Origin of the sequence: Bradyrhizobium sp. Pha-3 (assembly GCF_042258325.1) — a bacterium.
Taxonomy (GTDB): Bacteria; Pseudomonadota; Alphaproteobacteria; order Rhizobiales; family Xanthobacteraceae; genus Bradyrhizobium; species Bradyrhizobium elkanii.
The window spans coordinates 8,854,478-8,912,148 of the sequence record NZ_CP170151.1; the positions used below are offsets into that span (position 1 = coordinate 8,854,478).

A 57,671-nucleotide genomic window follows, 5' to 3' on the forward strand; every position below is an offset into this window, starting at 1 on the left:
CAGAGCTCGGTGAACACCCAGGGGCGCATCACCCATGGATGCCTCGGCATCTGGGACGATACGCACATCGCGGACCACGCCGCCCTCGCCGCGCTGATCCACAGCTTCAACGCCAAGGCCGCGATCCAGATCGCACATGGTGGCCGGAAGGGCTCGTCGCAGCGGCCGTGGGAAGGCGGCAACCCGCTGGGTGAGGCCGATATCAAGGCGCGCGGCGAAGGCCCGTGGCAGATCGCGGCCTCGAGCGGCATTCCGTTCGATGACGGCTGGCCCTCGCCGCAGATGATGACGTCAGAGCAGATCGATGCCCTGGTGGACGACTATCGCCAGGCGTTTCGACGCGCCAGGGCGGCCGGCTACGACGTCATCGAGCTGCATTGCGCGCACGGCTATCTGATGCACTCGTTCCTGTCGCCGCTGGCGAACAACCGCAACGACGAGTACGGCGGATCGCGCGAGAATCGCATGCGCCTGCCGCTGCGGATCGCGGCGATCATGCGCGAGGAATGGCCGGACCATCTGCCGGCTTTCGTCCGCATCTCGTCGGTCGACGGCGTCGACATCGGCTGGTCGATCGAGGACTCGATCACGTTCGCGACCGAGCTGAAGGCGATCGGGATCGACATGGTGGACTGCTCGTCGGGCGGCATGAAGCTGCCGCGCGGCAATTCGCTGGTGTCGCGCACCCCCGGCTTCCAGGTGCCGTTCGCCGAGCGCATCCAGAAGGAAGCCGGCATGCCGACGGTGGCGGTCGGGCTGATCCGCGAACCGGACTACGCCGAAGCCATTTTGCGGGACGGCAAGGCGACGCTTATTGCGCTCGGCCGCGAACTGCTGTGGAATCCGAACTGGCCCGCGCAGACGGCACTTGCGCTCGGATGCGATCCGGAGTGGACGAGTTGGCCCGAGCAATATGGCTGGTGGCTGAAGCGGCGGGTGGCGCAGCAGGGACGATAGCGATGCCGGTGGCGAAGAAAGATTTGGCGAAGGCCGGCGGGGCTGCCGGCGCGCGGACTTTCGACCGCCCCGATTTCCCCGGCGACACCTCGCGCGACCTGCCGAAGATGGACAATGCGGTCAAGTCGGCGCGGCGCGTGCTCGATGTGCTCGAATTCTTCGAGGAGCACCAGCGCGCCGCTTCCGCGATCGAGGTCGCGGCGGCGCTCAAGTTCCCGCAGTCCAGCACCTCGGCGTTGATGCGGACGATGACGGCGTTCGGCTATCTCCACTATGACACCAGCCGCCGCACCTATATCCCGACGCCGCGAATCTCGATGCTGGGGCACTGGCTGAGCCCGGCGCTGTTCACGAAGGGACGCCTGGTCAATTTGATGGAAGAGCTCTCCGCGCGGACCGGAGAGACCATCATGCTCGCGGTGCGCAACGGGCTCAGCGCGCAGTATGTCCATATCATTCAGGCCAAGCTGCCGATGCGGCTGTATGTCAAGGCCGGAACGCTGCGGCCGCTGGCGCGATCGGCATCGGGTTACGCGCTGCTGTCGGCCTATCCGGACAAGGAGGTGCGCCGCCTGGTGCGCCTGATCAACGCCAACGAGACGCGGCCCGATCGGCAGGTCGACATCAAGGCGTTGCTGCTGGAGCTGAAGAAGGTCCGCGCCAAGGGGCACGCCTTCTCGCTCGGCCTGGTCACGCCGGGCGCGGGCGCCGTCGCCATGAACCTGCCGCCGTCAGCGGAATCGAACGAACCGCTGGTGCTGTGCGTGGCCGGATTGAACGACGCGCTGGTCACCCAGGAGACCGAGTTCGCCGACCTGATGCGGAAGGCGATCGAGTTTCATCTGGCGGACTGAACCTATGCCGCCGGCCAGTTTGCGCGCATGCGTGGCATACAAACAGGGACAATCGAAAGTTCACTATGCGGAATTCATGCGCCATGTCCGGCTTCATGCCATCCGCGCAAGTGGCCCTGCGGGCAGCGCTTGTCACGGCTATGGCTTTTCCGCATCATTGAGCGCAAGACAACATCGCAAGCAGGGCATGGCCGAACGGCCAGCCCGAGCCAATCAACACGAGGAACGCTGTGGCGGAGAGTGAGAACATCGTCGCCGAGACCGCGGAAAAGATTTTCGCCGATCTCGCGGATGCCCAAACCATCAATCACGACAAGCAGGGCGCATGGAAGGCGCCGCTGTGGCAGGCGCTGACCGAAGCCGGCCTGCCGCTGTCCTGGGTGCCCGACGATCTCGGCGGTTCCGGCGCCAGTCTCGCCGAAGGTTTTAGCGTGCTCAACGTCGCCGGGCGGCATGCGATTGCTGTTCCGCTGGCCGAAACAATGCTGGCCGGCTGGTTGCTGACGCAAGGCAAGATCGCCTCTCCGGAAGGCGAGATGACCGTGCTGCCGGCAAGCCCGAAGGACCGTGTGACGCTCAACGCCGACGGCAGCCTCTCCGGCCGTGCCCGCGGCGTACCGTTTGCGAAGGACGCAAAGCATTTCGCGGTGCTGGCTGTTGGCAATGGCGGGGTGTCGATTGCGCTGGTCGACGCAGCCAAGTGCCGGATCGAATCCGGCATCGGGCTTGGCGGCGATCACAACGACACCGTCACGCTCGACAAGGTGCAGCCGGTCACAACCAAGCCGGCGCCGAAGGGTTTTGACCAGACCACGCTGATGCTGATGGGCGGCGTGGTGCGCAGCCTGCAGATTGCCGGCGCGCTGGAAGCGATGCTCGACATCTCCGTGCGCTATTCCAACGAGCGCGTCGCGTTCGAGAAGAAGATCTCGAAATTCCAGGCGGTGCAGCACAACCTCGCCCGGCTCGCCGGCGAAAATGCCGCGGCACTCGCTGCCGCGACCTCGGCCGCCGACACGATCGTCAGCGCCAAGTCGCTGGACACCGATGCGGTGTTCCTCGAAGCGGCCTCGGCAAAAATCCGGTGCTCGGAAGCGGCGGAGAAGGGGAGCGGCATCGCGCATCAGGTGCATGGTGCGATCGGCTTCACCATCGAGCACATCCTGCACCGCTATTCGCTGCGGGCGCTGGCCTGGCGCGACGATTTCGGCTCGGAGAGCTACTGGGCGGTCGAGCTCGGCAAGCTCGTCGCGAATCGTGGCGCCGATGAATTGTGGCCGCTGGTGGCTTCGCGCTGAGATCAGGCAGAAAGATCAGGACTGGACATCATGACTGCAGCCCTTCGTTTCGATCCGATCCGCCTGCCGGAAAAGTGCGAGCAGCTCCGCAAGGAGGTGCGCGCCTTCCTCGCCGAGGAAATCGCCGCCGGCACTTTCGATCCCCACGCGCCGAACCGCGAGGACAATGACGCGCCGGAATTCTCCCGCCGCGTCGGCGCCAAGGGCTGGCTCGGCATGACCTGGCCGAAGAAATATGGCGGCCAGGAACGCTCGTTCCTGGAGCGCTACGTGGTCACCGAGGAGATGCGGGTCGCGAACGCGCCGACCCGGCGCTTCTTTGTCGCCGACCGCCAGAGCGGACCGGTGCTTCTGAAATACGCCCCCGAGCACATCAAGATGGACATCCTGCCGCGGATCTGCCGCGGCGAGGTCTGCTTTGCTATCGGAATGAGCGAGCCGAACTCCGGTTCCGATCTGTTCGCGGCGAAGACCCGCGCGACCAAGACCGACGGCGGCTATCTGATCAACGGCACCAAGATCTGGACCTCGTCGGCGCATATCGCCGACTACATGATCGCGATCTTCCGTACCTCGCCGCCGACCAAGGAAAACCGCCGTCACGGCCTGACCCAGTTCCTGGTCAAGATGAAGCAGCCGGGTATCCAGGTGAACCCGATCGGCCAGATCACCGGGCAATTCGAGTTCAACGAGGTCGTGTTCACCGACTATTTCGTGCCCGACGATCACGTGCTGGGCGAGGTCGATGGCGCCTGGAAGCAGGCGACGTCGGAGCTCGCCTATGAGCGAAGTGGTCCCGAGCGCTTCCTCGAGACCTATTACGTGCTCACCGAGCTCGTGCGCGCGGTCGGCAAGAACCCGGACACCCGCAGCGCCGAGGGCATCGGACGCCTGGTGGCGCAGGTGCACACAATGCGCCGCATGTCGGTATCGGTCGCGGGCATGCTGCAGGCCGGCAAGGAGCCGGTGGTGGAGGCGTCGATCGTCAAGGACATCGGCACGGTGTGGGAGCAGCAGCTGCCGCATCGCGTCCGCGATCTCGCCGCGTTCGTCGAGGAGACCGCGACCAACCGCGAGACGCTGGAGAAGCAGCTCGACTTCGCCATCAAGACCGCGCCCAAGCTGACGATCCAGGGCGGCACGACAGAGGTGCTGCGTGGCATCATCGCCCGCGGACTTGGTCTGCGCTAGCCGCGCGGGCTCGCCTTCGCTAATTCAACGAGGACAGATCATGACCAAGTACACTGATATCGGCGTCGAAACTCACGGCCATGTCGGCCTGATCGAAATCCGAAAACCCCCGCTGAACTTCTTCGACGTCGCGCTGATCAACCAGATCGCCGACGCGCTGGAGGAGTTCGACAACAATATCGAGATCCGTGCCTCGGTGCTGGCGGCGCAAGGCAAGGCGTTCTGCGCCGGCGCCAATTTTGGCGATCCGGCCCGCCAGGAGCAGGAGGAGCGCGCCAAGAGCGATCCGGCCTCCAACCTGCCGATCAACCATCTCTACGTTCAGGCGGTGCGCATCTTCCGCAACAAGAAGCCGATCGTCGCGGCGATCCATGGCGCCGCGATCGGCGGCGGCCTCGGCCTTGCCGTCTCCGCCGACTTCCGCGTCGCCTGCCCCGAGGCGCGCTTCTCGGCCAACTTCACCAAGCTCGGCTTCCATCCGGGCTTCGGCCTGACCACGACGCTGCCGGAGCTGATCGGCAAGAACAATGCCGAGCTGATGTTCTACACCAGCCGCCGCGTCACCGGCGAAGAGGCCTATCGCTGGGGCCTCGCCAATGTGCTGGTGCCACAGGATCAGGTGCGGGTGGAAGCCATGAAGCTCGCGCAGGAGATCGCCGAATGCTCGCCGCTCGGCCTGATCTCGACCCGCGCCACCATGCGCGCCGACCTCGCCGACCGCGTGCTCGCCGCCACCAACCATGAGCTCGCCGAGCAGACCAAGCTGCGCGCGACCGAAGACTTCAAGGAAGGCGTCAAGGCGACGGCCGAACGCCGCGTCGCCAACTTCAAGGGGCGGTAGTCGCGAGCGCCGCTCTCTCCACGGGTCGTCCCGGCGAAAGCCGGGACCCTTACGCCGCGGCCTGCGGAAGGGGCACAAGCGGCGTCGGCTTCTCTCACAACTCACTTCGGTGGTTATGGGTCCCGGCTCCCGTGCGCAATTGCGCACTAGGCCGGGACGACACCGAATTATTTCGGCACCACCAGCGCGTCGACGATCGTGACACCCTGCCCTTCCGGGTGCACCAGCACCGGATTGACCTCGATCTCGGCGATCTCGTTCGTGTGCTGCGCCGCCAGCACCGAAATCTGCGAGATCAACCGCGCCAGTGCCGCGACATCCGCCTTCGGCGCGCCGCGGAAGCCGCGCAGCAGCGGCGCGGCCTTCAGTGTCTCCAGCATCGTGGCCGCTTCAGCCACGCTCACCGGCGCGGGGCGATAGACCACGTCCTTGAACAGCTCGGTGGTGATGCCGCCGAGCCCCACCATCACCATCGGCCCGAAGGTCGCATCCGTCATGGTGCCGATGATGATCTCGACGCCTCGCCTGGCCATCGGCCCGACCAGCACGCCCTGGATTTCAGCGCCCGGCCGCTGCTTCGGCACCGTCTCCAGCATGTCGCGATAGGCCGTGAACGCCGCACCCTTGGCGGCGATGTTGACGCGGACGCCGCCGACCTCGCTCTTATGCGCGATCGCGGGCGACTGGATCTTCATGACCAGCGGAAATCCGGCGCGCTCGATCGCGGCGTCGAGCCCGTCGCGATCCGTTACCAGCACCTCGTCGGGCAAAGCGATCCCGGCTGCGCGCAGCAGCGATTTGCTGTCATATTCGGACAGCGTCTTCGCCGTGAGATGCGCGGAGAGATCGTGCGCCGGCGACGCGGATGCCGCGATCTCCGGCGCCGGCTTGAAGGCGGCATAGTCCGCCAGCCGCCGCATCGCGACGCCGGCATGGGTCAGCCCCGAGAGCACTACGACGCCCGACTTGGCAAGCTCCTGCCGCGCGAATTGCGACGGCAGCGTGTAGGAGTAGAACACCACCGGCTTGTGCTGCGCGGCGATCACCGGCTTCAGCTCGGCTTCCTTGAACGGCATACGCGTCTCGCTCGACAGCGACAGCACGACCAGCGTCGCGTCCACTTCATCAGACGTGTCGAACAGCTCGATGCTCTTCTGCAGTCCGCCGGATGACACGCCCTGCGCGGTCACGTCGACCGGATTGCCTGCCGCGCCGTAGGACGGCATCCATTGCTTGATCTGGCTCTGGATCGCGGCTGAAAGCTCCGGCACGCGCAGACCCTGCATCGAGACGGTATCGGCGCCCCAGATGCCGGCGCCACCGGACACCGTCAGCACCGCGACGCGATCGCCCTTCGGCAGCGGATTGGTGGTCAGAACCGCGGCAATGGTCACGGCCTCGTCGAGGTCGTTGGAGACGATGAAGCCGTATTTTGCGAACACCGCGTCATAGGCCGCCGACCAGCCGGCCATGCTCGCGGTGTGCGAGGCCGCCGCGCGCTCGCCGGCACCGGAGCGCCCCACTTTAGTTACGATCACGGGCTTCCTGAGCTCTGCCGCGCGCTTCGCCGCCACCAGGAACTTGTCGACGTCGCGGATACCCTCGATGAACAACAGGATCACGTCGGTCGAGGCATCCTGCACCATGTAGTCGAGGAACTCGCCGGCGCCGAGATCGCTCTCGTTGCCGGCGCTGACGACATAGCTGAGCGCGACCCCAAGCGCCTTGGCGCGATGATAGATCGCAAAGCCGATGCCGCCGCTCTGCGCGACAATGCCGATGCGCCGCTTGCCGGCGACCAGATCGGGTGCCTCCAGCTTGACGTCGACGGTCGGGCTGAAGGTCGCGGCGACCTTCTGCGCCTGGCTGTAAAACCCTTCGGCATTGGGACCGGAGATCCGCATCCCGGTCCGCTTCGCCAGCGCCACGATCGCGTCCTGCATGTCAGCGCTGTCGCCGCCCTCTTCGGCAAAGCCGGACGAGATGATGACCGCATTCTTCACGCCGGCGGCCGCGCACTGCTCCAGCGCCGGCAGCACCGCACGCGCGGGAATGACGATAACGGCAAGATCGATCGGCGCGCCGAGCTCGGCGACCGACTTGAAGCACTTCAGCCCGTCGATCTCGTCATAGTTCGGATTGATCGGATAGAGCGCGCCGGGATAGCCGTTCTTGCGCAGCATCGCGAGCAGCCGCCCGGGAATCTTCTCATGATCGCGCGAGGCGCCGATCAGCGCGATGCTTTTTGGGGCGAAGAAGGTATCGAGCGGATGCGGCATGGGGGCGTGTTCCGTTGTTGTTCTTGCGCTCGACGATATTGAATCGTCGCCGCTAGCTCAACCGCCCTTCCCGTCATCCTGAGGTGCGAGCGGAGCGAGCCTCGAAGGATGGACGGCCACCAGCCGGGCCGTGCATCCTTCGAGACGCGCTGGGCGCTCCTCAGGATGACGGGAAATAAAGACACATAGCCCGGATGGAGCGCAGCGCAATCCGGGAACGGTTCATCCGCGAAGAGCGCGGTCCCGGATTTCGCTTCGCTGCATCCGGGCTACGAAATCACGCCGTCAGCTTGAACGTCACGCCGCAGAGCTGGAACTCATCGCCCTTCACCGCACAGCCTCTGGCTTTCGCGGCCTCCAGCACCTTCGCCTTGTCGGCGACCTTGAACGTCAAGCCGCTCATGATCTCGCTGTCGCCCTTGACGAAGCGGAAGGTGCTGTTCGCCAGCTTCACCACGGTACCATTGGCGGGAATGCCGATGATCCTGCCCCAATGCGCCGCCAACCCCTCAGGCTCGGGGCTCTGCATCTCGACCTCGGTCAGCGACAGCGTCGTGTCCTTGCGGATCGACTTCTGCCAGTCCGGGCCGGCCGGCGGGTACGGCCCCAAGATGTCGTCGCTGCCGTCGGTGTGGTTGAACTCGATGAAGGCAGCGCGGCAGTCGCGCGGATGCAGCTGCACGCCGTGATACGGCGCGTGCGTGATCACGTTGGCGGTGCGCACGCCGATCGCGTTGGCCTTGGCGCCGCGCGCGTCGGGATCCTCGCAAGTGAAGATCGCCATATAGCCGCCGCGGCCGCCGGTCTTCTCGATGAAGCGGCCGGCCGCCGTGCCCGGCCCCGGCTGGAACGGCGCCACGACTTCGAGCAGGATTGTATCGACCGGCAGCAGCGCATTCTCGAGGCCGTATTTCGCGACATTGCCGTCGCGATAGCAGACATCGAGGCCCATGATCGCGGAGATGTCCGCGATGACGGGCGCAAGCTGCGGCGCCACCAGGCAGATCTGCCGCAGCCGCATGTACTCGGCCATGGTCTACTGCCCCTGGAAGGTGGGCTTGCGCTTCTCGACGAAGGCCTTGGCCGCTTCCTTGTGGTCGGTGGTCTCGCCGGCACGCGTGTGGTGGATCGCCTCGCCGTCGAAGCAGGCTTCCAGCGTCATGGTCTCGGCATTGTTGATGTTGCGCTTGATGTAGCCGAGCGCCACCGACGGCCCCTGCGCCAGCGAGCGTGCCAGTTCCAGCGCCTCGGCCTCGACATCGGCATCGGGCACCACCTTGGAGACCATGCCGAGGTTGTAGGCTTCCTGCGCCGACAGCACCGGCGACATCATGTAGAGCTCGCGCGCCTTGGCGCTGCCGAGCATCTTGGTCAGGAAATAGGTGCCGCCGTAATCGCCGGAGAAGCCGACCTTGGCGAAGGCGGTGGTGATCTTGCAGGAGGCGCTGGCAATGCGGAGATCGCAGGACAGCGCGATCGAAAGCCCAGCGCCGGCCGCGGCGCCGTCGAGCTGCGCCACCACCGGCTTCGGCATCTGGTGCAGGATGCGCGAGACCTCCATGCCGCGGCGCAGATTGGCCATCTTGGCCTCGAACGGCAGCGGTGCGCGGCCTTCCGCCATCGACTTGACGTCGCCGCCGACGCAGAAGGTGCCGCCGGCGCCCCGGATCAGCACCGCGCGTACCTCGGTATCGTCCTGCGCGCGCCGCGCCGCCTCGACGAGGCCGCGCGTCATATCGGGATTGAGCGCGTTGCGCCGATCGGGGCGGTTCATGGTGATGGTGAGCAGGCCCTTGTCGAGGGATTGGAGGACCATCTGATTATCGCTCATGGCGTTTTGCCTTTCGTTGTTGTTGGTTGTCGCAGCGTTATTTCTTCACCAGCGGGCAGCGCGACTCCGACAGCGGCTGGAAAGCCTGGTCGCCCGGCACGGTCGCCACCAGCTTGTAGTCGTCCCAGCGGCCCTTCGATTCCGACGGCTTCTTGACCTCGAACAAATACATGTCGTGCACCATGCGGCCGTCCTCGCGGATCTTGCCGTTCTTGGTGAACATGTCGTTGATCGGGGTCTCCTTCATCACCTTCATGACGGCTGCCGCATCGGTGGTGCCGGCGGCCTTCACCGCCTTGAGATAGTGCGTCACCGAGGAATAGACGCCGGCCTGTGCCGAAGTCGGCACCCGCTTGGTGCGTTCCATGAAGCGCTTCGTGAAGGCGCGGCTGTCGTCGTTGAGATCCCAGTAGAAGGCTTCCGCCAGCAACAGGCCCTGCGCGGTATCGAGCCCGACGCTGTCGATGTCGGTTACGAAGGCCAATAGCGGCGACAGTTTCTGGCCGCTCTTGGTGAGGCCGAATTCCGCCGCCTGCTTGATCGCGTTGATGGTGTCGCCGCCGGCATTGGCAAGGCCGATCACCTTGGCCTTCGAGGCCTGCGCCTGCAGCAGGAAGGACGAGAAATCCGAGGTGTTGATCGGATGCCGCACGCTGCCGAGCACCTTGCCGCCCGACTTTACCACGACATTGCTGGTATCCTTTTCCAGGTCCTGGCCGAACGCGTAGTCCGCGGTGAGGAAGAACCAGGTATCGAGACCGGATTTCACCGCGGCAAGGCCGGTCACATTGGCCTGCGCGAAGGTGTCGAACACGTAGTGCACGGTATAGGGGCCGCAGGCCTCGTTGGACAGGCGGATCGAACCCGGACCGTTGAACATGATGATCTTGTTGCGCGCCTTGGCGATCTCGGCAGCGGCGAGCGCGGTCGCGGACGCTGCGACGTCGAAGATCATCTCGACGCCCTGGTTGTCGATCATGTCGCGGGCGATGTTGGCGGAGAGGTCGGCCTTGTTGAGATGGTCGCCGACCACGATCTCGACCTTGCGGCCGAGCACCTCGCCGCCGAAATCCTCCATCGCCATCTTGGCGGCGGTTTCGCTACCCGAGCCGGTGATGTCGGCATAGAGGCTCGACATATCGAGGATGCCGCCGAGCTTCAGCGGAGGCTTGTCCTGCGCCAGCGACGCATTCGCCGAGATCGCAAACGCACAGGCCAACACGCCGGCCAAAACTCGTCTCATTCCAACCCTCCCTTGCAGCGCGGACCTCGTTCCATCAGGTCCGTTTCGAGGGCCGGATCATGCCGCATGGCCTGCACTGCAGCAAGCCGCAGCGGCAGCAATCTGTTTCCGCTAAGCGGAATGAGGCGCCGCGCCGGAGCTTCCGGCCGCGCTGCGATCAGAGATGAAAGTCGGGAACGGTCTGATGGGGCGTTCCCGCCGGCAGGCCGAGGAACAGGTACTGCGTGCCATAATGTCCGGCGAATGCCGATGCCGTTGCATCCATGATGATGCGGCCGCCCAGATCCAGATGCAATTCCGGCCGCGTAATGGCGCCGAGCGTGTAGGCCGGCACGATGGTCTCGTTGATGTGCAGGGCGTCGAAGACGGCGGACACCGCCGAAAGCGAGGCCGCATTGCCGGCCAGGTCGACGACATCGGCGCCATTGGCGGCGAAGCCGGTCACCGCCAGCGAGCCGGCACGATCGGTCGACGACACGACATGATCGAACACCAGCTTCGAGGAATCGCCGAGCAGCGCCGTCGCCGCGGCGTCGTAGATTGCGGTGCCGCCATCGTTCAGTGTCAGGCTCGGCGTGCCGCCATTGACGTGCACAGCCTCGTTGAACCCGACCGTCAGTTGCACCAGCGAACCCGGCGCTGCGACACCGCCGGAGGGCGTCGCCGTGATTCCGGTGAGATGAGGCGCCGTGGTGTCGAGGGTGAAGGTCAGGCTCGAAGATGCGCCGACATTGCCGGCGGCGTCGACCTCCTGCACCGTCACGGAATGCACGCCGTCGGTCGTGAAGACCGGCGCCGCCGTCGAGAACCCCGACGCGCCGTCGGCCTTGTAGCGCAGCGTGTCGGCCGCATCGAACTTGGTGTAATCGATCAGCGCATTGCTGGTGATGTGGTCGGTGCTGGAGACGCCGGTGTCCCGGTGCAGCATTAGCGTCGGCGCCGATGGCGCCTTGGTGTCGCCGGTGAAGCCGATCGCGTTGCTTGCTCCGCCGGCATTGCCGGCGATGTCGGTGTAGCTCGCCCCGGCAACCGAAAGATCGGCCGACAGATGGTCGGTGACATCGGCAGTGAAGGTCGCGGTGTAGATATCGTGGCCCGCGCCGTTGATGCCGACATGGACGAGGCTGCCCAGCAAGCCGCCATGGACGGTGACGTCGCCGAGTCCGAAGCCTGCGACCGCCTCGGAGAAGGTGAACGTCATCAGCGCGGCGTCGCCGGCGTGCAGCAAGGTGTGATCGGCCACCACCGATACCGTCGGCGGATGCGTGTCGCCACCGATCGTCGCGATATTGCTCGCCGCGCCGGTATTGCCTGATACGTCGGCATAGCTCGCGGCGGTGACCCGGATCGAGCCCGCCACGACGTCGTTGATATCTGGCGTGAAGGTCGCGGTGTAGACGTCCTGCCCCGACATGTTGAGCCCGACATGGACCAGATTGGTCACCGTGCCACCGGCGACGACGGTATCGCTGAGCGCAAAGCCTGCGACCTGCTCGGAGAAGGTGAAGGTGACAACCGAAGTCTGGCCCGAAAGCACCGTGCTCGGGCTCGCGGCAACCGACACCGTCGGCGCCCTGGTATCGCCGGTAAAATTGATGCTGCCGCTCGCCGCACCGGTATTGCCGGCGACATCCGTATAGCTCGCGGCGGTGACCTGCACCGAGCCCGCTTCAGTGTTGCTTTCATCCGGCGTGAAAATTGCCGTGTAGACGTCGTGGCCCGATGCGTTGACGCCGACATGGACCAGATTGCCCAACGCCCCGCCATGCACCGTGACGTCACCGAGCGCGAAGCTCGCGATTTGTTCCGAGAAAATGAACGTCACCAGCGCGGTCTGGCCCGCCAGCAGCGCGTTACGATCCGCCGCGATCGACGCCGTCGGCGCCAGCGTATCGCCGCCGATCGTGGCGGTGTTGCTTGCCGCGCCGGCATTGCCGGCCACATCGCTGTAACCGGACGCATTCACCTTCACCGAGCCGGTCTCGGTGTCGCTGACATCGGGCGTGAAGGTCGCGGTGTAGACGTCCTGCCCAGCGCCGTTGAGCCCGACATGCACGAGATTGCTCAGCGCGCCGCCATGGACGGTGATGTCGCCAAGGGCGAAGCCCGACACGGCCTCCGAGAAGGTGAAGGTCGCGACCGAGCGGTCGCCGGCCAGCACTGTGTCGGGATTGAGCGTGACGGAGACCGTCGGCGCCAGCGTGTCACCGGTGAAGTTGATGGCGTTACTGGCGGCGCCAGCGTTGCCGGCCGTGTCGCTATAGCTCGATGCGTTGACCTGCACCGAGCCTGCCTCGGCGTTGGTGACATCGGGCGTGAAGGTCGCGGTGTAGATGTCCTGGCCGGCGCCATCGACCCCGACATGGACAAGGCTGCCCAGCACGCCGCCGCTGACGCTGATGTCGCCGAGCGCGAAGCCCGCGACGGCCTCGGAGAAGGTGAAGGTCACGACCGCGGTCTGACCGGCGAGCAACGTGCCGTGGTCAGCTGAAACCGACACGGTCGGCGCCTTGGTGTCGCCGGTGAAGCTGATCGTGTTGCTCGACGAGCCGGAATTGCCGGCCGTATCGCTATAGCTCGATGCATTGACCTGCACCGAGCCAGCTTCGGCATTGGTCACATCGGGCGTGAAGGTCGCGGTGTAGACGTCATGGCCGGCGCCATCGACGCCGACATGGGTGAGATTGCCCAGCGTACCGCCCTGGACGGTGACATCACCCAATCCAAAGCCGGTGACGGCCTCGGAGAAGGTGAACGTGACAACCGCGCTATCGCCGGCAACCAGCGTGGTGTGATCGGCTGCAACCGCCACCGTCGGCGCCTTGGTATCGCCGGTGAAGGTGATCGGGCTGCTTGCCGTGCCGGCGTTTCCGGCGCTGTCGGTATAGCTTGACGCGTTGACCTGCACCGAGCCCGCCTCGGCATTGGTCACGTCGGGCGTGAAGGTCGCCGTGTAGACGTCCTGGTGCGCGGCGTTGACGCCGACATGCACGAGGTTGCTCAGCGCGCCGCCGCTCACCGTCGTGTCCGTCAGCGCGAAGCCGGTGACCGCCTCGGAGAAGGTGAAGGTGACGGTCGAGGTCTGCCCGGCCAGCAGCGCGGTCGAGCTCGCCGCGACCGACACAGTCGGCGCGATCGCGTCGATCACGAGATGCAAATCGGTCGCCGCATGGGTCACGTCGGCGTCCTGGCCGCCGGGATCCCTGATCGTGCCGCCGTTGAGCGAGAGGCTCTGCACCTGCAGATCAGACGTGCTGTCGCCGTCCTGCACCGTGTAGCTGAACACCAGCGCCTGCGAGCCGCTGCCGCTGAGATAGGTCGCGGCCTTGCCGTCGTTGAGCAGCAGTTCGGGCGCGCCGGTCACGCTCACCGTGTTGCTGAAGTTGACGGTGATGGTCACAACCTTGCCGGCGTTCAGGATCGTGAGGTGATCGGTGGTGTCAGCCGTGATCGAGGCGATGCTTGCCTGCGACCGGATTTCCAGATGCGGCGTCGCCGAGCCATCGGAACCAAGAAGCAGCGAGCCGGCCGAGGCGCCGGCGCCAAAGCTCAGGTTCAGCGAGGCGAGCGTCGTGCCGCTGCCGCTCTTCACCAGCAACACGCCGTTCGCATAGGACAGCGTTGCCGCGACGTCATAGGCGATGTTGCCAAAGTCGATGGTGTCGCCGCCGGCAAAGCCGGTAATCGACGTGCTGAACGAGGTGCCGGAGAATGCCGCGGTATCGAGCACGAGTTTTTCGGTGCTGCCGTCGGTGAAGGCGACCGCACCGGTTCCCGCCGCGCCGTTCGCCGCCAGCTCGAGGATCGAGCCCTTGATGACGGTACCGCCGGAATAGGTGTTGTGCGCGGACAGCACCAGCCGGCCGCCGCCGGTCACCTCGACATCACCAGGCGTCGCGCCATCCGAAATGACGCCGCTCTGGGTGACGGTTTCGCCGGCCGCGACATTGAAGACCGGATCGCCTGCGACGGTGATGTTGCGGGTCTGCGTGAAGCCGTCGGTGAAGCTGATGCCGGTGCCGTCGCCGAGCTTCAGCACGTTGGTGACCGCGCCGAGATTGACGTTGGCGGAGATCGACACCCGGGTGCCGGCGCCGCTGACCGTGGTATTGCCGGTGTAGGTGTTGTTGCCGCCGAGAATGACGGTGCCGCCGCCGCTGATGGCGAGGCCGCCGACGCCCGCATTGGCACCGGTGCCGCCATTGCCGCTCTGGTCCGCGATGTCGTTGGCGACAGTCAGCGTCTGGCCGCTGGCCGGCGCGAAGCTGAGATCGTTGTTGCTCTGGATGAAGATGCCGGAGCCGAAACCCGAGCCGCTGGCCTGGCCGATGCCGTTGGTGCCGCCCTTGACGGCGCTGAAGCCGGAATCATTGGAGAGCGAGCCGCTCTTGACGGTCAGCGAACCGCCTTGCTGAACGAAAACGTCGCCGCCCGCGCCAAGGCCGCCACCGCCGCCCGGCGCGCCGTTGCCATTGGTGCCGCCATTGCCGCCACCGAAGCCGCCGACACCGCCGATGCCACCGCCGCCACCGAAGCCACCGTCGCCATTGTAGCCGCCGCCACCGCCGAAGCCGCCGTTGCCGCCATCGCCGCCACCGCCGCCGAAGCCGCCATTGCCGCCATCAGCCCCGTTGCCGCCGCCGACACCGCCACCCGGACCGTAGGGTGCGCGGACGCCGCTGCCGATCCACCCAGCCGCGCCGCCGCCTCCACCGTTGGCGCCGCCTGCTCCGCCATACCAGTAAAGCTCGGTCCCGCCCCCGATCGAGATCAGGTAACCGTCGCTCCCTTTGCCGCCCCCAGCGGTGTTGGGGATAATGCCGGGCGAACCGCTTCTAAAGAGATCACTGTCCGCGCCCTGAGCGCCGAGGCCGACCCCGCCGCCGCCGCTGCTTCCGCCGCGTCCGCCCATCCCGCCGCCACCGCCGAAGCCGTAGCCGGAGCTGATACTGCCAGTGCCGCCGGCACCGCCGTTGCCGCCGATCGCCGCGCTATTGTGGAAGGTGACATTGTCGATCGTGGCGCTGCCGTTCGACGAGATGAACAGCGCGCCGCCGAGCCCGGCGCCACCGCCGCCACCGCCGCGGACGACGCCGCCGCCGGCGGCCACCGTGTTCTGGATGGTCAGGTTCTCGAGATTGACGCTACCCGCATAGACGAAGAAGCCACGCTGGGCGTTGAGGCCGTCGATCGTATGCGTGCCGCCGTGGCCGTCGCTGCCGTTGATCGTGACGCTCGATCCGCTCAAGAGATTGAGCGCGTACAGCTCCGACGTCAGGCTGAAGTTCGCCGTGATGTTGATTGTGTAGTTGGCATTCGGCGCGGCGTTCTGCCCGCCGGAATCCATCTGCAGGATGGCCGCGTTGAGCTCGGCGACGTTGGAGACATTGAAGACGCGCGTCGAGACGACCTGCACGATCGTTCCGCCGTTGGCATCCTGCGAGAGCTGAAAACTGGTCCCGGCGCCGACGCCGGCAAGGGTCAGCGTATCGGTCGTGGTGCCGTTCGAGATCGAGAGCGTGTTGCCGGACAGGCTGACCGTGTTGAGCGACGGATTCTGGGTGTTGTACTGCAGCCCGGTCAGATCGATGAACTGTCCGGGATTGAAGTTCGCGATCGTGTTGGCGAAGGCATTGCCGCTCAGGGCGGCGTTGTCGATCTTCAGCGTGCCGGCGATGCCGGTCGTGAACGAGATGTTGCCGGTTCCGGCGGCGCCGGCCGCGGTGAGCCACACCGTGCCCGAATAGATCGTCGTGCTGCCGTAGTTATTGGCGGCATGGCCAAGCACGAGCGTACCGCCGCCGTCGACGCCGAGATTGCCGCCGCCGGTGACGAGGGCCGTGTCGGAGACGGTCTTGCCGTTCGCGATCGACAGGATCGAATTGCCGCTGACCGAGAGCGTGTCGTCGAAAGTGCCGCTCGATGTCAGCGACAGATGCGCGCTGCTCAGACCGAACGTCCCGGTCAGCCCGGCGAGCTGACCCATCCCGAGCTGCAACGTGCCGGCGCCGGACAGCATGAACGTACCGGAGCCGCTGATCGAACCGGTGTCCGCGATCGTGCCGGACGATATGTCGAAGGTGCCGCCATTGCTGGTGATCTGAATATCGTGCGTGAAGTTGTAGCCGCCGGTCGTGGTCAGCGTGCCACCGTTGAGGATCAGTGTACCGGCCGAACCGCCGATATTGTTGTCGGCTGTGATCGAGACGATGTTGCCGCCGTCGATCTGGGTGCCGCCGACGTAAGTGCTGGCGCCAGTCAGCGTCAGCGTGCCGCCGCCGGAGACGACCAGCTTGCCGGTCGTGCCGCTGCCGCTGATGCCACGTTCGTCGGCGATCGTGTCAGCTATCGTGAGCGTCGTCGATATCGTCGGCCCGCCCGCGAAGGGGGAGGAGATGGCGTGCGTCGGCGTGACCACCATCGTGCCCTGGATGAAGATGTCGCCATAGGCGGAGCCGTTGCCCGCACCATTGGCGCCGGTGCCGCCGGTCTCGGTCGCATCCATCAAGGTGCCGCCGATGACGGTCAGCTTGCCGCCTTGCTGAACGAAGATGTCGCCGCCGGCGCCAAGGCCGCCGCCACCGCCGCCGGCGAGCGAGCCACTGCCGGCGCCGAATCCGCCGGTGCCGGGCGTGCCGTTCGAACCGCCGCCACCGCCGCCGAAGCCGCCATTGCCGCCGGTATGCGCGTATCCGCTGCCGTTGCCGGAGCCGCCGCCACCGCCGGCGAAACCACCGTTGCCGCCGCCATAAATGCCGCCGCCGCCACCGCCGCCCATGCCGCCGGCGCCGCCGAAGCCGATCAGGGTGCCCGAGAGGCCGCCGCCCACCGAATTGGCGCCACCGATGCCGCCGCCGCCGCCACCGACACCGCCGCCACCACCGCCGCCACTCGCGCCACCGCCGGCATGTGCGCCGTAGCCTGAGCCGCCGTAATTGTCGGCGCCCTGTCCGCCGCCCGCCGCACCTTCGATCGTCGCCGGTGTGCCGCCCGCGGTCTGCGCCCCGGTCGAGGGATGCTGGGTGTCGGAGCCTGTCTCCGCGTAACCGTTGCCGCCATTGCCGTGGTAGCCGTAATAGTCTTGGCCACCAAAGCCGCCGCCACCACCGCCGCCACCATTGCCGCTGCCGCCATCGGCACCGATGCCGCCACCACCGCCGCCGCCGCCGGCAGGATCGACCACACCGCCATCGCCGCCCTTGGCCGTGTTGCTGCCGAAATTGACATTGTTCAGCGTGACGTTGGCGTTCTGCCCGACGAACAGGCCGCCGCCGAGACCCGCGCCGCCGCCACCGCCGCCGACCCCGCCATTGCCGCCGCTTGCAACCGCGTTGACGATCGTGAGGTTCTTGAACGTCACCGTGCCTGAGGTGACGACGAAGCCTTGGTAGCCGCGCGCGTCGATGACGTCGCTGTAGTCCTGACCGCCGAGCTGATTGTTGTAGTCGGAGTTGCCGTCGAAGGTCAGCGTCGAGCCGTTCATCAGATTGATGGCCGGCAGATCGTCCAGCAATTGCAACGTGCGCGCGCCGGACGAGAGCGAGAAGTTGATGACGTAGTCGGTGTTGGCCGCTGCCAGGCCGCCGCCGACGCTGATCGCCGAGATCGCGTTGTAGAGCTGGAGATAATCGTGGAGCGGATCGCTGGTCGTCAGCGTCAGAACAACGGGATTCGACACAAGGACCTCGGCAATATGCGTGAGCGACCGCAATCGGTCGCCTTTCAAAAAATTGCCGAATAGTTACCTTGCGCCGCAAGTCATTGGCAACAATAACGAATTCTCATTCCGCGCACGGAGTTGAGATCATGAATGGGTAAGGTTGACGCGTGTGAGAGCCGCTCGACGCACGATCGGACGGCAATTTTCGTCACGACAAGGGGCGGTGAAGACGAGTTCGTCCCGCGACAAGCACGCATTGATGTGAAACACCAATCTCGCCTGTGCACGCGATGAGAAGCGCCGCAGAAAAATTGACCACCGAATCAACGATGGCATCCCTCGATGCGATCTCGCTTCGCTTGTGGTGGCCCCGAAGCGATCTTTCCGTCAGACTGTCCTTGTGGCGACCAGGCTCCGACCGGAGCGCGCCGGAGTGACGAGTGCCGCATGACGCCTCCACGCGATAGAGCATGGCGTTGCCGCCCGCGGGCGGTGATGATGACAGCATGCGTCCTCGCGATCGGCGCGTGCATCGGACGCGCCGAAGCGACCGGCTGCAATTTCGAGATTCAGGGCGAGGGTCGCGTCGCAGCTGTTGTCGATGCGCGCAGCCTTCGGCTTGACGACGGCCGCGAGGTCAAGCTCGCCGGTATCGAGGTGGCCGACAAGGCGAAAGCCACGGCAGCGCTGACGGCGCTGTTGGTCGGCCGCGAGGTGACGCTGCGCGGACAGGACGACACGCCGGACCGCTACGGCCGGCAGCCGGCCTACGCATTCCTCGAAGGCAGCGAGAAGCCCGTTCAAAGCGAGTTGCTGCGCCAGGGCCTCGCTATGGCGTCATCCGAGGTCGCCGACAAGGACTGCGCCACGGCGCTGATGGCAGCCGAGGCCGAGGCCAGGGCCACCCGATCGGGAACCTGGGCCGGGTCCACGGTCATAAAAAACGCCGAAAGTTCCGCCGATATTTTGGCCGGGATCGGGCATTTTACAGTGGTCGAGGGCAGAGTTTTGTCCGTACGCCAGGCGGGCGCGACGACCTACCTGAATTTCGGTCGAAACTGGACACGGGACTTTGCTGTGACTATTTCAAGGCGCATAGTCCCTGCGTTCGAGGCGGCCGGGCTTGCGCCCAAGTCTCTGGAAAATCGTAAGATTCGTGTACGAGGCTGGGTGGAAGCGCGACGTGGGCCGCGAATCGAACTGCTCCGGGTGGGGCAGCTTGAAGTGCTCGGCGGGAACTAGGGCCCAAGGGACTCAAGAAACCCAGGGGCCCTGCCCCGGTCTTTTTACGGGACAATTTGTGAGTTTTTGACGTGATTGAGCGCGCAGGACGGCGTGAAGAGGGGACTGGCCGCCGCCTTTCGGCCGCGCTGGCGCTCGTCTGCGCCGCCCTGACGCTATCCGCCTGCGGCAATATCGGCCGGTTCGAGCAGGCCACGCCGACGGCATCGGCGGTGCCGGTGAAGCCGAACCGCGTGGTGCAGCAGACGCCCACGAGCGAGCGCGAGCATGAGCGCATCCTGTCGTCCTATGGCGGCGCCTATGACGACCCGAAACTCGAGGCCCTGATCAGCAAGACCGTCGAGCGGCTGGTCGCCGCCTCCGAACGGCCCGACCAGGCCTACAAGGTCACGATCCTCAATTCCGGCGCGGTCAACGCCTTCGCGCTGCCGACCGGCCAGCTCTATGTCACGCGCGGCCTGATTGCGCTCGCCAGCGACACCTCCGAGCTCTCCTCGGTGCTGAGCCACGAGATGGCGCATGTGCTGGCCAAGCACGCGGCGATGCGCGAGGACCAAGCCCGCCAGGCGGCGGTGGTGACGCGCGTCGTCACCGACATGAGCACCGATCCCGATCTCACCGCGCTGGCGCTCGCCAAGACCAAGCTGACGATGGCGAGCTTTTCGCGGCAGCAGGAGTTCGAGGCCGACGGCATCGGCGTCGGGATCGCCGCGCGCGCGCATTTCGATCCCTACGGCGCGGCGCGCTTCCTGACGGCGATGGAGCGCAATGCGGCGCTCAAGATCGGCAAGACCGCGCTCGATCCGCGCGCGCAGGACTTCACCTCGTCGCATCCGGCGACGCCCGAGCGCATCAACAACGCGCAGACCACCGCACGGCAATACTCATCGCCCGAGAGCAACGAGCGCGACCGCGAGACCTATCTCGCCGCGATCGACAACATCGTCTATGGCGAGGATCCCAGTGAAGGCTTCGTGCGCGGCCGCCGCTTCCTGCATCCCAAGCTCGGCTTCACCTTTACCGCGCCCGACAATTTCACGCTCGACAACACCGCGCAGGCGGTGATCGGCGTGCGCGAGGGCGGCAGCCAGGCGATGCGCTTCGACGTGGTGCGGGTGCCGGCCGAGCAGTCGCTCGGCGACTACCTGAATTCGGGCTGGATGGAAGGCGTCGAGAAGTCCTCGACCGAGGACCTCAACATCAACGGCTTTCCGGCGGCGTCGGCCACCGCGCATGGCGACCAGTGGCAATTCAAGGTCTACGCGCTGCGCTTCGGCAGCGACGTCTACCGCTTCATCTTCGCCGCCAAGCAGAAGTCCACCGAGAGCGAGCGCAACGCGCGCGAGACCGTCAATTCATTCCGCCGCCTGACGCTCGACGAGATCCAGGCCGCGCGCCCGCTGCGCATCAAGGTCATCAACGTGCAGCCCGGCGACACCGTGGAATCGCTGTCGCACCGTATGTCCGGCGTCGATCACCCGGCCGAGCGCTTCCGCGTGCTCAACGGCCTCGACGCCCATGCCCAGGTGAAGCCGCGCGACCGCGTCAAGATCGTGGTGGATTGAGGCGGCAAGAAAACGTGGCCCGTAGCCCGGATGGAGCGAAGCGCAATCCGGGGACGTGTATCCGTGGAGGGAAAATCCCGGATTACGCTGCGCTCCATCCGGGCTACTAGGAATCCTACTTCGCCTTCTCCTTGAGGAAGGCGATGATGTCGGCGCGGTCCTTCGGATCCTGAACTTCGTAGAACATCTTGGTGCCCGGAACCATGGCGTCCGGACCGGTGAGCCATTTGTCGAGATTCTCCTCGGTCCACACGATCTTCGAATTCTTCAGCGCCGGCGAGTAGTTGTAGCCTGCGACGGAGCCGGCAAGCCGGCCCACCACGCCCCTGTGCATCGGGCCGACGTCGTTCTTCTCGATCGAATGGCAATCGCCGCAGCCCTGGTACAGCGTGGCGCCGCGCGCCGCATCTCCCGCGGCACGGGCGCTGTTCACGGCGAGCAGAATCGCGATGGCCGCCATCGCGGCAATTTTGGCTTGCCGCGGCGCCAGCACGCCTGCGATCGAACGAATGGTCATTCCCGGGGCTCTCCTGTTTGCCACCACAACAGGAGCAGCCATGCTGCCATTCTATTCCCTGAAATGCCGTGCGCTTCGCGCGGCCGGCGACTGACGAAGATTTTTGAGCCAGCCGGGAATTTCCCCGCGCGCCGCCGATCTCTATCGAAAGCTGCCACCTCCGCAGCGGCGCCGGGCTATTGGAGCATCCCCAGTGTTTCAGAATCGGTTCGGCGCCGTCGCTCGACTTGCCGAACTCGGGTGCGTGCTTGCTGCGCTCACACTCGCAGCAGCCACCGCCGCGCGCGCGGACGGCTGTCCCAAGCCGGGCGACGAAATCGCGACCGACCGGCCCGACGTCACCAATTCGAGTATCGTCGTGCCGGTCGGGAGCCTGCAGAACGAGAACGGCATCAACCTGACCGGCCGCAACAGTGGCCGCAGCATCGACGGCAGCAACAGCCGCTGGCGGCTCGGGATTGCGCCCTGCCTCGAAGTGCTGGTCGACCTGCCGAGCTATGTCGGCACCGTGAAGTCGTCCGGTGCGACGGGCTTTTCCGACGTCGCGCCGGGGATCAAATGGCAGATCAGCCCGCTGCCGGGGAAGCTCGACCTCTCGATCACGGCCGGCGTCGCGCTGCCGACGGGCGCGGCCGAAATCGCCGGGCGCGGCGCGCAGCCCTATATCCAATTGCCGTGGTCATGGGAGCTGCATGACGGCTGGGGCGTCAGCGGTATGTTCACGGAATTCTTCCGCCCCGCCGAGCTGACCGGCCGGCGCATGTCGGAGGCGACCTTCGTGATCGAGAAGAAGCTGACCGAGCGGATCAGTGTGTTCACCGAATATGTCGGCGACTATCCCGACGGCGCGCGGCCGATCCAGCTCATCAACTCCGGCGGCCTGTACCAGATCACGCCGACCCAGCAGATCGACTTCCATGTCGCGTTCGGACTCAACCGCAACTCGCCGAACTACATCGTCGGCCTGGGCTATTCGTTCCGCGTCGACGGATTGTTCCGCTAGCGCACCTCCCCTTGAAAAGGGGAGGTCGCTTTGCTCGCCAGAGCAAAGCGGGTGGGGATCTGCTCTCTCCGCTTGCAGCGGAGCCTGTGGCTGACCCCCATCCCGACCTTCCCCCTTTCAGGGGGAAGGAGAAGAGCTCAAGCCTCGGCTTCGCGCAATCCGCTCAGCCACAGCGCCAGCAGCGTCCACACCGCGCCCGACAAAAGGTAGGCACCCGCCGAGATCAGGCCGAAATGCGTCGCCAGCAGCAGCGCCGCCAGCGGCGCAAAGCCGGCACCGAACAGCCAGGCGAAATCCGAGGTCAGTGCCGAGGCCGTGTAGCGATAGTTGCGCGCGAAGCTCGAGGCGATCGCGCCCGATGACTGGCCGAACGACAGGCCGAGCAGCACGAAGCCGAGCACCATGTACACAGTTTCACCGAACGCCCCGGCATCGAGCAGCTGCGGTGCGAAGCCGCTGTAGACCGCGATCGCGACCGCTGAGCCCAGCAGCAGCGGCTTGCGGCCGACGCGGTCGGCGATCATGCCGGAGGCGACGATCGCGACGACGCCGACCATGGCGCCGATCATCTCGATGATCAGGAAGCGCACCGGGCTTTCCTTGGTGAACAGGAACACCCAGGACAGCGGAAACACCGTGACCATGTGGAACAGCGCAAAGCTCGCCAGCGGCGCGAACGCGCCGAGCAGGATGTTGCGGCCCTCCTGCGCGACGGTCTCGCCGACCCGCGCCGGCTCCAGATCGCGGCTTTCGAACAGCTCGGAATATTCATCGGTCGCCACCATGCGCAGCCGCGCGAACAGCGCCACCACGTTGATGGCGAAGGCGACGAAGAACGGGTAGCGCCAGCCCCAGTCGAAGAAATCATCCGCCGAGAGGTTGCCGGCGAAGAAGGCGAACAGCGCGCTGGCCACGATCAGCCCGAGCGGCGCGCCGAGCTGCGGCACCATCGCGTACCAGCCGCGGCGATGCGCCGGCGAATTCATCGCGAGCAGCGAGGCAAGGCCGTCCCAGGCGCCGCCCCAGGCAATGCCCTGCAGCACGCGCGCGGCGGCCAGCAGCCAGATCGCCGCGACGCCGATCGTGTCGTAGCCGGGCAGGAAGGCGAGCGCGACCGTAGCGGTGCCGAGCAGGAACAGCGCGATGACGAGCTTGGCGCCCTTGCCGTGGCGGCGGTCGACCGCCATGAAGATCACGGTGCCGAGCGGTCGCGCGGCGAAGGCCAGCGCGAAGATGCCGAACGAATAGAGCGTGCCGGTCAGTTCATTGACGAACGGAAACACCAGCTTCGGAAACACGATGACCGAGGCGATCGCATAGACGAAGAAGTCGAAGAATTCCGACGTGCGTCCGATGATGACGCCGATGGCGATATCGCCGGGTTTCGCCTGCGCGTGACCTGACGCGGTCGGGGTGCCGTGAGCCATTGCTGGGGCTTGTGCCATCGCCGGAGAACCGTCCTTTGGAGCATGATCCGGGAAAGCGGAAACCGGTTTTCCCTCGCGACAAACGCGGAATGCGTTTGCGCGGAGATCATGCTCAAGCAAGAGATGAGGCCACGGACAGATTGCCACGCGGTCCACCTCACCTTCTGACCCGCTATCTCGCAGTGCAACATTGGACAAATTGTCCAATGTCAACTTTGCTGCATCGCAGCTACCCCTTGGCGGAACTCATAAAATTCAAGTGGGGTGAGCCGTGCGCGCCTTGAAATTATTGGCCTTATTGCCGTTCGCGGCGCTCCTTGGCGGGTGCGATTTCGTCGTCCTCGCCCCTGCCGGCGACATCGCCGCCCAGCAGCGCGACCTCGTCGTCATCTCGACCGTCCTGATGCTCATCATCGTGCTTCCGGTGATGGCGCTGACCATCTTCTTCGCCTGGCGCTACCGCCAGTCCAACGCCGCGGCGCCCTATGAACCGGAGTGGGATCACTCCACCCAGCTCGAGCTCGTGATCTGGTCGGCGCCGCTGCTGATCATCATCTGCCTCGGCGCGCTGACCTGGATGGGCACGCATCTGCTCGATCCGTACCGCTCGCTCGGCCGCATCGCCGCCGACAAGCCGATCGAGAGCAAGGACGCCCCGCTCAATGTCGAGGTGGTCGCGCTCGACTGGAAGTGGCTGTTCATCTACCCGGACTACGGCGTCGCCGCCGTCAACGAGCTCGCAGCTCCGGTCGACCGCCCGATCCGCTTCCGCATCACGGCGTCCTCCGTGATGAACTCGTTCTACATCCCCGCACTTGCCGGCCAGATCTACGCCATGCCCGGCATGGAGACCAAGCTGCACGCGGTCGCCAACAAGGAAGGCACGTATCGCGGCTTCTCCGCCAATTACAGCGGCGCCGGCTTCTCCGGCATGCACTTCGAGTTCAAGAGCCTGTCGGCAACGGATTTCGACAAGTGGATCGGCAGCGCCAAGGCCAGTGCCAGCATGCTCGGCCGCACCGACTATCTGCAGCTCGAGCGTCCGAGCCAGAACGATCCGGTTCGGCTCTATCGCTCGGTCGATCGCGACCTCTACAAGGCGATCCTCAACATGTGCGTCGAGCCCGGCAAGATGTGCATGAGCGAGATGATGGCGATCGATGCCAAGGGCGGCCTCGGCCGTGAGGGCTTCAACAACACGCTGCCGCTGACCTACGACAAATACGCCCGCCGCGGCGCACCGCTCGGCTCTGAGCCGACCTTCGTCGCCGGCATCTGCTCGATGGACGAGATCAAGGACGCGCCGTCGCGCGAGGTCACCGCGCCGCTCGACCTGACGCCGCTGCGCGGCTTCGGGCTGAAGCGCCCGCCGTTCTCGCCCGCGCATCCGTCGTCGACATCCTTGCTGCTCGGTCAGCGTCCGAAATCAGAGTCCTGAGGAGGACCGCATGAACCCCGATCTCGTCAAGATGGTCTTCGGCCGCCTCAATCTGGAAGCGCTGCCGTTCCATGAGCCGATCCTGGTCGGCACCTTCGCGGTGGTGGCGACCGGCGGCCTCGCGCTGTTTGCGATCGTCACCTATTTCCGGCTCTGGACCTACCTGTGGCGCGAGTGGTTCACCACCGTGGACCACAAGCGCATCGGCATCATGTACATGATCCTCGGCATCGTGATGCTGCTGCGCGGCTTCGCGGACGCGCTGATGATGCGCCTGCAGCAGGCGATCGCCTTTGGCGGCTCCGACGGTTACCTCCCGGCCCATCACTACGACCAGATCTTCACCGCGCACGGCGTGATCATGATCTTCTTCGTGGCGATGCCGCTGGTCACCGGACTGATGAACTATGTGGTGCCGCTGCAGATCGGCGCCCGCGACGTCTCCTTCCCGTTCCTCAACAATTTCAGCTTCTGGATGACGGTCGGCGGCGCCGTGCTGGTGATGATGTCGCTGTTCGTCGGCGAATTCGCCCGCACCGGCTGGCTCGCCTACCCGCCGCTGTCGAACATCGGCTACAGTCCCGACGTCGGCGTCGACTATTACATATGGGGACTGCAGGTCGCCGGCGTCGGCACGACGCTATCGGGCATCAACCTGATTTGCACCATCGTCAAGCTGCGCGCGCCGGGCATGACGATGATGAAGATGCCGGTGTTCACCTGGACCTCGCTATGCACCAACGTCCTGATCGTCGCCTCCTTCCCGGTGCTGACGGCGGTGCTGGCGCTGCTGTCGCTCGATCGTTACGTCGGCACCAACTTCTTCACGAACGACTTCGGCGGCAACCCGATGATGTACGTGAACCTGATCTGGATCTGGGGCCACCCCGAGGTCTACATCCTGGTGCTGCCGGCGTTCGGTATCTTCTCCGAGGTGACCGCGACATTCTCCGGCAAGCGGCTGTTCGGCTACACGTCGATGGTCTACGCCACCGTCGTCATCACCATCCTGTCCTACCTGGTCTGGCTGCACCACTTCTTCACGATGGGCTCCGGGGCCAGCGTGAACTCGTTCTTCGGCATCACCACCATGATCATCTCGATCCCGACGGGCGCGAAGATGTTCAACTGGCTGTTCACGATGTATCGCGGCCGCATCCGCTTCGAGCTGCCGATGATGTGGACGGTGGCATTCATGCTGACCTTCGTGATCGGCGGCATGACCGGCGTGCTGCTGGCGGTGCCGCCGGCCGATTTCGTGCTGCATAACAGCCTGTTCCTGATCGCGCATTTCCACAACGTGATCATCGGCGGCGTGCTGTTCGGCCTGTTCGCCGGCATCAACTACTGGTTCCCGAAGGCGTTCGGCTTCAGGCTCGATCCGTTCTGGGGCAAGCTGTCGTTCTGGTTCTGGGTCTCGGGCTTCTACTTCGCCTTCATGCCGCTCTACGTGCTCGGCCTGATGGGCGTGACCCGAAGGCTCCGCGTGTTCGACGATTCCTCCTTGCAGATCTGGTTCATCATCGCGGGCTTCGGCGCGTTCCTGATCCTGCTCGGCATCGTTGCGATGCTGGTGCAGTTCGCGGTCAGCATTCTGCGCCGCGAGCAGCTGAAGGACACCACCGGCGATCCCTGGAACGCGCGGACGCTGGAATGGGCGACCTCCTCGCCGCCGCCGGACTACAACTTCGCCTTCACGCCCGTGGTCTACGACAACGACGCCTGGTGGGACATGAAGCGCCGCGGCTACAGGCGCCCGCTCACCGGCTTCAAGCCGATCCACATGCCGTCCAACACCGGCACCGGCATCATCCTCGCCGGACTTGCGACGGTGATGGGGTTCGGCCTGATCTGGTACATCTGGTGGCTCGCCGCCGTCAGCTTCGTTGCGCTGCTCGCGGTCGCGATCGGCCACACCTTCAACTATCACCGCGACTTCCACATCCCGGCGGATGAGGTGGTGCGGGCCGAAGAGGCGCGGACACGCGTGCTCGCCGCGGGAGCCCAGACATGAGCGTTGCAATCATAACCACACAGGACTCCGAGCCGGTCTTCCACGTCATCGACGAGCATGATCATCCGGAAGGCGCCAGCACCATGCTGGGCTTCTGGATCTACCTGATGAGCGATTGCCTCATCTTCGCGATGCTGTTTGCGACCTACGGCGTGCTCGGTGGAAGCTATGCTGCTGGCCCATCGCCGAAGGATCTGTTCGACCTCAAGCTGGTCGCGCTCAACACCACGATGCTGCTGCTCTCCTCGATCACCTATGGCTTTGCCATGCTGACGATGGAGAAATCGAGGATCGGCGCGACGCAAGCCTGGCTCGCCATCACCGGGCTGTTCGGCCTCGCCTTTCTCGGCATCGAGCTCACCGAGTTCGCGCATATGATCCACGAGGGCGCGACGCCCCAGCGCAGCGCCTTCCTGTCGTCGTTCTTCACGCTGGTCGGCACCCACGGCCTGCACGTCACCTTCGGCCTCGTCTGGCTGGTGACGCTGATGGTGCAGACCGCGCGCTTCGGCCTCACCGAAGCCAACCGGCGCCGGCTGATGTGCCTCTCGATGTTCTGGCACTTCCTCGACGTGGTCTGGATCGGCGTCTTCACCTTCGTCTATCTCCTGGGAATGCTGCGATGACAACAAAAGCTCACGCCGAAGCTCATACTCTCGAAGCCAATGCCGGCCACCGCCATGACGATCACGGCGCGGCTCACGGCTCGCTGAAGAGCTATCTGATCGGCTTCGGCCTCTCGGTTGTCCTCACGGCAATTCCGTTCTGGCTGGTGATGACCGGCGCCATCGCCGACAAGCAGGTCACCGCGCTGATCGTGCTGGTGCTCGCCGCGGTGCAGATCGTCGTGCACATGGTGTACTTCCTGCACATGAACACGCGGTCCGAGAACGGCTGGACCATGATGGCGATGATCTTCACCGTGGTCATGGTGGTGATCGCGCTGACCGGCTCGCTGTGGGTCATGCATCACCTCAACATCAACATGATGCCGATGCACGACATGAGCCAGATGCCGTGACGATGCGGAGCGCCTCAGACCCCTCTTCACCTCTCCCGCTTGCGGGGGAGCATAGGCCGCCTTTGGCGGCCGTCCTTGAAGGACGCCGAAGCAAAGCTTCGGCTATGACGCGCGCAGCGCGTGGCGGGTGGGGGCTCTCTCCACATAATGACCCTTCCGGCTCGCGGCGACACCCCCACTCCAACCCTCCCCCGCAAGCGGGAGAGGGAGCAAAGTCCCGACGAGGCGACGCCTCAGCTCTCCGTCGTTGCACACTGCTCACGCTCGGCATGCTGGGCGTGGTGCTGCTGGGCGCGCTCGGCGTCTGGCAGGTCGAGCGCCGGAGCTGGAAGCTGGCGCTGATCGAACGGGTCGAGCAGCGCATGCATGCGGCGCCGGTCGCGCCGCCGCCCCCATCGTCATGGCCGGCCGTCACGGCCGCGGGCGATGAATACCGCCGCGTCACCGTACGCGGCACGTTCCTCAACGCGGATGAAACGCTGGTGCAGGCCGTCACGGCCGAGGGCCCCGGCTTCTGGGTACTGACCCCGCTGCAAGCCGCCGACGGAACCACCGTGCTGGTCAACCGCGGCTTTGTTCCGCCTGACAGGCGCGACCCCGCGACACGGCGCGATGGCGAGCCGCAGGGCGCCGTCAGCGTCACCGGACTGCTGCGGATGTCGGAGCCGAAGGGCGGCTTCCTGCGCAGCAACGACGCTTCGGCCGGCCGCTGGTATTCCCGCGACGTCGCCGCGATCGCTGCCGCGCACGGACTGTCGAAAGTGGCCCCCTTCTTCATCGACGCCGATGCGACGCCAAAGCCAGGCGGCTCCCCAATCGGCGGGCTCACGATCGTGCGGTTTCCGAACAACCATCTGATTTACGCGCTGACATGGTTCGCACTGGCCTTTATGCTGGCGGGCGCGCTCCTGCGCGTCATCAGCGGCAGGAGCCGCGCCGGCGCCTCCGATCCAAGGTGGGGCTCACGACGCGCCGCCGTGCGCCGCCTGATCGGCGCAGCCCGCAATCTGTCCCGCGACACAGGCCCAGATGCTCGAGCGCACATCGGATCTGCATGACGACAAGGCCGCGACCGGCACGGCCATGATGCCGTCCGCCGCGAGCGCGGCTGCCGGCATGCCGTTCGACCTCGCCGCGCCCGCCGACATCGCGACCAATCGCAAGAACATGGCCCTCCTGGTCCAGCTGCGCTGGATCGCCGTGATCGGCCAGATCGCCACCATCGGCTTCGTGCAGTTCTGGTTGGGCGTCGCGCTGCCGCTGCTGCCCCTGGCGGCCGTGATCTCCGGGCTGGTGGCACTCAATGTCGTCAGCCTGCTGTGGCTGCGCTACCGCGCCGACATCAACAACCGCGAGCTGCTGGTCGCGCTGGCGCTCGACGTGGCGGCGCTGACCGCCCTGCTCTATCTCAGCGGCGGCGCCACCAACCCCTTCACCTCGCTCTACCTGCTGCAGGTGACGCTTGGCGCGGTGCTGCTCGATGCGCCCTCGACCTGGTCGCTGGTGGCGCTGGTCTGCATGAACTTCGCCTGGCTGACCAGCTATTACCGGCCGCTGGAGCTGCCGCAGCATGGTTTCGCCGATGCCTTCAACCTCTATATCGCCGGCACCTTCATCGGCCTCGTGCTCGACGCCGTGCTGCTCGTGGTGTTCATGACCCGGATCAATCGCAATCTGCGCGACCGCGACCTGCGCCTCGCGGCGCTGCGCCAGCACGCCGCCGAGCAGGATCACATCGTCCGGATCGGCCTCCTGGCCTCCGGCGCCGCGCATGAGCTCGGCACGCCGCTCGCCTCGCTCTCGGTCATCCTGGGCGACTGGCGCCGGATGCCCGCGCTCGCCTCCGACCCTGAAATGTCGCAGGACCTCGGCGAGATGGAGATCTCGGTGCAGCGCTGCAAGTCGATCGTCACGGGCATCCTGCTCTCGGCGGGCGAAGCCCGCGGCGAAGGCTCCTCGCCGACCACGGTCGCGGCGTTCCTGACGGCGCTGGTCGAGGAATGGCGGACGACGCGGCCGTCGGCCACGCTGTATTTCCGCAACGCCTTCGGCGCCGATCTCGCGATCGTATCCGACATCGCGCTCAAGCAGGCGATCTTCAACGTGCTCGACAACGCCGCCGAGGTCTCGCGCGACTGGATCGAGCTGACCGCCGAGCGCAATGCCGACCGCCTGGTGCTGTCGGTGACCGATCGCGGCCCGGGTTTCTCGCGCGAGATGCTGGCGCATATCGGCAAGCCGTATCAATCGACCAAGGGCAGCCCCGGCAGCGGCCTCGGCCTGTTCCTGGTGGTCAACGTCGTGCGCAAGCTGGGCGGCGTGGTGACGGCGCGCAACCGGCCGGACATCGGCGCCGCGGTCAGGCTCGAGCTGCCGCTTTCGACGCTCGCGATCGGAGACCATCTTGACGGATGAACGCCAGCTCCTGATCGTCGAGGACGATACGGGTTTCGCCCGCACGCTGAAGCGCTCGTTCGAGCGCCGCGGCTATGATGTGGCGGTGTCGGCCTCCCTCGACGAGGTCCGCCAGCTGCTGGAGCAGCAGTCGCCCGGCTATGCCGTGGTCGACCTCAAGCTCGCCGGCGGTGCATCGGGGCTTGCCTGCGTCGAGGCGCTGCACGCGCACGACCCCGAGATGCTGATCGTCGTGCTGACCGGGTTCGCCAGCATCGCAACCGCGGTCGAGGCGATCAAGCTCGGCGCCTGCCACTATCTGGCCAAGCCGTCCAACACCGACGACATCGAGGCCGCGTTCCTTAAAGCGCAAGGCAACGCCGCCATCGAGGTCGGCGCGCGGCCGACCTCGATCAAGACACTGGAATGGGAGCGCATCCACCAGACCCTGATCGAGACCGATTTCAACATCTCCGAGGCCGCCCGCCGGCTCGGCATGCATCGCCGGACATTGGCACGCAAGCTCGAGAAGCAGCGGGTGAAGTAGCCGATAGAGGCGGATGACGCCAACGAGACACGCGAACGCGCGTCTGATTCAGCCGGTCGCCTCTCGCGCCGTCACGACATCGCGGCAACATCCGCCGCAGTGTCAATGTACTCCTGAAAATAGACCGCCTTTCCTTCGCGGTACTTAAAGACATGGGCCCATTCGTTCGTCACGGTCTTGCCTGTTCGCTTTGCCCGCGCCGTGAGCGTACCCAGGACCACGACGGTGTCGCCCTGCTCAATCATCTCACGCGGTGCGAACTCGCTGAATTCCAGATTCTCGCCGACCTGGACGAAGAAGTTTGCAATCTGCTGCTTCCCCTTGAAGGTCCCGGCCCAAGGCAGTTTGTCCTGGGGACCCGGGGTTATCCACGTGCAGTTGTCATCGATCAGATCCCTCATGAGCGTCGGAATGTCACCACGTTGAAAGGCCTCATAACCCTTCCTGGTTGCCTCAACATTGGATGTCATCGGATTTCTCCTCGCTGCAAATTGATGGGTCAACTTAATATCGATCAAATAGCGGCAGGGCGGTCAGCTTAGCACGCCGCGCTCCGGTTGCCGTCGTCATCCATGAAGCAAGACAGGACGATACTGGTCAGGATCGTTTACGTAGCTTCGAGCGTCATTGCGGCTCGCTTCGCTGCCAGTGTAAAGCGAGGGCATGAGTAATGCCGACAAGCTCTTCCAACCCGGCCCTGACAATGCCGACCATGCGGCCATGATCGCGGCGGCGATCCGCTGCATCGACGATTTCACCGACCGGTTCAACGCTCGCGATCTCGCCGGCATGGACGTACTGCTGCACTTCCCGCACGTCATCCTGTCCGGCGAGCAGCTCGTGATCTGGGAAGGCCCGGACCAGCTGCCGCCGTCGTTCTTCGACGATCTGGCGCGCACCACCGGATGGGCGAAGAGCACCTATTAGCGCAAGGAGCCGGTACTGGTCAGTCCGCGCAAGGTGCATCTCTTGGTCGAATACAGCCGCGACCGCGCCGATAGATCGATCATCACTCGGCACCGCAATCTATGGATCGTGACCTCCGAGAACCGCCGCTGGGGCATCAAGCAGCGCTCGTATTGAGCACACGGCGCGGCAGCATCAACGGCGTCGCCGACGGGCTACCGCCGAGCCAGGAAGACTCCCAGCAAGAATGCAACGGCAAGTGATTGAAGCGGAGCCGCCCTGGCCGCCTCACTCAAGTGATGCAGCCACCGATCTTGCTGCGGCAAAGGTTCGAATACGCCGCGCTCAGCCATCTGACGGATCGCCTCTGACGCCTGTTCTATGCGTTGTTCAGGGCTGGCAGTGGAAGCAATGGGGTTTTCGTTAGCCATCGGACGAACGGGCCTTCTGTATCAACACTAACGTCCCTCGATTGCGGACTGTTCCTCGGCTCCTTCACTAAAGCGATGCGCTCAGTCATTCCCGAAGAAATTCACCAACGGACGAGGCGGGGAGTCATCGTCTTCAGACGCCATGATCGGCACTTCGCGGCGTCGCGCCTGCTCCAAGAGCACCGGAGCTTCGCGGCGTTGCTCGCCTTGCTCGATGCGCCGCTGTTGACGCTTCGCCTGCTCGGTCGCGACGCGCTTCGCCTTGCGTTCGGCGTAGCGCTTACGCCGCTCCATTTCTGCAATGTCGGATTTTCTCGTGTCCACCACGTCTGCCTGCTTCTCGACAGGCGCTTGTACGTCCTTGACCGGCTCCGGTGGCGGCTGCGGCGGTGAGGCTGCGTCCGGCGTGGCGGGCTCTCGTTGGGTGGCAGGCTGCGGTGGCTGCGCGGCTTCTGCCGTGGATGGCAGGATAACGCGCGCTGGTTCCGCAGGCGCTGGCGAAGAGACGCGCGCGGGGGCGCCGGCAGAATCCTTAAGCGCCGAATTCGCCATGAACAGTCCACCACCGAACCCAGCGCCTAGGATGATAAAAGTTGTTCCAACGCCTGCGAAAAAAATGCCTGCCTTTGATGTCATGGTCCGCTCTCCTCATTGGCGAGCGAACGCGCGAAAGTTACCGGCGTTCCGTTTCGGGATAACTCGGCAACGAGTGCCGCTGGCCCAAGAGTCCAGCGGCGCGGACAGTTTGGAGTATCGATCTGCCCGGGCGAAGGTCGCGGTCGTGGGACTGCAACTTGCGGAGAGCCTGCACCCTCACCCGGATTGCATTTGCCGAGGTAAGCGTGCCCACGGACACGCCGCCAAAGCAAAAAGCCCGGTCTTGCGACCGGGCTTTTGTTTTCAATCCGTCGAACCCTTTCAGGCGGCTTCGTCCTCGACGGCGGTATCGTCGCCATCGTTGTCGAGATCCTCACCGTCGGCATCGCCCTCGGCGTCGCCTTCAGCGGACTCGGCCTTGGCGCCGCGGCGCGGGCTCTTGGCGAGTTGGCCTTCGATCTCCTTGATCGCCTCGGTCTCGGTCGAGTGCTGCACGACCGCGATCTCGCGCGACAGACGGTCGAGCGCCGCTTCATAGAGCTGGCGTTCAGAGTAGGACTGCTCGGGCTGCGATTCCGAACGATAGAGGTCGCGGACCACCTCGGCGATCGCGACGATGTCGCCCGAGTTGATCTTCGCTTCATATTCCTGGGCGCGGCGCGACCACATGGTGCGCTTGACGCGGGCGCGGCCCTTCAGCGTCTCCAGCGCCTTCTTGACCAGCGCCGGCTCCGACAGCTTGCGCATGCCGACATTGGCGACCTTCGCCGTCGGAACGCGCAGCGTCATCTTGTCCTTCATGAAATTGATCACGAACAGCTCGAGCTTGGCGCCCGCGATCTCCTGCTCCTCGATCGCCAGAATCTGGCCGACGCCGTGAGCGGGATAGACCACGAATTCGTTGGCCTTGAAGCCCTGGCGCTGAGTCACGACTTTCTTCGGCTCCTCGACGCGCGGCGCAGCGGCCGGCTTGGCGGCGGCCTTCGGAGCAGCGGCGGGGACGGCAGCCTTCGGCGCGGCCGGCTTCGGCGCAGCAGCCGTCTTGGTCGCGGCAGGCTTGGGGGCGACCTTGGCAGCAGCGGGCTTCGCAGCTGCCGCTTTCGCGGCAGTCTTGGCAGTCTTTTCTGGCATCACGCTTCTTTTGTTCTTTGAGGACTTTGCAGCCGCCGCCTTCTTGGCACCCTTCACAGACGCCTTGGCACGGCCCTTGGTTGCGCTGCGAGCAACGACAGCGGCTTTTTTCGTCGTCTTTGAAGCACTCTTTTTACGCGTTTTCTGTGACACAGCCTGCGCGCGGAAACTGCCACGCCCCTGTTCGAGTTTGCGGGAACCTCGAAGCCACAAGGTACGCATGGCAGGGGGTTCTTGGCCTGTAATGTGTCAGATATAGCACATTTTCCGCAAAAATCAATGGTTTACGCCCGATTCCGGGCATAACAGGGGCCGTTCAGGTCATATGTCCGTCATTAGGGTTAAATCGGCGGCCGAACGGAGGGCCGCGGCGGACCGACGTCCACCCTTACCGTGGTAATCCCTGGCGAATCAGTCGCCGCTGCCGGGATTTGGAGAAAAATACTTCTCGAACTTGCCTTCCTTGCCTTCCCACTCCTTGGCGTCTTCCGGCGAGTCCTTCTTCTGGGTGATGTTCGGCCAGCTCTTGGCGTAGTCGCGGTTGACCTCGAGCCACTTCTCCAGCCCCGGCTCGGTGTCCGGCTTGATGGCGTCCGCCGGGCATTCCGGCTCGCACACGCCGCAATCGATGCATTCGTCAGGATGGATGACCAGCATGTTCTCGCCCTCGTAGAAGCAATCGACGGGGCAGACCTCGACGCAGTCGGTATATTTGCACTTGATGCAGGCTTCAGTGACGACGTAGGTCATCCAAAACTCCGGAACGATCGATTTTTCTGGGGTTGCGTAGCGCAGGAATACCGGGGCCGCAAGGGAAGCGGCCCTCGAAAAACGCCAGTATTCTCACGCTCCTGCCACCCCAAATTGAGATAGCAACCGCTAGATAACTACTTCTTACCGGCCTGCAAATTGCCGGCCTGCAAATCCTCGTACAGCACGCGCGCCGAGCTGGCATCGCCGCGCCGCTCGGCAAAGCCTGTCACCTTCAGCACGCGGACGCTGTTGTCGAGCGCGACGGTGACGACATCACCCGCCTTCACCGCATGGCCCGGCGATTTCTCGCGCGTGCCATTGATGCGGACATGACCTGACGCGACGAGTTCAGCCGCGCTGGTGCGGGCCTTCACCAGACGCGCATGCCACAGCCATTTGTCGAGGCGCTGTCGATCCAAACTAGACCAAGCGTTAAACCAAGGGTTGGACTATTCCTTCCGGCCTGCGAGCTGCTCTTTCAGGGCAGCGAGCTTGGCGAATGGCGAATTCGGATCGATCGGCCGGTCGCGCTCGCGCGGCGCGCTCGAGGCGTAGGGCCGATGCGACGGGCCGCCCTCGCGCTTGTCGCGGCCACCCTTGCCGAAATCGCGGCCGCCGCGGTCACGATCGCCGCGCTCGCCCTTACGGTCGCCGCCGAACTTGTTGTCGCGGCGACGCTCATTGTCGCGATCGCGACCTTTGCCTTCGAAGCGCTCGCGGCGCTGGCCCTTGTCGTCCCTGTTGTCGCGGGCCTGCGCGCCCTCGGCGGGCGCCGAAGCCGGATCCGCCGGCGCACCCGGGCGCGGTGCGCGGAAATCCTGGTGACGGCGCGGACGGCGATGATGCTCGCGCTTGTTGTCGCCCTCACCGCCGCCTTCAGCGGCCTGCGCGCCCTCCGCGGGCTTGCCCTGGTGACGGCCGCGGTTGCGATCATGGCCGCGATGATGCGGACGGCGCTCGTCGGAACGGCCACCGGGACGCCAGACTTCGACCAGCTGCGGCTCGGCCGGGGTCTCCGCGGTGGCGGGAGCGGCTTCAGCCGGTGCTGCCTCGGCACCCGCGGTCTCCGCGGCCGCCTCGGTGGCGGTCTCGGACGGCGTCTCTGCAGTGGCTTCCGCGGCAGGCGCGGGCTCGGATGCCGCTTCCGCGGCGGGCGCCTCAGCAGCGGGCTCTCCGGCGACAGCGGCGGGCTCGGCGGCAACTTCCGCCACGGGCGCGGGCTTGGTCTCGACGACGACCGGCGTCGCCTCGCTGGACACCACCTCGGCAAAGCCGACATCGGGCAGCAGCGCGGCCGACGGGGCAGGATCGCCGGACACCGGCTGATCCGTGGCGGCCTCCGGCGCATCGGCCACAACCTCGGCAGTGGCACCGACCGGCGCATCCACGGCGGCGTCAGAGGTCGCCTCGACCGGCGGCGTCTCGGCGGCGACCGTCTCGGTGGTCCCGGCCACGGTCTCCGTGGTCTCGGCGACGGCCTCCGTGGTCTCTGCCGGTGTGGCCTCAACGGGCTTCGGCGGCAGCGGCGGACGACGGTCCATGCGGTAGCCGAGCGCGCGCAGGATCGAGGCAAAATCCTCGCCGGCGGAGCCGGTCAGCGAGGTCATCGCCTGCGTCACGACAAAGCCGCGGCCATCGAACGCGCCCGCAGGCTTCTCGCCCGGCGAGGTCTCGCGCCAGGCCAAAGCGGGGCGGATCAGGTCGGCGAGCCGCTCCAGTATGTCGACGCGCACCGCGCGCTCGCCGCACTGGCGATAGCCGAGCACGCGATAGGCATCGCGGGCGAGTTGCTTGTCGACCGGGAACGAGGTGCGGCCGCTACTCGCCAGATGCTGCACATTCGACAGCGCAGCCATGTCGACATTGCTCTGCTTCTCGGCCCACAGCAGCGAGGCCAGCGAGCGCGCCGCGGGCTTCAACAGCTGCGGGAAATAGATGTGGTAGGCGCCGAACCGCACGCCGTATTTGCGCAAGGCCGCGCGCGAGGGCTGGTCGAGATCCTTCATCTCGGCCGCGATCTTCGCGCGCTCGAGCACGCCGAGCGCCTCGACCAGCTGAAAGGCGATGCCGCGGGCGATGCCCTGCAGGTCCTCGGCTTTGGACAGCTCGAACAGTGGCCCGAGCAGCTTCTCGATATGCGTCTTGAGCCAGAGATCGAGCCGGGTCTGCACCGCCTCGCGCGAGGCGCCGGTCAGCCGCTCGTCGGAGATGATGCGCAGCCGCGGATGCAGAGCGTCGTCGGCGGCCACCAGCTTGGCGACCGCATCGCCGGTCCAGCGGATGGTGCCGTCGGAGGTCAGCACGAACTGCTCGTCGGGGGCGGCGCCCAGTTTCTCGGCACGCGCATCGATCTCGCGCGCCAGCACCTGCTGGGCGGCGGCTTGCAGCGCCTTGGCGTCGCTGCCGGCCTCGGCCGCATCAGGTGCGAAGGTGAAACCATCGAGCCGGCCGATCACGTGGCCTTCCACGATCACTTCACCGGTCTTGCCAATTTCCGTATTCAAAACTGAGTTCTCCCGCAGGCGGCGCATCAATACACTGGTCCGCCTGTCAACGAAACGCTCCGTGAGCCGTTCATGCAGCGCATCGGATAATTTATTTTCGAGCTCGCGCGTGATCCCCTGCCAGTGGTCCGGGTCGTAAAGCCAGTCCGGCCGGTTGGCAACAAAGGTCCAGGTCCTGATCTGCGCGATCCGGCCCGATAGCGTGTCGATATCGCCGTCGGTCCGGTTGGCCTGGTCGACCTGGGCGGCAAACCATGCGTCAGGGATACGCCCCTTTTTCATCAGGAAGCCATACAGCGTGGTCACGAGTTCGGCATGGGCGGCCGGCGACAGCTTTCGATAGTCCGGAACCTGGCAGGCCTCCCACAGCCGCTCGACCGCTTTAGCCCCATGCGCCAATTCGCGCACCTCGGCGTCGCGCGCGACATGCTCGAGCACCCGCAGATCCTCGGCCACCGGGGCCCGGGTCAGTGCCTCATGATTGGGCGTCAGCGCCAGCGACACCTGCAACGCGCCGAGCGAGGCGAAATCGAGCTTGGCGTTGCGCCATTGCAGCACCTTGACGGCATCGAAGGTGTGGTTCTGCAGCGCGTTGACGAGCTCCGGCTCGAACGGCGCGCAGCGCCCGGTGGTGCCGAAGGTGCCGTTGCGCGTCGCGCGGCCGGCGCGGCCCGCGATCTGCGCGAATTCGGCCGGCGTCAGGCGGCGGAACTGATAGCCGTCATACTTGCGGTCGGAGGCGAAGGCGACGTGATCGACGTCGAGATTGAGCCCCATGCCGACCGCGTCGGTGGCGACGAGGTAATCGACGTCGCCGTTCTGGAACATCGCGACCTGCGCATTGCGTGTGCGGGGCGACAGCGAGCCCAGCACCACCGCCGCGCCGCCATGCTGACGGCGGATCAGTTCGGCGATCGCGTAGACCTCGTCCGCCGAGAACGCCACGATCGCGGTGCGTCGCGGCTGCCGCGTGATCTTGCGGTCGCCGGCGAATTCGAGCTGCGACAGCCGCGGCCGCGTAATGATCGAGGCGCCGGGCAGCAGCCGCTCGATCATCGGCCGCATTGTTGCCGCGCCCAGCAGCAGCGTCTCGTCGCGGCCGCGGCGATTGAGGATGCGATCGGTGAACACGTGCCCGCGCTCGAGATCGGCCGCGATCTGGATCTCGTCGACCGCGAGAAAGGATACATCGAGATCGCGCGGCATCGCTTCCACGGTCGAGACCCAGAAACGCGGCGCCTTCGGCTTGATCTTCTCTTCGCCCGTGACCAGCGCGACGTTGTCGACGCCGGCGCGGTCCGCGATCTTGTTGTAGACCTCGCGCGCGAGCAGCCGCAACGGCAGCCCGATCAGGCCGGACGAATGCGCCAGCATGCGCTCGATGGCGAGATGCGTCTTGCCGGTGTTGGTCGGCCCGAGCACCGCGGTGACGCCTGCACCGGGCACGCGGTCATTTCCGAACGAAGTTGAGAAAACCATATTTTGCAGGTGTTTCTTGAATTGTTGGGGCGCTCTCTGATCCGTCATCCCCGGTACAACGGCGAATTCGCCGTTGTACCTGCGAGGAGCGCGTCAGCGCGTCTCGAAGGATGCACGGCCGAGATCGACCCGTTTGCGGCGATCTTGATGAGACAGCAGGGCCGTCGCCCTTCGAGACGGCCGCTGCGCGGCCTCCTCCAGCGACAACGGCGGAGCCGTTGCGCGGGGGTGACGGTGAGAGATTGACGCTCTGGTCTTCACGCCTTCACGCGTCCTTTCACAAAATCTGTCTCACAATGCGACGCTTTCCGCGCCCGGCTTAAGCTCTGGAACGAGTCTAGAACGAATCGCGGCCGAATCGCTGACTCCATTCCGGGCTCGAAACGTTCACCGCAACATCTCGGGCAGGCTGGCGGCGGCGGCACTAGATCAAGTTTGAGAGGGCTCCACAAGCACAGGATATGCGGACTGAATTCCTTAAGTTCCAGGGGTGACCGAGTCGAATCAGAAGCGGGCAAGAGTCAACGGGATTCCGGTGACGTTCGTTGCATTCCGCGCGCCGCGAAGGGAAGCATTCTTGCTTGGACCCGTCATCCTGAGGTGCGAGCGGAGCGAGCCTCGAAGGATGCACGGCCCGGCTGGTGGCGTCGCCCTTCGAGACGCCTACTCCGCAGGCTCCTCAGGGTGACGGTCTAGCATTGCGTAGCCCGCATGAGCGAAGCGATATGCGGGAGACGACTGTCCCCGGATGGCGCTCCGCTTATCCGGGCTACGACAGGGGTTACTGCGTCTTCGCCACGCGCGGCGGCGCGGCTGTGGTGACGAAGGAGGTGGCTTCCAGCATGGCCTGGCCGAGCGGGGTCGGGATCGTCATGCGGAACGGCACCAGAAGGCGAGTGCCGGCGATCGGCACGAAGGCGATCTCGATGTTGCGCTGGGCGGCGAGGTATTTGATCACGGGGCGATCCGGGATGTAGCCCGAGATCGGCACGAAATAGAGCGCGCAGACCAGCGCCGGGCCGTGATAGCCGCGCTCGGCCTTGACGATCTCGACCCGCTTGAAATCGAGCTTGAGGTCGTAGCGCATGCGGCCGTCGAAGATGCCGGCGCCGCTGCGGCAGATATCCGGGCTCATCAATTCGGCGTTGCCGGGCGCGCGCAGGAACGAGCCGGTCATCGGATCGAACACGTTCTTCTTCTGCGCGTCGGTCACCGGCAGGCGGTCGGCATCGACCGACGGCTCCGGCTCGATCGAGGATTCCTTGATGCCGCCATTCGCCAGCACCATCCGGATCGTCTCCGACTTCTTCGAGGTGGTGGTGGTCGCGGTGTAGGACGAGGCGGCCAGCGATCCGTTGACGACGCGGCCCTGCGAGGCGCCTGCGCCCGAGCCGCCGGAAAACGCCTTCAAGAGGCCCGCGGTGCCGCCCTGGGCCGAGGCCGAGAAGGTGTCGTCGCCGATTTCGATGGTCCAGCTGCCCTTGCCGACCGGGATACCGGCCAGGGTCGCCTCGTACTGGGCGTCGAGCCGACCCTGCGCGCTGGCGCGCTCGGCGCAGAACAGCAGCAATGCGCCCGCGCACAGACCGAGCAGCCGGCCGAGCGGGGGCAAAATGGCAATGGCGGTGGTCACTTAACCTACCTGACGGTCCTGCTATCGGCGCTCTATCCGTTGTCCATCTCGGCGTTCAATTCGGCCGGACAACAAGGCGCATCTTGTATGGAACCTAGACTTGCAGCCGAATACGCCCTTTATATGGTTGCCATATCCGCCGTTAAGTGGCTGGAAGACCTTATGAACCGGCAATTCCGGTGCCCCGCATGCGGCGATATAATCTTGACGCTCGGGTATTCTCCCCCTATACACCCGCGGTTCCTGGAAAATGGACGCGAATTCAAAACCCCCGCGCGGGCCGTGTGATTGCACGCCCTTCGAGCGGCGGGGATGCAATAAGGATTTTGTAAGATGTCCCGGCGCTGCGAACTGACGGCCAAGGGCCCCCAGACGGGCCACAAGGTGAGCCACTCGAACATCAAGACCAAGCGGCGCTTCCTGCCGAACCTGGCCAACATCACCTTCATCTCCGAAGCGCTCGGCCGCAACGTGCGCCTGCGCGTCTCGACCAACGCGCTGAAGAGCGTCGACCACAATGGCGGCCTCGACGCCTATCTGCTCAAGGCCAAGGCCGACGTGCTCTCGCCCCGCGCTTTGGATCTCAAGCGCGCGATCGAGAAGAAGGTCGGCAAGCCGGCGCCGGTGAAGAAGGCGAGCTGAGCTAGACGCGAACGCGGAATTCGCGGAGAGAATTAAACGGCCGGGTCGGATGACCTGGCCGTTTTTGTTTTGGGAAGATCGTCTCGTTCACCTCTCAGGCGCATCCCTCGCGGAATCATCCGAGAGCGAGCATTTCAATTTGCGATGGTGCAGTGCTTGGACACGTTGTCGAGGCAATCGCAGGGAGCCGATACATCGCAGCAATCGCGCCTGAGTTCACCCTGAGCTCGGGACCCATGGGTGCGTGCGTGCTGGCACCCGGCGTTCCCTTGGCCCTCTGCCGACAGGCGAAGCTGCCGTAAAGCTCGGGCCGATCGCGCCGCGAGACTACGCGCGCGCACCCTCTCCTGCTGTCTGACAGGTGAATCGATCCGACCGACGCGCGCTCGCGCACGCGCGGGTGAGTAGCGAGTGGATTTTTCTTTTCGTGATTGCGCACGGAGCAAAACAATCCATCGTACAGCGCTAAGAGAGATGGATTGCTTCCGCCTTCGTCAAGGCTTCGGCGGACAAGTCGTCGCTTCGCTCCTCGCAATGACGGCGTCGCTAATGACTACGACAGTCCGCTGACAGCTGCCGCCAATGACAGCGGTATCATCTCTTCCATCACGCGCACATCACACGAGTCTTCTGCTTGATGCATCGAGAGTGCGTGAACGCTTAACGCACGCGCCCCGATCAACAAAGAAAGCCTATAAATAAAGACAAAGCGGGCTTCTCACGTGGCCATTAATCACAACATCACTGCGCATCATCACGAGCGCATGAGGCGCATGCAAAACGCCACGATCTCTTCCAGATATTAGTGTGCAAACAAGCCGTCCGACACGAATGCGATTCGACGCGGCACGCCGCATTGTCTCGAAGACCGTGAAGGACATCACGGCCAGCACAACTGATTGTGAGGCAGGTGCGCCGCACTCTTGGGAAGAAGCCTGGCCGTTCCTATGTCACGTCCAAAGAACGACCCCGATAAAGGAATTGCTCGATGCAAGTTCGCGCAGCCGATCCGCGCGGAAGACTGGTGCCTGCGATTGCAACCGCCGCCGTGGCGGTGCTCGCGACGGCCGCCCTCGTCATCCTCGAATTCAACCCGCCGCGCAATGTGCAGGCCGCGGCCGAGCCCGGCATGATCACCTCCGCCGCCGCCAGCCGCGCCGGCGCCACCGTGCTGCCGACCGATCCGGTGACGACCGGCAGCGTGCGGGTGCGCTGAGGCGCGCCGCTCTCTCATCATCGTCGTCCCGGCGAAAGCCGGGACCATTATCACTAAAGTCTGCCGTTACGCGGAATGTTGCCCCAGCGTCGCTCCAAATAGGCAGTTGGGGTAATGGGTCCCGGCCTTCGCCGGGACGACGCTGGTGGTTACACCGCGCCGCCATCGCACCAGCCGCATTTTCGCATCCCTGCCCCGGCGTCTCGCCACAAGCCCAACGTGCGGCGGCTCACGTAAGCTCTCCCTCGCGAACAAAACAAAAAAGCCACAGGGAGGCTCACGATGATCTGGAAGGCCGTCACGGCAGCCGTCGCGCTTGCGCTCGCGACGCAGGCGCACGCCGCCGAGAAGAAATATGGCACGGGTGCCAGCGACACCGAGATCAAGCTCGGACAGACCTCGCCATTCTCCGGCGCGGCGTCGGCCTACAGCGTGATCGCGAAGACGCAGGCCGCCTACTTCAGGATGATCAACGACCATGGCGGCGTGAACGGGCGCAAGATCAACCTGATCACGCTCGACGACGGCTACTCGCCGCCGAAGACGGTGGAGCAGACCCGCAAGCTGGTGGAGCAGGAGGAGGTCGCCGCGATCCTCAATCCGCTCGGCACGCCGACCGGCCTTGCCGTGCGCAAATATCTCAACGACAAGAAAGTGCCGCAACTGTTCGTCGGCGCCGGCGCCACGCTGTGGGGCGACTACGCGCATTATCCGTGGACGATCGGCTTCCAGCCGTCCTACCAGGCCGAGACCGCGGTCTACGCCAAGTATGTGCTGACCAACAAGCCGGACGCGAAGATCGCGCTGTTCTACCAGAACGACGACGCCGGCAAGGATTACGGCAACGGCTTCAAGAAGGGGCTGGGGCCGGAGAACACCGCGAAGATGGTGGTGGCGGAGACGACCTATGAATCGACCGATCCGACGGTCGACAGCCAGATCGTGAAGCTGAAATCCTCCGGCGCCAACGTGCTGTTCATGCACGCGATCCCCAAGCAGGCGGCGCAGGCGATCAAGAAGATCGGCGAGATCGGCTGGAAGCCGGACCTGTTCTTCCTCGCGGCGACCTCGACCTCGGTATCCTCGGTGCTGAAGCCGGCCGGCTTCGAATACTCCAGGGACATCATCTCGTCCTACTCGCTGAAGGATCCGAACGATCCGCAGTGGAAGGCTGATCCGGACGTGATCGCCTGGCACGACTTCATGAAGAAGTATTTTCCGGACGGCAATCTGCAGGACCAGCTGATCGTCTACGGCTATGTGGTGGCCGAGGCGACGGTGCAGGTGCTGAAGCAATGCGGCGACGACCTCACCCATGAGAACATCATGAAGCAGGCCGCCAATCTCGACATCGCGCTGCCGATGTTCCTGCCCGGCATCAAGGTGAAGACCTCGCCGACCGACTACTTCCCGGTCGAAGCGATGCGGCTGCAGAAGTTCAACGGCGAGACCTGGCAGCTGTTCGGCGACACGATCGGGAATGATTGAGGGGAAGTTGTTGCGCGCAACTCCATCCCCATCGTCGTCCCGGCGAAGGCCGGGACCCACAACCACGAATGTCGGTGTGGTACGACGCTGGTGCCACAGCCTTCTGCAACAACGAGCCGCGGTGGTTATGGGTCCCTGTGTCTTGGAAGTCTGTCAGGATGTGGGTGGGCGGGAAGCCGTTGGGTCCTTGGCGCTTGACGCCGCGAGCCGGCTCGGTCTCCCGCCCGTTCCATCTATCAACCTGAACAGTTGCACGAGGCTGCGCAACAGACCTCGCATCACAGGGGCAGGCACCGTGATCATAGCTCTTCGTTACGTCGGAATCGACGTCTCCAAAAAACACCTCGATATCTTTGATGAGGCTGACGGCGTGCCGAGGCGCATTGCCAACGCGACACAGGCCATCACACAGCAGGTGGCGCGTTGGCAATGCGATGCGCTGGTGGTCTTCGAGGCGACGGGTATCTATGACCTCGCGCTTCGCGAGGCGCTGCGTCAGGCCGGGATCCAGTTCGCACGGATCAACCCGGCCCGTGCCCGCGACTTTGCACGGGCCAGCGGCCTGCTCGCCAAGACCGATCCGATCGATGCGCGGATGCTGGCGGCCTTTGCGCGGGCCATGCAGCCCGCCCCCGAGCAGGTCGCCGATCCTGCACGGGGCGCCTTGGCGAGGCTTGCAAAACGGCGGGATCAGCTGGTCCTCATGCGCGCCCAGGAGAAGAACCGGCGCAGCGAGGCCGACGATCGCGCCATGGCCGAACGCATTGGCCGCCTCATCGAGGTCCTCGACAGCGAGATCGCCGAGATCGAGGCCGACATCAGCGCATTGATTAAAGCCGAAGCGCAGATCGCGGACGATGCGAAGTTAATGCGTTCGCTGCCCGGCGTGGGTCCCGTGGCCTGCATACAGCTCATCGCGCAGATGCCGGAACTCGGGCGGGTCGGACCGAAACAACTCGCAGCGCTCGCTGGCCTTGCTCCCTTCAACGTCGACAGCGGCACCTTCCGCGGCAAGCGCAAGATTGCGGGCGGCCGAAAGCGCGTTCGTGACGCCCTTTATATGGCGGCCCTCAACGCAGTTCGCAGAGCTGATCCGTTCAAGGCCTTCTATGCACGACTGCGACAGGCCGGAAAACCAGCCAAACTCGCCCTCATCGCCGTCGCCAGGAAGCTGCTCACGGTCCTCAATGCCATGATGCGAGACCGAAAGCCGTACCTGCAGACCAAACCAACATAACAGTTGCCGGCTCGCGCTTCGCTTGGCCGGGACGACGCGGAGGTTAGACCGCCCTCTTCAACAACGGCCGGGACGACGGGAGCTTAGACTCCCCTCTCCAACAGCACCCGAAAATCCGCCCGCGCGCGCTGCGCCTCGGCGCGCGCGGCCTCCGAGGCATCGCCGAGGCCAAAGTAGCCGTGAATCAATCCCTCGCCGGAATGATACGCGACCTGCACGCCGGCCGCCTGCAACGCCCTGGCATAGGCATGGCCCTCGTCGCGCAGCGGGTCGAACCAGGCTGTCGTGACGACGGCCGGCGCGACACCGGCAAGGCTCTTCGCGCGCAGCGGCGAGACGCGCCAGTCGGCGCCCTCAGTCTTGTCGGCGAGATAATGCCCCGCGAACCACTGCATCGTCGCACGCGTCAGGAAGTAGCCCTCGGCATTCTCGGCGCGCGACGGAAATTTCGCGTTCTCGCCCGGATCGGCGAAATTGCCGACCACGTCGGTGACGGGATAGACCAGCAATTGCCCGGCGAGCCTGATGCCGGCGTCGCGGCAGGCGAGCGCTGACGTGGCGGCGAGATTGCCGCCCGCGGAATCGCCGGCGACGCCGACGCGCGAGAGGTCGCCGCCGAAGTCGCCAATGCGCGCGATCACGTCGCGGATCGCGGCGAACGCATCCTCGAAGGCGCCGGGAAAGCGCGTCTCCGGCGGGCGGCGATAATCGACCGAGATCACGACCGCGCCGGTCTCGATCGCGAGATTGCGGGCCTGGCGGTCATGGGTTTCGAGATCGCCCGCGACCCAGCCGCCGCCATGGAAGAAGATCACGGTCGGCGCCGTTCCGCTGCCGTTGCGATAGAGCCGCGCGCCGAGCTTGCCGGCGGCGCCCGCGACTTCGATATCGCGCGCCACATCGACCGGCGGCGGCGGCACCTCCTTGCGCGCCTCGGCCAGCGCCCGCAACGAATCGCGGCAGCTCTGCGGCGTCATGGTTGTGGGATCGCGCAGCGGCAGCAACGGGATGATCTTCTCAATGACGGGGTCGAGCGGAAGCGGCATGGGAGTCCTTCAGTGTGAGTGCGTGGAGTTCAGGTGAGATGCTTGGATAGCGCACCGGCCTCGATCGCGGATATCTGCAGCGCGATGAAGCGGCTGTAGATGCGGGCCTGCGAGAACGCGCCGCCCGCGAACCAGAGGCCGGGCTGCGGCGTGCGCGTCCACATGTTGCGCAGCTCCTGGGTCGCATCGTCAAAGCCCCAGACCCGGCCGACGCGCTCGGCGACGTCCTCGCCGAACAACCTGCCGACCAGATGGTCCGGGCCCTTGTAGCCGGTGGCGAGCACGAACAGCTCGGCGGCGAGCGAGGTGCCGTCCTTCAGCGCAAGGCCGTTCGCGGTGATATCAGCGATGTCGGCAGCCTGGATCAGGCGTATCTTGCCGTCGGCGATCAATTCGGAGCAGCCGACATTGAAGTAGTAGCCGCCGCCGCGGGAGCGAAACTTCAGCGGCCAGCCGGTGCCGTCCTCGCCGAATTCGAGCCGGAAGCCGGCGCGCTCCAGCCGTGACAGCAAGGGCGCATCGAGCCGCTTCACCTCGTCGGTGATGATCCGGTGCGCGATCTTCATCACCGGCAGCGGCACGCCGGAATTGAGGATATCGCGCACCTCGATCGGCGGGCCGTCGCCGAGATAGGTCTTGTCGTAGAGCTGCGCGGGCTCGACATTGACCACCATGGTCGGGCTGCGCTGCACCATGGTGACGTCGGCGCCGGCGGCGTGCAGCTCCTGGCAGATGTCATGTGCGCTGGTGCCGGTGCCGAACACGACGACTGATCGCCTTGCCCATTCGCGCCCGGCCGCGAACGCGCTGGAGTGCAGCACCTTCCCTTCGAAATTCCCGATGCCCTCGATCCGGGGAACGTTCGGCGTGCCGCTGACGCTGGTCGCGAGCACGATGTGCTTCGGATGTAGCGTGCGCGGGCCGCTGGTCCCTTGCAGCGTCACCGTCCAGCGCTGCGCCGTATCGTCATAGCGCGCGCCTTCGAACGACGTCTCGGTCCAGAAGTCGAGCTCCATGATGTCGACATAGCTCTCCAGCCAGTTCGCGATCTTGTCCTTCGGGATGTAGTCCGGAAAGCTCGGGGGAAACGGCAGATAGCGGAACAGATTGACCGGCGTCTTGTTGTGCAGCTTCAGCCCGCGATAGCGCAGCCGCCAATTGTCGCCGATGCGCCGCTCGCGATCGACGATCAGGGCATCGAGCCCGATCCGCTTGCACTCGACCGCGGCCGCAATGCCGGCATGGCCGCCGCCGACAATCAGTACGTCAGGCTCGCGGTCGGCATAGGCGCGCGAGGCCTGCCGCTGCTCCAGCCAGTCGGGTGCGGCGAAATCGCGCGCGTGGGATTGCTCGGCGGCGCGATCGGTGCGAGCCTCGCAGATGCGGTTGAAGTCGAGCATCGTGGAGAACGTCCACGCCGCGGAATTTCCGCCCCTCTCATGCAGCAGGCGGACCGCGCCGCTGCCGGGACCATTCGACGTGTCGAAGGTGAAGACGGCCTCGATCACCTCGCGTCCGGCCACCACGACCCGCCGCGGTATCAAGGCACGGTCATCGAGACGAAATCCGCTCGCGCCGACCGCTTCAGCGCGCGTCAGCAGCTCGGCAACGACGCGCTGCCGCCCGCTGAAGGTCGCAAACTGCCAGGAAATGCCGAAGATATTGCGCCAGTGGCTCTCGGGCGCAAACAGCGCGGCAAGAGCCTCAGCGGAGCGGCTCGCGAGCGCCGCATCCAGCGCGCCGATCCATTGCTCGGCGGCAAGTTCAGGCGCGTCCCCTGTAGCCGGGTTCAGTTTGTCCAGCATGATCGTGCTTTCTCGGGAGCAGTTGCCGTCTATCTGACAACATGCTCCCGAAAAGCACAACCATCATGCCAAGCCTCATGCAACGTGTTGCGCGAGCGGCGCCGGCTCGGCCTCGGGCTCTTCACTGGCAGGATCGACCTGCGGCGCAGGCGCAACCGCGAGTTCCTTGGCCAATGCGGTAGCGCCGACATAGTCGGTCTTGCCGGTGCCGAGCAGCGGCACCTTGTCGACGACGCGGATGTCGGCCGGCACCGCGAGCTCGGAGGCACCGACGCTCTTGGCCTGGCGCTGCATCGCGGCGCGGTCGGCATCCTTCTGCGTGGTGAGCAGCACGATGCGTTCGCCCTTGCGCTGATCGGGCAGCGTGACCGCAACCGACATTGCCTGCGGCCAGATCGCAGCCGCGATCGCCTCCACCGCCGACAAAGAAACCATCTCGCCGGCGATCTTGGCAAAGCGCTTGGCACGGCCCTTGATGGCGATGAAGCCCTGCGCGTCGACCGTGACGATGTCGCCGGTGTCGTGCCAGCCTTCCGGCAGCGGCTCCAGCACGCCGGGATTCTCGGCACGGAGATAGCCGAGCATCACGTTCGGGCCCTTCACCGACAGCCGGCCGCCTTCCTCGATGCCGGGGACCGGATCGAGGCGATACTGCATCAGCGGCGAGATCCGGCCGACGGTGCCCTGGCGGTTGGCCATCGGCGTGTTCATCGCCAGCACCGGCGCGGTCTCGGTGACGCCATAGCCCTCGAGGATGCGGATGCCGTAGCGCTCCATGTAGATCTGCCGCGTGCGCTCCTTCACCGCCTCCGCACCGGCGATGACGAGCCGCAGCGTGCGGAAGTCGTAGGCATGCGCCGAGCGGGCATAGCCGGTGAGGAATGTGTCGGTTCCGAACAGGATCGTCGCGCCGGTCTGGTAGATTAGCTCGGGCACGATCCGGTAATGCAGCGGCGACGGATACATGAAGATCGGGATGCCGCCGAGGATCGGCATCATCATGCCGCCGGTCAAACCGAACGAGTGGAACACCGGCAGCACATTGAACACCTTGTCGTTGGCATTGGCATCGACCCGCGCCAGCGCCTGCGCCGCGTTGGCGAGGATGTTGCGATGGGACAGCACGACGCCCTTCGGCGTGCCTTCCGACCCCGAGGTGAACAGGATGACCGCGGGATCGTTGGCCTTGCGGGCGACCCGCGGCGCGATGCCGGCGCGGAAGCCCGCGACCTTGTCGGCGAGGCCGATGCCGGCCCTGACGTCCTCGAGATAGACGACGCGCGCCTGGCCGGCGAGCGCCGCGATCAGCTTGTCGAGCTTGCCCTTCTCGATGAAGGCCTGCGAGGTCAGCACGGTCTTGACCTGCGCCGCCTTCATCGCCGCCAGCACGTTGACCGGACCGGCCGAGAAGTTGAGCATCGCCGGCACGCGGCCGATGGTCTGCAGCGCCATGAACACGACGGCGACGCCGGCCGAGTTCGGCAGCAGCACGCCGACATTCTCGCCGACCGCGGTGCCCTGCTCGAGCTTGCGGCTCAACACCTGGGCGCCGAGGATCAGCTTGCGATAGGTCAGCTTGGTGCCGAGCGCATCCTCGATGATCGGCTTGCCGGTGTCGCGGTCGCGATAGGCATGGCCGAGGCCCTCGAACAGCGTGTGGTCGAGCATCGCGTTCTGGACCATGGCGTTGATCATCACGTCCTGCAGCGCGGCGCCGGCGGCATTGCGGCGCGCCTTGCCCCTCAACGACTGGTCGACCGGCAACTTCACCGGCGGCAGGATCGAGATCGTCACCTTGGGGAACCAGGAGCGCTTGATCTCGCCATTCTTGAGATAGCTGAGATGCGAACGCTGCGCGCCCTCGATGCGGACCGGAACGACGACCGCATCGGCCTTGTCGGCGATCATCGCGGTGCCGTCATAGACCTTCATCAACGATCCGGAGACCGTGATGCGCCCTTCCGGGAAGATCACCACCGGCTCGCCGGCGGCGACCAGCTTGATCAGGTCGCGCGCGGCCAGCGGCTTCGACGGATCCATCGTGTAGTGCTTGATCATCTTCAGGAACGGCTTGGCCCACCACGCCTTGGAGATGCCGGTGTCGACCGCGAAGCTCGCGTCGATCGGCAAGGTGGCGTGCAGCAGCGGGCCGTCGACCAGGCTGACATGGTTGGGCGCGATCAGCATCCGCGTGCCCGATGGCGGCAGGTTCTCCATGCCACGCACCTCGACGCGGAACAGCGCCCGGAACAGCAGCGCGCCGAAGTCGCGCACGCCCTCCTTGCCCCACTTGCTCAGCACGAACCAGACCGTGCCGAAGCTCGCGACGGCCAGGCCGAAGAAGATCCAGGCGATCGGCAGGCCGATATATTGCAGGGCGCCGACGAACATCGCGCCGCCAACCATGAAGCCAGCCTGCAGGATATTGCCGGCGGCGATGATGCGGGCGCGCTCGGACGGCGCAGTCCAGGCCTGCACGGCGGCAAATGACGGCACCACGAACAGGCCGCCGCCGAACGCGAACAGGAAGAAGTCGGCCAGCATGCGGAAGCCACTGAGCGAGGTCGCGAACGCAGCCGCGGTGACATCTTTGCCGAGCGAGGTGGTGGCGATCGCCCAGGCGAGATCGAGGCCGATCACGCCCATCACGATGGCGCCGATCGGCACCAGCGCGAGATTCGGGCGGACATGGCTCAGCTGCGCGGCGAACAGCGAGCCGGCGGCGATGCCGATCGCGAACACGGCGAGGCACAGCGTGACCACGCCCTCGGTACCGCCGACGCCTTCCTTGATCAGCGCAGGCAGCAGCGACAGCACGATCGCGCCGACCATCCAGAACCAGGACACGATCACCATGCCGTCCCACAGCCGCGGCTCGGCATAGAGCGACTTCAACAGGCGCACGGTCGAGGTCCAGGGATTTTTGGTGATCGGCAGATCGGGCGCGGATGGCTGCGTCACCGGGATGCGCGATGCAAACGCCCAGGACAGCACCGACAGGCCGACCACGGCGGCACAGATCCAGCCCATGTGGCTGGCGCCGGCGACGAACATGCCACCCGCGATGGTGCCGATCAGGATCGCCATGAAGGTTGCGCCCTCGACCAGCGCGTTGCCGGTCGCGAGTTCGGACACCGACAGCTGGTCGGGCAGAACGGCATATTTCACCGGGCCGAACAGCGCGGCGACGATGCCGAACAGCGCCAGCGCGATGAACAGCAGCGGAATCGAATGGGTGAAGAAGCCGGCGGCGGCAAAGGCCGCGGCGAAGATCTCGAAGAACTTCAGCCGGCGGGCGACGACGGACTTGATGTAGCGGTCGGCGAGCTCGCCGCCGAGCGCCGACAGCACGAAGAACGGAGCGATGAACACCGCCCCCGCAAGCTGGACCAGCGCCGGCCCCTGCTCGTTGGCGACGCCATACAGCAGCATGATGACGAGCGCGTTCTTCAGCACGTTGTCGTTCAACGCCGAGCAAAACTGCGACCAGAACAGCGGCGCGAAGCGGCGGGACGTCATCAATTCCTTGATCATGACCGGTTCCTTGGGTTAGCGCGCACGGCGCTGGCAGGTCTGCGAATTCGGGTGGCAGAGAATGGTGAGCGTGGAGAAAATGACGGAGATGCCGCAGCCTTTAGTCTTTTCCGCAACGTATCGGTTCGAACCGGCGCAAAATCGGTCGCACCGGGACGTCGCGACATTGCCCGCCAGAGATGTACGAGACCTTATCCAGACCTGGGGTTGATCGACGGCGGACGGGCTCGGAGAGGACATGGTGAGCGCTTTGTTGAGGTTTCGCCGACAATTGCCCGGGGCCCGCTTCAGGTCAGTTCACTCAAGCCGCGGAACGGCGACCATCGGCAGTTGCGCGACTTGCGGCGGCCTCCGCTCGCAGCCGCCGGGCGCGGCGCGCGCCGATCCGCGCGCCGCTGCTCCAGGACGCCTGCGACGTCGCAGGCACGGGCGATCCGCTCGATCGGCGCGGTCGCCAGATTGAGGACGGCGCGGCCAAAGCCCTTCACGAGCTCGATCGCGTCATCGACAAGGGTGGTGGTCAATTGAAGTGCTAGGGTCTGCATCTGAGTGGCCTCCTATGTCAACTTGAGCAACGCTCAAAGTAGTAGTATGAAAATGAACATTGTTCAAGAAGAATCGCGACGAGATCGAAAAAAACTTCAGCGGCGGGCCCTGCTGATCGAGATCGCGCGTCGGTCAATCGCCACTAAGGGATTGAGATCACTCAAGGTTCGCGATGTCGCCGAGGCCGCCGGCTGCTCCATCGGCAGTGTCTATAATGAGTTCGGCGACTTCGACGGGCTGATCCTGACCGTGAACCGGGAGACCGTTCACGCCCTGACCACGCAGCTCAAGGCGGTCCCGGCCGACGATCCGCTGCGCGAGCTGCACGGACTTGCCGACGCCTATCTCGGCTTCGCCACCGAGCACGCCAATCTGCTGCGCTCGCTGTTCGAGCACCGGATGGAGGACGACCGGCCGTTTCCGGACGACATCCTCGCGATGGTGATGGACGCGTTCGCGCTGATGCATGCGCCGCTGGTGCGGCTGCTGCCCGATCGCGATCCCGGCGACATCGCGCTGCTGTCGCGGATGATGTTCTCCGCGGTCCACGGCATCATCTCGCTCGGCCTCGAGGAGCGCATGGTCGCGGTGCCGCCGGAAATGCTGCGCGAGCGGCTCGCGCAGTTCGTCGACACGCATCTGGCCGGATTGGGCGTCACGCGCGACGCGTAGCTGCGCGCGCAGACGCGATCGCGGCCGACGATCCGCATTGGCGACATGCCGTCATCACGGACGATGCGATCAAGTTTGATTGCGGGCGACGTGCCCTGGGTGGGCAAGGGTCCAGAGCGGTTCGAGGAACACGATACTGGTACCTCCCTCGCGGAAGACGAGCTTGAACTCGATCCGTCCATCCGCGGTGATGGAGGCAGAATGCAGTCCCGTATTGCCGTCATAGCGCAGGACGTCGTCGAGGACATACCCGGTGAAGCCGCCGGAAAAGCCGGGTCCGGGTACGCGGCTGTGCGGCATCGCCGGCCCGTTCACGAGATAGCCGGTCGCAACACCGTCCCGATCGACATTGGTGACGATCATCATGAATTGGCGGTGCGAATTGATCCATCCCTGGTCGCTCACCCACACGCCGAGAAAGCGACGGACATTGTCCGGCACGTCGCTTGCCGGCGCGCGAACGCGATAGGCTGGAAGCGGAAGCTGCTTCTCGGCGGCCAGCGCGGTGATCCGCTCGACGTACTGATCCGGCACGATGCCGTGATCCTGCGGCACCAGCCAGTGCGCCAATTCCGCCAGGGGATGCCACATCCCGTTGGCGATCGGCGGCGCGGATGCGAGTGATGCGAAGACGATCACCGACAGGCCGGCGATCAGCCGCCATCGGGGAAGCGCGGCCAAGCGCGCTGCAATGCCGCGGGGAGCGGACATCCGGCGCGAGACGTTCTGCGATCCATGATCGTGCGCCGGCGGCAGCGGCCTGGCGTCGAGGCGATAGCCGCGGCGAGACACCGTCTTGATGATGCGGTGGTCATCATCGCGCAGCTTCAGGCGCAGCTCGCGGATGCATTGGACGAGCGAGTCGTCCGAAACCGCGACGTTACCCCAGACCGCCTCGTGCAGATCCTGCTTGGATGCCAGCCGCCCGGCATTGCCGGCGAGATAGCCGAGCACCGCGAATGATTTCGGCCTGAGATCGAGATCGACGCCATCCACGCGGGCTACGCCGCGGGCGAGATCAAGCTCAAAGGAATCAAATATCAAAACGGAATCAGTCGCCGGGTCCATAGAGGTCACTCCATGCCCACAGACGGCACCAATCGGGAAAATTTAGCAGGAAATTCGCCGTTCTGTCACTTCTTCATCAGGACTTCCCTGCCGCGAAGCCGATAGTCGCGGATAGCCCGGCATCATTTCCGGGCTCACGGGAGGTTGGCCATGTCGAGCACCCGGTTTGCCATGTTGGTCGGGGCTGTTCTGGCGCTTGCGGAGGTGCGACCGGGACATACCCAGGCGCAGGACGTCGTAAGGGTCGGGCTGGTGATGCCATTGACCGGCGTTCTGGGGCCGGTCGGCAAACAGGCGGTTGCCGGGGCGCGGCTCTACATGGCGCAACACGGCGACATGGTCGCCGGCCGCAAGATCGAATTGATCGTCCGGACGATGCCAGCGTGCCCGACAACGCCAAGCGCATCGCGCAGGAGCTGATCGTCAACGACGCGGTCGCGATCCTCGGCGGCGGGCTGACGCCGAGCGTGCTGGCGCTCGCGCCGCTGGCCAATGAGAGCAAGACGGCAACCGTTGTCATGGTATCGGGCACCTCGATCGTGACCGAACGGTCGCCTTACTTCGTGCGCACCAGCTGGACGCACGCGCAGCAGGCCAGCGTGCTGGCGGATTGGGCGGCGCGAAACGGATCGAAACGGGCCACCACCATCGCGTCCGACTGGGCACCCGGGCGCGAAGCCGCCGGCGTATTTTCGGCGAGCTTCACCGTGGCCGGCGGAACGATCGTCGAAGCGCTGAAAGTGCCGCGGGCCAACCCCGATTTCGCGCCGTTCCTGCAGCGCGCGCGGGATGACAATCTCGACACCCTGTTCATTTTTGTGCCGACAAGCCAGGCCGGCATCCTGGCCAAGCAGTTTGTCGAGCGCGGGCTCGACAAGAGCGGGATCAAGCTGATCGGCCCCGGCGACATCGCCGACGACGAGGACCTGCCGGGTATGAGCGATGCGATGATCGGCATGATCACGGCGGGGTTCTACTCCGCCGCGCATTCATCCGACCTGAACCGCGACTATGTCGCGGCGTTCCGCAAGGCCAACGCGAATGTTCGACCGAACTTCATCAGCGTCAGCGCCTATGACGGCATGCATCTGATCTACGAGGCGCTGAAGGTGACAGGGGGCAAGACCAATGGCGATGCGTTGGTCGAAGCCATGAAGGGCATGGCCTGGGAAAGCCCACGCGGCCCGATGTCGATCGACCCGAAGACGCGCGAGGTCGTCCACGACATCTACATTCGCAAGGTCGAGAAGGTCGGCGGCGAACTCTACAGCGTCGAGCAGGAGACGTTCAAGGCGGTCAAGGACCCCACCAAGGTCGCGAACAGATGAGGGAGGCGGAGTAGCAGCTGACCCGGCTCGACGTCGGCCTTTGCGGTGTCCCGGCATAGCGGGTGACGGCCGACACAGGACTTGCGTTCAGACCGTCCCTCCCGCCATACGGCCGATCCCGAGCCAGGAAACCAGCCTCGTCCAACACCAGTTCGATGCCTCACGCGCGCGCCCGCGCGATCGTGCCGCCGACGATCTGCATGGCAACGCCGAGCACCCAGCCCGCCATGATGGCCGCGGTCCAGCCGATGTCCGGCTCGCTGCGCAGCACGACGACGCCAACCGAGAAGAACGCGACCATCGTCGCGAGGAAGGTCCCGATCGCGCCGAGCAGCTCCGCCGCGTCGATCTTGCGCATCGAGGCCGAATCCTTCGGATGGAACAGCTTGGGCGGCGTATCGATGCCGAGATAGAAGCCGATCGCGCCGCCCAGCATCATGATGAGCAGGAACGCCTGCGAGGTCAGCGCCGAGACGCTCGAGCCGACATGGATGGCGACAAACAGACCGCTTGCAGCTCCCGCCAAAGCAAGACCGAAGCGCTCAAGGACATGGGCAAATTTTCTGACGTGGCTGCGCATCGCTATGCCTCATCAATGAATTGCGCCGCTATTAGGCTAGGCCTTTTCGCAGCAACGCGAAAGCCGTCACCTCTCACATGGCCGCGACCACGTGACGCTTTGTGCGCCAGTTCACACCTATCGCGGCATGGAATGATTACAGAGCGATCAAAGGTAGCAATCGATCCGGTCCCTGCTACGCTGCGTCATCCGCTTCATTCGTTTCAGCGAGCGTCTTTCAATGCCGAGTCCGAAGATCATTATTCTGTCCGATGGCACCGGCAACGCCGCTTCCAGCGTCTGGCGCACCAATGTCTGGCGGATATTCCAGTCGCTCGATTTGCAGGGCAATACGCAGGCCGCCAAGTATGACGACGGCGTCGGCACGTCGAAATTCATTCCGCTTGCTCTGCTCGGCGGCGCCTTCGGTTACGGTCTCAAACGCAATATCCTCGACGCCTACAAGTTCATCTGCCGGAACTACGACCACGAGAACGATTCGAAGATCTACCTGTTCGGATTCAGCCGCGGCGCATTCACCGTGCGCACGCTCGCCGCACTCATCCTCGATCAGGGCCTGATCGTCGCGGACACCGAATCCGAACTGCACGACGGCGCGGTGAAGGCCTATCGCGCATACCGGGCCGAGGGCTACCACTCGATCTGGCGCATCGAGGTGCTGTTCCGCGCATTGCGCGACTACGTCCTCGTGCCGGTGCTGGACCGTCTGCAAGGCAACAGACCCTATGCGGAGATCACCAGCAAACCGGTGCCTGCGATTGAATTCATCGGCATCTGGGATACCGTCGCGGCCTATGGCCTGCCGATCGACGAGATGACGCGCGGCATCTCCAACTGGGTGTGGCCGCTTGAACTGCCGAACCGGATTCTGAGCCCGAAGGTCAAGTGCGCGCGACACGCGCTTGCGCTCGACGACGAGCGCACGACCTTTCATCCGGTGCTCTGGACCGAGCAAGAGCCGGGACAGCCCGCACCGGCGGTGCCGGCCAGCATCGATGGCGAGCGCCTCGTCCAGGTCTGGTTCGTGGGAATGCATGCCAATGTCGGCGGCGGCTATCCGGACGACGCCGTCGCATTCGTGCCGCTGGCCTGGCTGGTCGACGAGGCCGTCAAGCGCGGCCTCGCATTCAAGAGCGCACCGATTGCCGATCCCGATGCGATCAAGTCGATCAAATCCTCCGAAGACAAGGATGGCCGCCTCTACGATTCACGGGCGGGTCTCGGCGCGTATTACCGGTACGGTCCGCGCAAGGTTGCCGACCTCTGCAACGATCCCTATGCCGGCGTCAGCGTGCCGACGCCGAAGATCCACGAGAGCGTGTTCGAGCGGATCGACAGCGGCGCCAATGCCTACGCCCCGATCGGACTTCCGCCGAACTACGTGGTCGTCTCGCGCAGCGGCCAGGTCACCCCGCTGGGCGCCAATGCGTTTGAGACGCCCACAGGCGCACCGGCGCGCTATGCCGCGCAGGAGAAGCTGTGGAATTACGTCTGGATGCGCCGGATCGCCTACTTCGCCACGCTGGCGGCGTCGCTCCATCTGGCGGCGTTCTGGCTGTTCCACAACCAGCACAAGGAGCACGAGTTCAGCTCACCTGTCAGGATGATTTCGGAGCTGGTGCGCTTCGTTCAATCGTTCCTGCCCGATTCCTTTCATTGGTGGACCGATTGGTACGCCGGCAACCCGGAATGGTTCGCCGGCGGCATCATCGCTGTTTTCGCGCTGATGGCGGTGGGCAGTTCGCTCAGCGCA

At 65.2% G+C, this 57,671-nt stretch carries 42 protein-coding genes and 1 pseudogene (2 of these 43 running past the window's edge); 23 read left to right on the plus strand and 20 right to left on the minus strand.

Annotated features, from left to right (window positions below; genetic code table 11):
- The 5 genes from ACE10X_RS42340 to ACE10X_RS42360 form a co-directional block, all read left to right on the plus strand.
- Nucleotides 1-957, plus strand: the 3' portion of a protein-coding gene (locus ACE10X_RS42340) for an NADH:flavin oxidoreductase/NADH oxidase (RefSeq protein WP_038384716.1). Its footprint begins 177 nt before the window's first position; the window shows 957 of its 1,134 coding nt (coding positions 178-1,134); the start codon falls outside the window, past its left edge; the stop codon is at nucleotides 955-957.
- A gap of 2 nt (nucleotides 958-959) precedes the next feature.
- The gene (locus tag ACE10X_RS42345) at nucleotides 960-1,811 is read left to right on the plus strand and encodes an IclR family transcriptional regulator (protein WP_375763833.1); all 852 of its coding nucleotides are present in this window, start codon (nucleotides 960-962) and stop codon (nucleotides 1,809-1,811) included.
- A gap of 230 nt (nucleotides 1,812-2,041) precedes the next feature.
- Nucleotides 2,042-3,109 (plus strand): acyl-CoA dehydrogenase family protein, encoded by a 1,068-nt coding sequence (locus tag ACE10X_RS42350; RefSeq protein WP_038384714.1) that lies wholly within the window; start codon nucleotides 2,042-2,044, stop codon nucleotides 3,107-3,109.
- Nucleotides 3,110-3,139: 30 nt separating this feature from the next.
- The gene (locus tag ACE10X_RS42355; RefSeq protein ID WP_018269158.1) at nucleotides 3,140-4,300 is read left to right on the plus strand and encodes an acyl-CoA dehydrogenase family protein; all 1,161 of its coding nucleotides are present in this window, start codon (nucleotides 3,140-3,142) and stop codon (nucleotides 4,298-4,300) included.
- Nucleotides 4,301-4,340: 40 nt separating this feature from the next.
- Nucleotides 4,341-5,141 (plus strand): enoyl-CoA hydratase/isomerase family protein, encoded by an 801-nt coding sequence (locus ACE10X_RS42360; protein ID WP_038384713.1) that lies wholly within the window; start codon nucleotides 4,341-4,343, stop codon nucleotides 5,139-5,141.
- Between the two features lie 167 nt (nucleotides 5,142-5,308).
- Here ACE10X_RS42360 and ACE10X_RS42365 read toward each other — a convergent pair whose 3' ends face one another.
- The 5 genes from ACE10X_RS42365 to ACE10X_RS42385 all read right to left on the minus strand — a co-directional run bounded on the left by ACE10X_RS42365 (nucleotide 5,309) and on the right by ACE10X_RS42385 (nucleotide 18,172).
- Entirely contained in the window at nucleotides 5,309-7,420 is a 2,112-nt protein-coding gene (locus tag ACE10X_RS42365) for an acetate--CoA ligase family protein (RefSeq protein WP_038388814.1), read from the minus strand.
- A gap of 277 nt (nucleotides 7,421-7,697) precedes the next feature.
- Complete coding sequence (locus ACE10X_RS42370; protein WP_304557348.1) at nucleotides 7,698-8,453, minus strand: hypothetical protein; 756 nt, start codon at nucleotides 8,451-8,453, stop codon at nucleotides 7,698-7,700.
- A gap of 3 nt (nucleotides 8,454-8,456) precedes the next feature.
- Nucleotides 8,457-9,251, minus strand: a complete 795-nt coding sequence (locus tag ACE10X_RS42375; protein WP_038388809.1) for an enoyl-CoA hydratase — start codon at nucleotides 9,249-9,251, stop codon at nucleotides 8,457-8,459.
- A 37-nt stretch (nucleotides 9,252-9,288) separates the two neighbouring features.
- Nucleotides 9,289-10,494, minus strand: coding sequence for an ABC transporter substrate-binding protein (locus tag ACE10X_RS42380; protein ID WP_304557349.1), 1,206 nt, complete (start codon nucleotides 10,492-10,494; stop codon nucleotides 9,289-9,291).
- A 157-nt stretch (nucleotides 10,495-10,651) separates the two neighbouring features.
- Entirely contained in the window at nucleotides 10,652-18,172 is a 7,521-nt protein-coding gene (locus ACE10X_RS42385; RefSeq protein ID WP_375763834.1) for an Ig-like domain-containing protein, read from the minus strand.
- A gap of 477 nt (nucleotides 18,173-18,649) precedes the next feature.
- Between ACE10X_RS42385 and ACE10X_RS42390 the strand changes: the two genes are divergently transcribed.
- Both ACE10X_RS42390 and ACE10X_RS42395 read left to right on the plus strand, forming a co-directional pair.
- Nucleotides 18,650-19,396: a thermonuclease family protein gene (locus tag ACE10X_RS42390; RefSeq protein ID WP_375763835.1), complete on the plus strand. Its 747-nt coding sequence runs from the start codon at nucleotides 18,650-18,652 to the stop codon at nucleotides 19,394-19,396.
- Between the two features lie 71 nt (nucleotides 19,397-19,467).
- Nucleotides 19,468-20,961, plus strand: coding sequence for a M48 family metalloprotease (locus ACE10X_RS42395; RefSeq protein WP_038387820.1), 1,494 nt, complete (start codon nucleotides 19,468-19,470; stop codon nucleotides 20,959-20,961).
- Between the two features lie 115 nt (nucleotides 20,962-21,076).
- Here ACE10X_RS42395 and ACE10X_RS42400 read toward each other — a convergent pair whose 3' ends face one another.
- Entirely contained in the window at nucleotides 21,077-21,478 is a 402-nt protein-coding gene (locus ACE10X_RS42400; RefSeq protein WP_051003253.1) for a cytochrome c family protein, read from the minus strand.
- Between the two features lie 193 nt (nucleotides 21,479-21,671).
- Between ACE10X_RS42400 and ACE10X_RS42405 the strand changes: the two genes are divergently transcribed.
- Nucleotides 21,672-22,481 (plus strand): transporter, encoded by an 810-nt coding sequence (locus tag ACE10X_RS42405; protein WP_304557351.1) that lies wholly within the window; start codon nucleotides 21,672-21,674, stop codon nucleotides 22,479-22,481.
- 137 nt (nucleotides 22,482-22,618) lie between these two features.
- Here the strand turns inward: ACE10X_RS42405 and ACE10X_RS42410 are convergent, their stop codons facing one another.
- Nucleotides 22,619-23,908 carry an MFS transporter gene (locus ACE10X_RS42410; protein WP_038387817.1) on the minus strand — a complete coding sequence of 430 codons (1,290 nt, stop codon included), beginning with the start codon at nucleotides 23,906-23,908 and terminating at the stop codon, nucleotides 22,619-22,621.
- A 271-nt stretch (nucleotides 23,909-24,179) separates the two neighbouring features.
- Here ACE10X_RS42410 and cyoA point away from each other — a divergent pair, with 271 nt between their 5' ends.
- The 7 genes from cyoA (at nucleotide 24,180) to ACE10X_RS42445 (ending at nucleotide 31,322) form a co-directional block, all read left to right on the plus strand.
- On the plus strand, nucleotides 24,180-25,346 hold the full coding sequence (gene cyoA / locus ACE10X_RS42415; RefSeq protein ID WP_038387816.1) for a ubiquinol oxidase subunit II: 1,167 nt from the start codon (nucleotides 24,180-24,182) through the stop codon (nucleotides 25,344-25,346).
- Nucleotides 25,347-25,356: 10 nt separating this feature from the next.
- Entirely contained in the window at nucleotides 25,357-27,360 is a 2,004-nt protein-coding gene (gene cyoB / locus ACE10X_RS42420) for a cytochrome o ubiquinol oxidase subunit I (RefSeq protein WP_304557352.1), read from the plus strand.
- Nucleotides 27,357-27,986 (plus strand): cytochrome o ubiquinol oxidase subunit III, encoded by a 630-nt coding sequence (gene cyoC / locus ACE10X_RS42425; RefSeq protein ID WP_375763836.1) that lies wholly within the window; start codon nucleotides 27,357-27,359, stop codon nucleotides 27,984-27,986. Before cyoB ends, cyoC begins: the two co-directional genes overlap by 4 nt.
- Nucleotides 27,983-28,381, plus strand: coding sequence for a cytochrome o ubiquinol oxidase subunit IV (gene cyoD, locus ACE10X_RS42430; RefSeq protein WP_038387808.1), 399 nt, complete (start codon nucleotides 27,983-27,985; stop codon nucleotides 28,379-28,381). The genes cyoC and cyoD overlap by 4 nt, the downstream gene beginning before the upstream one ends.
- Nucleotides 28,382-28,650: 269 nt before the next feature.
- The gene (locus ACE10X_RS42435) at nucleotides 28,651-29,439 is read left to right on the plus strand and encodes an SURF1 family protein (protein WP_038387807.1); all 789 of its coding nucleotides are present in this window, start codon (nucleotides 28,651-28,653) and stop codon (nucleotides 29,437-29,439) included.
- Nucleotides 29,411-30,796, plus strand: coding sequence for an ATP-binding protein (locus ACE10X_RS42440; protein WP_038387806.1), 1,386 nt, complete (start codon nucleotides 29,411-29,413; stop codon nucleotides 30,794-30,796). Before ACE10X_RS42435 ends, ACE10X_RS42440 begins: the two co-directional genes overlap by 29 nt.
- Nucleotides 30,786-31,322: a response regulator transcription factor gene (locus tag ACE10X_RS42445; RefSeq protein ID WP_038387805.1), complete on the plus strand. Its 537-nt coding sequence runs from the start codon at nucleotides 30,786-30,788 to the stop codon at nucleotides 31,320-31,322. The genes ACE10X_RS42440 and ACE10X_RS42445 overlap by 11 nt, the downstream gene beginning before the upstream one ends.
- Nucleotides 31,323-31,393: 71 nt before the next feature.
- Here ACE10X_RS42445 and ACE10X_RS42450 read toward each other — a convergent pair whose 3' ends face one another.
- The gene (locus ACE10X_RS42450) at nucleotides 31,394-31,792 is read right to left on the minus strand and encodes a nuclear transport factor 2 family protein (RefSeq protein ID WP_038387804.1); all 399 of its coding nucleotides are present in this window, start codon (nucleotides 31,790-31,792) and stop codon (nucleotides 31,394-31,396) included.
- 193 nt (nucleotides 31,793-31,985) lie between these two features.
- Here ACE10X_RS42450 and ACE10X_RS42455 point away from each other — a divergent pair, with 193 nt between their 5' ends.
- Nucleotides 31,986-32,249: a hypothetical protein gene (locus ACE10X_RS42455; RefSeq protein ID WP_038387803.1), complete on the plus strand. Its 264-nt coding sequence runs from the start codon at nucleotides 31,986-31,988 to the stop codon at nucleotides 32,247-32,249.
- A 491-nt stretch (nucleotides 32,250-32,740) separates the two neighbouring features.
- Here ACE10X_RS42455 and ACE10X_RS42460 read toward each other — a convergent pair whose 3' ends face one another.
- From ACE10X_RS42460 to ACE10X_RS42485, 6 genes are all read right to left on the minus strand, one after another.
- Nucleotides 32,741-33,295, minus strand: coding sequence for a hypothetical protein (locus ACE10X_RS42460; protein ID WP_375763837.1), 555 nt, complete (start codon nucleotides 33,293-33,295; stop codon nucleotides 32,741-32,743).
- A 282-nt stretch (nucleotides 33,296-33,577) separates the two neighbouring features.
- Nucleotides 33,578-34,387, minus strand: coding sequence for a CarD family transcriptional regulator (locus ACE10X_RS42465; protein WP_080583553.1), 810 nt, complete (start codon nucleotides 34,385-34,387; stop codon nucleotides 33,578-33,580).
- Nucleotides 34,388-34,798: 411 nt separating this feature from the next.
- Nucleotides 34,799-35,137, minus strand: a complete 339-nt coding sequence (fdxA, locus tag ACE10X_RS42470) for a ferredoxin FdxA (RefSeq protein ID WP_016844914.1) — start codon at nucleotides 35,135-35,137, stop codon at nucleotides 34,799-34,801.
- Nucleotides 35,138-35,274: 137 nt separating this feature from the next.
- Nucleotides 35,275-35,559 carry an RNA-binding S4 domain-containing protein gene (locus ACE10X_RS42475; protein ID WP_038387801.1) on the minus strand — a complete coding sequence of 95 codons (285 nt, stop codon included), beginning with the start codon at nucleotides 35,557-35,559 and terminating at the stop codon, nucleotides 35,275-35,277.
- A gap of 30 nt (nucleotides 35,560-35,589) precedes the next feature.
- The gene (locus ACE10X_RS42480; RefSeq protein WP_038387800.1) at nucleotides 35,590-39,123 is read right to left on the minus strand and encodes a helicase-related protein; all 3,534 of its coding nucleotides are present in this window, start codon (nucleotides 39,121-39,123) and stop codon (nucleotides 35,590-35,592) included.
- A gap of 781 nt (nucleotides 39,124-39,904) precedes the next feature.
- Entirely contained in the window at nucleotides 39,905-40,735 is an 831-nt protein-coding gene (locus ACE10X_RS42485; protein ID WP_051003251.1) for a DUF3108 domain-containing protein, read from the minus strand.
- A 354-nt stretch (nucleotides 40,736-41,089) separates the two neighbouring features.
- Between ACE10X_RS42485 and rpmB the strand changes: the two genes are divergently transcribed.
- From rpmB to ACE10X_RS42505, 4 genes are all read left to right on the plus strand, one after another.
- Nucleotides 41,090-41,398 carry a 50S ribosomal protein L28 gene (gene rpmB / locus ACE10X_RS42490; RefSeq protein WP_028341882.1) on the plus strand — a complete coding sequence of 103 codons (309 nt, stop codon included), beginning with the start codon at nucleotides 41,090-41,092 and terminating at the stop codon, nucleotides 41,396-41,398.
- 988 nt (nucleotides 41,399-42,386) lie between these two features.
- Entirely contained in the window at nucleotides 42,387-42,614 is a 228-nt protein-coding gene (locus ACE10X_RS42495) for a hypothetical protein (RefSeq protein WP_028336196.1), read from the plus strand.
- A 282-nt stretch (nucleotides 42,615-42,896) separates the two neighbouring features.
- The gene (locus ACE10X_RS42500; RefSeq protein ID WP_375763838.1) at nucleotides 42,897-44,102 is read left to right on the plus strand and encodes an ABC transporter substrate-binding protein; all 1,206 of its coding nucleotides are present in this window, start codon (nucleotides 42,897-42,899) and stop codon (nucleotides 44,100-44,102) included.
- A 295-nt stretch (nucleotides 44,103-44,397) separates the two neighbouring features.
- Nucleotides 44,398-45,339, plus strand: coding sequence for an IS110 family transposase (locus ACE10X_RS42505; protein WP_375764572.1), 942 nt, complete (start codon nucleotides 44,398-44,400; stop codon nucleotides 45,337-45,339).
- An 83-nt stretch (nucleotides 45,340-45,422) separates the two neighbouring features.
- Here ACE10X_RS42505 and ACE10X_RS42510 read toward each other — a convergent pair whose 3' ends face one another.
- From ACE10X_RS42510 to ACE10X_RS42525, 4 genes are all read right to left on the minus strand, one after another.
- A complete protein-coding gene (locus ACE10X_RS42510) occupies nucleotides 45,423-46,385 on the minus strand; it encodes an alpha/beta hydrolase (RefSeq protein WP_038387798.1) in 963 nt (320 codons plus the stop codon).
- 29 nt (nucleotides 46,386-46,414) lie between these two features.
- On the minus strand, nucleotides 46,415-48,190 hold the full coding sequence (locus ACE10X_RS42515) for an NAD(P)-binding domain-containing protein (RefSeq protein WP_038387797.1): 1,776 nt from the start codon (nucleotides 48,188-48,190) through the stop codon (nucleotides 46,415-46,417).
- Between the two features lie 75 nt (nucleotides 48,191-48,265).
- Nucleotides 48,266-51,724, minus strand: coding sequence for an acyl-[ACP]--phospholipid O-acyltransferase (locus ACE10X_RS42520; RefSeq protein WP_038387796.1), 3,459 nt, complete (start codon nucleotides 51,722-51,724; stop codon nucleotides 48,266-48,268).
- A gap of 287 nt (nucleotides 51,725-52,011) precedes the next feature.
- Nucleotides 52,012-52,269: a hypothetical protein gene (locus ACE10X_RS42525; protein WP_038387795.1), complete on the minus strand. Its 258-nt coding sequence runs from the start codon at nucleotides 52,267-52,269 to the stop codon at nucleotides 52,012-52,014.
- Between the two features lie 52 nt (nucleotides 52,270-52,321).
- Here ACE10X_RS42525 and ACE10X_RS42530 point away from each other — a divergent pair, with 52 nt between their 5' ends.
- Complete coding sequence (locus ACE10X_RS42530) at nucleotides 52,322-52,942, plus strand: TetR/AcrR family transcriptional regulator (protein ID WP_193375446.1); 621 nt, start codon at nucleotides 52,322-52,324, stop codon at nucleotides 52,940-52,942.
- Between the two features lie 69 nt (nucleotides 52,943-53,011).
- Here ACE10X_RS42530 and ACE10X_RS42535 read toward each other — a convergent pair whose 3' ends face one another.
- Nucleotides 53,012-54,010 (minus strand): winged helix-turn-helix domain-containing protein, encoded by a 999-nt coding sequence (locus tag ACE10X_RS42535; protein WP_051003250.1) that lies wholly within the window; start codon nucleotides 54,008-54,010, stop codon nucleotides 53,012-53,014.
- Nucleotides 54,011-54,160: 150 nt separating this feature from the next.
- Here ACE10X_RS42535 and ACE10X_RS42540 point away from each other — a divergent pair.
- Nucleotides 54,161-55,338 (plus strand): annotated as a pseudogene (locus tag ACE10X_RS42540) (ABC transporter substrate-binding protein).
- A gap of 160 nt (nucleotides 55,339-55,498) precedes the next feature.
- Here ACE10X_RS42540 and ACE10X_RS42545 read toward each other — a convergent pair.
- Nucleotides 55,499-55,918, minus strand: a complete 420-nt coding sequence (locus tag ACE10X_RS42545; protein WP_038387793.1) for a hypothetical protein — start codon at nucleotides 55,916-55,918, stop codon at nucleotides 55,499-55,501.
- 220 nt (nucleotides 55,919-56,138) lie between these two features.
- On the opposite strand from ACE10X_RS42545, the gene ACE10X_RS42550 reads away from it, so the two are divergent.
- Nucleotides 56,139-57,671 carry the 5' portion of a DUF2235 domain-containing protein gene (locus tag ACE10X_RS42550; protein WP_038387792.1) on the plus strand. The gene runs 735 nt beyond the window's last position, so the window shows 1,533 of its 2,268 coding nt (coding positions 1-1,533); its start codon is at nucleotides 56,139-56,141; its stop codon lies beyond the right edge, outside the window.

What these genes read in the sequence shown, in the direction of transcription:
- ACE10X_RS42345 (WP_375763833.1), top strand. Translation starts at nt 960, where the DNA reads ATGCCGGTGGCGAAGAAAGATTTGGCGAAGGCCGGCGGGGCTGCCGGC.
- ACE10X_RS42355 (WP_018269158.1), top strand. Translation starts at nt 3,140, where the DNA reads ATGACTGCAGCCCTTCGTTTCGATCCGATCCGCCTGCCGGAAAAGTGC.
- ACE10X_RS42360 (WP_038384713.1), top strand. Translation starts at nt 4,341, where the DNA reads ATGACCAAGTACACTGATATCGGCGTCGAAACTCACGGCCATGTCGGC.
- ACE10X_RS42365 (WP_038388814.1), bottom strand. Translation starts at nt 7,420, where the DNA reads ATGCCGCATCCGCTCGATACCTTCTTCGCCCCAAAAAGCATCGCGCTG.
- ACE10X_RS42370 (WP_304557348.1), bottom strand. Translation starts at nt 8,453, where the DNA reads ATGGCCGAGTACATGCGGCTGCGGCAGATCTGCCTGGTGGCGCCGCAG.
- ACE10X_RS42375 (WP_038388809.1), bottom strand. Translation starts at nt 9,251, where the DNA reads ATGAGCGATAATCAGATGGTCCTCCAATCCCTCGACAAGGGCCTGCTC.
- ACE10X_RS42380 (WP_304557349.1), bottom strand. Translation starts at nt 10,494, where the DNA reads ATGAGACGAGTTTTGGCCGGCGTGTTGGCCTGTGCGTTTGCGATCTCG.
- ACE10X_RS42390 (WP_375763835.1), top strand. Translation starts at nt 18,650, where the DNA reads ATGATGACAGCATGCGTCCTCGCGATCGGCGCGTGCATCGGACGCGCC.
- ACE10X_RS42400 (WP_051003253.1), bottom strand. Translation starts at nt 21,478, where the DNA reads ATGACCATTCGTTCGATCGCAGGCGTGCTGGCGCCGCGGCAAGCCAAA.
- ACE10X_RS42410 (WP_038387817.1), bottom strand. Translation starts at nt 23,908, where the DNA reads ATGGCTCACGGCACCCCGACCGCGTCAGGTCACGCGCAGGCGAAACCC.
- cyoB (WP_304557352.1), top strand. Translation starts at nt 25,357, where the DNA reads ATGAACCCCGATCTCGTCAAGATGGTCTTCGGCCGCCTCAATCTGGAA.
- cyoC (WP_375763836.1), top strand. Translation starts at nt 27,357, where the DNA reads ATGAGCGTTGCAATCATAACCACACAGGACTCCGAGCCGGTCTTCCAC.
- cyoD (WP_038387808.1), top strand. Translation starts at nt 27,983, where the DNA reads ATGACAACAAAAGCTCACGCCGAAGCTCATACTCTCGAAGCCAATGCC.
- ACE10X_RS42435 (WP_038387807.1), top strand. Translation starts at nt 28,651, where the DNA reads ATGCTGGGCGTGGTGCTGCTGGGCGCGCTCGGCGTCTGGCAGGTCGAG.
- ACE10X_RS42440 (WP_038387806.1), top strand. Translation starts at nt 29,411, where the DNA reads ATGCTCGAGCGCACATCGGATCTGCATGACGACAAGGCCGCGACCGGC.
- ACE10X_RS42450 (WP_038387804.1), bottom strand. Translation starts at nt 31,792, where the DNA reads ATGACATCCAATGTTGAGGCAACCAGGAAGGGTTATGAGGCCTTTCAA.
- ACE10X_RS42455 (WP_038387803.1), top strand. Translation starts at nt 31,986, where the DNA reads ATGAGTAATGCCGACAAGCTCTTCCAACCCGGCCCTGACAATGCCGAC.
- ACE10X_RS42460 (WP_375763837.1), bottom strand. Translation starts at nt 33,295, where the DNA reads ATGACATCAAAGGCAGGCATTTTTTTCGCAGGCGTTGGAACAACTTTT.
- ACE10X_RS42465 (WP_080583553.1), bottom strand. Translation starts at nt 34,387, where the DNA reads ATGCCAGAAAAGACTGCCAAGACTGCCGCGAAAGCGGCAGCTGCGAAG.
- fdxA (WP_016844914.1), bottom strand. Translation starts at nt 35,137, where the DNA reads ATGACCTACGTCGTCACTGAAGCCTGCATCAAGTGCAAATATACCGAC.
- ACE10X_RS42480 (WP_038387800.1), bottom strand. Translation starts at nt 39,123, where the DNA reads ATGGTTTTCTCAACTTCGTTCGGAAATGACCGCGTGCCCGGTGCAGGC.
- rpmB (WP_028341882.1), top strand. Translation starts at nt 41,090, where the DNA reads ATGTCCCGGCGCTGCGAACTGACGGCCAAGGGCCCCCAGACGGGCCAC.
- ACE10X_RS42495 (WP_028336196.1), top strand. Translation starts at nt 42,387, where the DNA reads ATGCAAGTTCGCGCAGCCGATCCGCGCGGAAGACTGGTGCCTGCGATT.
- ACE10X_RS42500 (WP_375763838.1), top strand. Translation starts at nt 42,897, where the DNA reads ATGATCTGGAAGGCCGTCACGGCAGCCGTCGCGCTTGCGCTCGCGACG.
- ACE10X_RS42510 (WP_038387798.1), bottom strand. Translation starts at nt 46,385, where the DNA reads ATGCCGCTTCCGCTCGACCCCGTCATTGAGAAGATCATCCCGTTGCTG.
- ACE10X_RS42515 (WP_038387797.1), bottom strand. Translation starts at nt 48,190, where the DNA reads ATGCTGGACAAACTGAACCCGGCTACAGGGGACGCGCCTGAACTTGCC.
- ACE10X_RS42520 (WP_038387796.1), bottom strand. Translation starts at nt 51,724, where the DNA reads ATGATCAAGGAATTGATGACGTCCCGCCGCTTCGCGCCGCTGTTCTGG.
- ACE10X_RS42525 (WP_038387795.1), bottom strand. Translation starts at nt 52,269, where the DNA reads ATGCAGACCCTAGCACTTCAATTGACCACCACCCTTGTCGATGACGCG.
- ACE10X_RS42530 (WP_193375446.1), top strand. Translation starts at nt 52,322, where the DNA reads ATGAACATTGTTCAAGAAGAATCGCGACGAGATCGAAAAAAACTTCAG.
- ACE10X_RS42535 (WP_051003250.1), bottom strand. Translation starts at nt 54,010, where the DNA reads ATGGACCCGGCGACTGATTCCGTTTTGATATTTGATTCCTTTGAGCTT.
- ACE10X_RS42545 (WP_038387793.1), bottom strand. Translation starts at nt 55,918, where the DNA reads ATGCGCAGCCACGTCAGAAAATTTGCCCATGTCCTTGAGCGCTTCGGT.